Below are 56,427 nucleotides of genomic sequence, written 5' to 3'. Positions count from 1 at the left end.
GATATGGGCAAAATCAGGCTGCTCCCCGGGCCGGTGCGCAGGTTCGGGCACATAGAGCCCCTTGTAGTTCCTGATCATAATGTAACACCATCTATGGAATGGGTGGACAGGTGAGACAGGACCGCTTCCTCGACCAGAACTGAGCTGCGCATCTTTTCTACGATCAATTGCGCCATCGCGGGGTCGAGTTCGGGCACTTCCAGCACAATATCAATCCACCCGCCAAACAACTCGGCGATGATCCGGCTGAGCAGCAACGCCCGCAGCACGAGATGCTCCAACACTCGGGGCAGCACCTGCTCGTCAGCCACCGCCCTGATGTCGAAGCGCATGGCGCTCAAACCACCTCTGCCCTGGCGCTTGTGATGATTTGCTCCGCCATGGCGTCTGCCACAAGATGAGGGGGCTGGCCAGTTTGCGAGGAAAGAAGCAGCACTTCGCGTAGGCGATCGGGAATACGCGCTACACGCTCGCGAACTTCATCAGTAGTTTCGCGCAAGTATTCGGCGGCCACGTTTATGATACCGCCGGCGTTGACCAGATAATCCGGCGCGTAAGCAATACCCCGGCGCTGGAGTTCGAAGCCGTCCTCGAGGGTCGCGAGCTGGTTATTCGCGCCGCCGCAGATGAGCCGCGCCTTGATCTGCGGGATCGATCGTTCATTGATGACCGCACCCAGCGCGCAGGGGGCAAAAATATCGGCCTCCGCACCAACGATTTCGTCGGTATCCATGGCGACGGCACCCAACTCCTGTACCAGGTCATTGACGCGATCGCGGCTCACATCGGCGATGATAAGCTTCGCGCCTGCTTCGGCAAGCAGACGGCACATGCCCGTGCCGACATTGCCAACCCCCTGAACAGCAACCGTCAAACCCGCCACGTCAGATCCAAGCGACATGCGCGCGGCCTCACGCATCGAGAGGAACACACCCAGGGCGGTCCAAGGAGAAGGGTCGCCTCCCGCCATGCCCCGCGCGGTTACGAGACCCGCAACATAGGAAGTATGTTCGCGAACGGCCTTCATATCCCCAACGCTCGTGCCGACATCTTCTGCCGTAATATATTGGCCTCCCAGCGCTTCAACGGCTTCGCCAAGCACCCTGAAAAAGGCTTTCCGGTCAAAAGCACCCGACGGACGCCGCAAGACGGCTTTGCCACCGCCGAAAGGCAGGCCGGCCAGCGCATTTTTGTAGCTCATGCCACGCGCGAGGCGGATAGCATCGGCCGACATGTCTTGATCGCTGTCATAATGCCACAACCGGCAGCCCCCGGCAGCCGGCCCAAGCGCCGTTGAATGAATCGCGATGACACCGCGAACGCCGGACGCTTCGTCATCAATATAATGCAGCTGCTCCTGGAAATTGGCAGCTACGGCCGTGCCTGTCACCATATGCAATTCTCCTCTGCGATCACAAATATCATGATGAATGCCGAAAAAAATTGCCAATCGTGCGCTATTCTACGATTATGCAGAGATAATCATTCCATATCTGCGATCTTATGGAGAGAAAGATGCCAGATGATCTGGACGTACATGAACGGCGTATTCTCGCCATCCTGCAGAGCGATTCGTCGCGGTCAAATGCCGATATCGCCAACGAGATCGGGCTGTCTGAAGCCCCATGTTGGAGACGGATCCAAAGGCTGAAAAAAGAGGGCTTCATCAAGTCCCAAGTCAGCCTGCTCGACCGGGCCAAGCTTGGCTTCAACACGGAGATATTCGCCCTTGTCAAACTGACTGCAGTAGGCAGGTCCAATGTCGCCGAATTCGCCAAGGCAATAGGCGAATTCCCCGAAGTGCTAGAATGTTTCGTGATGATGGGCAGTTCGGATTTCATGCTGCGTATCGTCACGCGGGACATCAAAGCCTATGAGCGCTTCTTCTTCGACAAGCTCTCGCAGGTTTCTGGCGTTCAGGACATCAATTCACTTGTCACGCTTTCCGAAATCAAATCGACGACCCAACTCCCACTCGACACCTGAGAGCCATTCATTCCTCCCATGCACCCAGCAGGCGGGCAGCATTAGCTTTCACATCGTCCTCAAGCGCGACCGAGCGGCGCGCATTGAGGTCAAATCGCACTGTCGTGGCCTCAAGCGTACTGCAAAGAACATTATCGGAAACACGGTTCATATATGTTCGGTGCACGACGGAGCTGCGTCCAATTTTCACGACAGCGGATCGCAGGACAACGAGATCGCCGGGGCGCAATTCGTCAAGGTAGGCAACATCGTGACGGACATCGGCCCAGCCAATGCGCTGCCCGCCTTCTTCGCGCACAACCGGGCCGAGCATCGACAGTATATGGAACAGCGCATCGTCATAGAAGCGCATATAATTTTGCGTGGCGAGATGCCCCATGGCATCGCAAAGCCATGGATAGACAACCGCCCTGCCCGTTTCGCGTGCTATCGCGGGAGCTTCGTTCGCACTCATGGTAAGTTACTCAGTCCAGCCCGCCGGGGAAAGTCCGCAGCTCAGGGTCGATCTTGTCCCATGCGCGCGCTTCTCCGGTAAAAAGCGCCACGGAAGGACGGAATTGCGAGCGATCATCCAGACTGGATGCCGTTACCACGATCCCGTCGGGATGCAGGCTAAGTTTGGCGAACACCGCCGTACCGCATTCGGGGCAGAAATAGCGGGTCGAAGTACCCCCGCTATCCGCAATGTACGTCCAGTCGGATGCCTTGCCCTCAATGGTTGCGGCGACGCGCGGCAAAATCATGAAAGAACCATGACCAGTGCCTGAGAGCTTCTGGCAATTGTTGCAATGGCAGTGCAGGGCGATCACCGGCTGCGCGCCGATTGAATATCGCAACTGCCCACAGGTGCAGCCACCCGTTACGGGCAACGCCACGGGATCGTCGGCATATCTGCTCAGTGCCGATACATCCGTCACTGCCGCCCCCTCAGGCCGCGCGCCGTTCACGCAAGGCAGCCGTCGCTGCTTCATCGGCATTACCATCGCTGCCAATGGCCACGCGATAGACCTCCCCCGCGCGCGCAATGGAAACCAGCCCCTCACGGACGTCTTTGGCCACGGCTGCCGGATCGCGCTCAACCGGATTGCCATAGCCGCCACCGGCCGTCGAAATGGAGACCAGCTTCTCACCATCCTTCAGCGTGACCTGAGCGCAGGGATCAAGTTGCTCACGCGCCCCATCGGTGCGGATACGGTACTGGTCGCCCCGACCGCCAGCCATGCCGCCGCGCACGCCTTGTGCCGGATTAACCGAACCGTCGCTCACATAGCCAATATCCCATTGGCAATCGCGCGGGCCAAAGACCACCTCGATGGAAGACGCGCCTTTGTGACGGCCTGCGCCTTCGCTGTCGGTCTTGAGCATGCGGCTATAGACATAAAGCGGCTGGCGCAGCTCATCGATTTCGACGGAGTCGACATAGCAAAGCCCCGCATTGCCGACATGACCGATGGTTATCCATGCATCCGCTTTGGGCGCACCAGCGCCGCCGGACATGCCGAGGAACAGCTGATTGACGAAGGCTTGGCCCGTATCTGGATGTCTGCCCGAAATCACGCCGACGGCAGGCGGAATGACCGCACCGCATTCCGCAAGCCCGTGACCATCGCTGATCTCTGCAATGGCGGCCTGCGTCGCATTCGCCACGCGGTCCGCGACATTGGTTGTCGAAACGGACGTGCTGGTCGGATGGCGCGGAATGCCTACCACGCAATTTTCCCGCAGCTTCACCTCGATCCGCCGGAAGCTACCGGCGTTCTTGGGAACCGTATGATCTATTGCATTGAAGATCCCGACCATCGCGGCCGTGCGTGAGCAGGCTTCGGACAGGTTAAGGCCGCAGGGCAGGCAATCGGGATTGTCCGTCAGGTCAACCTCAACCTTCGCCTGATCCGGCATGACGCTGACCTTCGATTTCACTTCGATGCCCGTTTCAGGCGTGCCAGGGAAGGGGTCATGACAGCTCTTCCGTATGGCGCTGCCCGAAGGGAGAGACCGGATCGCGTCGATCATGCGGCGTTCGGAATAGTCGAACCAGTCGCTCTTGAAACGTTCCAGTAAGTCCCAGCCCTCCTCACCGGCAATGGCCCGAATTTCGCGCTCCCCGATCCGCGCGGCACCCGCCATCGCCAGAAAATCGCCCCACCACTGTTCCGGCACACGGATACGCATTTCGCACATGCGGCGGAAGTCGGCATTGGTTTCGTAATTGCTCTGCACCTTGACGGACGGGAAGATAAGCGCGCCTTCCTCATACACATCCTTGGCCGAACCATGATAGGTGGTCGGGATCGAATTGCCGATGTCCGCCTGATGCGCCTTCACGACGACGGTGAAGCGGTGCCCGCCCCGATCGTCCATCACCGGCACAAGCAGCGTCCAGTCGGCGGCGTGGCTGCACCCGTGATAGGGCGAGTTGTTGAGGAAAGCGTCCCCCGCCTTCAGATCGGGGTGAAATTCCTTCATGGTGCGCGCCATGATGTCGGGGCCGGAGAGTACATGGATTGGCAGGCCTTCGTTCGTGGCCAGCAACTCGCAATCCGCGGTGACGACGCAACAGGAAAAATCGCGCGCCACATTCAGAACGCCCGAACGCCCGGTACGCAGCAGTGTGTTCGCCATCTTGCGTGTCACGCCCTCGAAGCGATTGTTCAGAATGGCGAGTTTGACACCATCAAGGCTACTGCTGTCTTTTCCGGTCATCATTTGCCTCCAATTGCTATGGACAACCCGCCGCTGGCCCTGCGGGTTGCTACCGCGCCGGGGTCGATCACAACGGTTGTCAGTGCATTTTCGAGCAGCGCGGGTCCAGTAACGCCTTCGCCCGGTTCCATCGCGTCGAAACGGCAAACCGGTACATCGGTCCAGCCAGTGGCACTGAAATAGGCCTTGCGTGTGCGGTCATGCTTCTGGGCGCCAACCTCGCTCAGCTTGAGACCATCGGCGTCGCGCAGGGCGCAGGTGACGGTCGCGGTCCATCCGACAACTTCAATCGCCGAAGCCGGATCATCAAAGCCGAAAAGATCCTTATGCGCCGCGTGGAAGTCCGCGACGAAAGCGTCCACATCAGCGTCGCTTTCAAAAGACTCGCCGCGCACGGGCGCCTCAATCTCCCATACCTGGGTGTCGTAACGCGCCTCGGCTTTGTATCGGATTGCGGGCGGGCTGATGGCGCGGGACGAAGCCGCGAATTCTTCACAACGGCCACGCAGAGAAGCCAGGGTTTCATTGACCTTGTCACGATCGAAACGCGCCGTGCTGGCAAAGCAGGCCGCGTGATATTCCGCTTTCAGATCGGACATCAGGGCACCTGCGGCCGAAAGCGTTGCCCCCACGCTGGGGATAACAAGCGTCGAACAGCCCAATCTTTGAGCGATCCGTACGGAGTTAAGCCCGGCAGCGCCGCCGCCGCCGATCAATACCGCCTCGCGCGGGTCGATCCCCTGATTGACCGTGATGTCGACGATGGCCTGCACCATATTCTCGGTCGCAACGGCGAGAATGGCGTCGGCGGCCGCCGCAACGTCCATGCCCAAGGGTTCGGCCACATATTCCCTGATCGCAGCCTCCGCGCCTTCGCGGTCCAGACTCATGGTGCCGCCCAGAAAGAACTCCGGGTCCAGATGACCGAGGACCACGGACGCATCCGTCACGGTCGGCAGGGTTCCGCCCCGCCCATAGGCCACCGGCCCCGGCACCGCCCCGGCGCTTTGCGGGCCGACATGCAGCAAGCCGCCATTGTCCACCCATGCTATAGAGCCGCCACCAGCGCCCACACTCTTCACATCGACCCAGGGGAAGCCCAGCATCACGCCGCGATGCGGCTCACCGATCCATGTCTCGCGCGTCATCGGGATGAGGCCGCGGCGAATCAGGCTGACGTCGTAAGTCGTTCCGCCCGTATCAGCGACAATCGCGTTGTCATTGCCTTCGTCGGCCTGCGCGAACCAGCGGCCGGCAACCGGCGCCATCGACGGGCCTGAATTGACGATGTGGATTGGCGCACTGGCCGCGTCCCGCGCGTCGATCACGCCGGCATTGGACGTGATGACAAGCACGCGCCCCGCAAAACCGGCATCCGTCAGGCGCTCCTGAAGGCTGCTCATATAATGGCCCATGAGCGGTTTCAGCGACGCATCGACGGCTGCCGACGAAGCCCGGCGAAATTCGCGCAGAGATGGATTGAGGCGATGCGATAAGGTGTAAGGCACGCCGGGAAGATGCTTCTCCAGCAACTCGCCCACGCGCTCCTCATGCGCCGGATTGACGACCGACCAGAGAAGGCAGACGGCGACGGCCTCCACATCCTCCGCCTTCAACCTGCCTATCTGCCTAATAATCTCAGCCTCATCGAAGGGCGCGATTTCCTTGCCATCAAAACGGATGCGGCCCGGCACTTCAAAGGTCAGGGCGCGCGGAATATAAGGGTCGGGAAAAGGAACGGCGAAATTGAATGCTTCCGCGCGCCCGCCTTCGCGCAGTATCAGAATGTCGCGGTGCCCCTGCGTCGTAAGCAACGCCGTTCTGGCGGTACGCCCGGTGATGATCGCGTTGATCGCATGGGTCGTGCCATGAATGAACAGCGAGCCTTTCTCCAGCATCGCCGTGCGGTCAACGCCCATGGCATCGGCCGCCACCTGCAAGGCATCGAGCACGCCCTTGACCGGATCGGAAGGTGTGGTCGATGCCTTGAACATGCGGCAGACACCATCGTCATCTTCGACGATCAGGTCCGTAAAAGTGCCTCCGGTGTCGCAAGCAAAACGCATTTCAAACCTTTCCGATTAAAATCCTACCCGGTCGCCGCCTTTGAGCGACAGGCGTTCGCGCGCCTCGTCCGGCGTCGCGATTTCCAGGCCCAGCTCTTCCACGATGTGCCGGATCTTGGCGACCTGCTGCGCGTTGGATGTCGCCAGCTCGCCCTTTCCGATATACACGCTGTCTTCCAGGCCGACGCGCACGGAGCCGCCCATGATTGCCCCGACGGTCAGGAAGTGCATCTGCTGGCGACCGACGCCGAAGCAGGAAAATTCATAATCGTCACCGAACAGACGATCGGCGGTGTTCTTGAAATGGACGAGATTTTCGATGGTCGCGCCCATGCCGCCCATCACCCCGAAAATCCCCTGGATCAGGAAAGGCGGCTTGATGAGGCCCTTGTTTGCGAAATATTTGATGGCTTCGAGATGACTCAGGTCGAAACATTCAAACTCGAAGCGCGTGCCATAAGCCTGACCGACTTCGACCATGATGGTTTCGAGCATCTGGTATGTGTTGGCGTAAATTAGGTCCTTGGTCCCTGCAAGGTAGTCTTTCTCCCAGTCGAAGCGCCATTCCTTATACTTTTCCGCCAGCTCAAAGGCACAAAAGTTCATCGTGCCCATATTGAGGCTGCACACTTCCGGCCGGGCGCGATGCGCAGGGCGCAGGCGCTCTTCCAGAGTCATGCCAAGTCCACCGCCCGTCGTCACATTCAGCACCGCATTAGTGGACTGCTTGATGCGCGGCATGAACTGCATGAACAGGTCGGGATCCTGGACAGGACGTCCATTTTCCGGATTGCGTGCGTGGAGGTGAATGATAGCGGCGCCAGCCTCCGCCGCACCAATTGACGCCTCGGCAATCTCATCAGGCGTGATCGGCAGATGAGGAGACATGGTGGGCGTGTGCAAACCACCGGTGACGGCGCATGTGATGATGACCTTTTTACTCATGATTATGCATCATTCCTCATATTCAATATTGCCATCGACACCGATCATCTGCCCGGTGATCCGGACGCCGGATTCGGAGGCGAGAAAGACCGCCATCGCGGCGAGGTCGTCCGGCTCCACCATGGTCCGCAGCGACACGTAACGAAGCAGACTCTTCTCATAGTCTTCATGGGAAACGCCCAGTGCCTCGGCCTTGGCGGTTATAACGCGCTGAATGCGCTCGCCGCGAATGGCGCCGGGTAGAATGGCATTGACGCGAATACCGAAGGGACCAAGCTCCCGCGCCAGATTCATCGTCATGCTGAGCACCGCACCCTTGCTGACAACATAGGGCAGCCGCAGCGGCAGTCCGGTTTTGGCGCTGCCTGATGAAATGTTGAGGATAAGGCCGCGCCGCAGATTCTTCATGCCCCGTACAGCCCGGCGGGCGAACAGGAAGTGGCTGGTGAGATTGACTCGAAGCGACTGCTCCCAATCCGAAAGCGTCACATCTTCGAGCGCAGCCGTCGGGCCGGCAATGCCGACATTGTTTATGACGACATCAACAGGGCCAAGCCTGTCTTCCGCCATGGCAAAAAGGGCATCGATTTCAGCCTCCACGCTGACATCCATAACGCGCCCCAATATGTCCGGGCGCTCGCTGGTCAGCCGGGCAACCGCGCCCTTGTCCACATCGGCCACCGCGACCCTCGCGCCTGCATCAGCGAACTTTTCGGCTATGACACGCCCAGCGCCGGCCGCACCGCCACTGATGATGACATTCCTGCCTTTTACGATTTCGGAAGAGCTAATCACTCCTCACCCCATATATTGTGGAACTCGCCAAGAGCGGTGCCGGGGGCTGCGGGGCACATAACCCGCAGCCGGCCAGGCCGCTCAGATGCCGGCCGAAAGCCCCTCGTCCATCAGGACAGTTGAACCATGCATCGCCCGAGCCTTGTCGGACGCAAGGAAAAGCACCAGCCCAGCAATATCTGCCGGATCCGAGAAGGTTACCCTGCTCGGGGTCTTCTTTTCCATTTCCGCCAGATAGGATGCATATTCGGGATCCTGACGGATAGACGCGTTGATCGGCGTTGCCGTGTTGCCTGGCGCGACCGCATTGATGTTGATGCCCTTCGGCGCAAGCTCAAGCGCCAGCGAGCGCACCAACATCATCACACCTGCCTTGGTCGCACAATAGGCCGAATAGCCGCTCACGCCGACAAAAGCGGCAACAGATGAAATGCAGACAATCTTGCCGCCGCCATTGGCCGCCATTCCCGGCGCGACAGCATTGATGCAGTAGAATGTGGACTTAAGATTGGTGTCGATCATCTGATCGAACACATCAACGTCCGCTTCGCCAATTGCCGTGGGCAAAAAAATGCCCGCAGCAGTCACAAGAACGTCAATCTTCCCGCGCCGCCCTTCAATATTGCTTACAAGCTCGACGACTTGCGAAGGCTTGCGTACGTCAGCGACATGCGGGGTGCCCATTCCACCCTTTTCTACGATTTCGTCAATGACGGCCTGAGCTTTGGACATGTCGCTGCTGGCGACAACTTCGACATGAGCCCCTTCCGCCGCCAGCATGAGCGAGATCACCTTGCCGATCCCCGAACTGCCTCCGGTAACGAGCGCTGTTTTTCCCTGGAACATGATCTGTACCCTATTTTCCTTGAACGCCCATCTATCTCTGTGATCCCAGAAACGGATAATTGCAAGCTCAAAATGAACTGCCTGCTCAGATTTTCCAGACAGCCGCGTTTTCCTGCGCGAACTGGCGAAGGCTTTTGGGCATGCGCCCCGTGACCTTTTCAACGGCATCCGTGGTCCGGTCTTCGGCGCCATTGGCAATCGTTTGGTCCATCCCCGCCAATATCTGGGCATAGGCGGGCTCCAGGCCAAAGCCTTCCCACCTTTTGGCGAGCTGTTCGACGGTCAGTTTGATATGGTGAACGGCCTTGCCCCGCGCATCCCCGATGATGGCCCCAGCCTCACCATAGGTGAGCGCTTCAGGCCCGGTAAGAATATGATCCGTGTTATGTGCAGCCTCGTCAAGCAAGGCGCGGAGCCCCACTTCTGCAATATCATCTGCATCAATGAAGGGGATGCGCCCCTCGTCCGCAGCGGAATAGATGCCATCTTCCTCCCTGATGGTGGGAGCATGTTGGCCGACGGAGAAATTCTGCATGAACCAGGAGGGGCGAAGCACCGCCCATTCCGGCGCCTTCTGCTTCAGATAGGCATGCACGTTTCCCATGGCGGGACCGCCCTCTTCAATCGAGGAGGCACTCAATAGCACAAACCGTCGGACTCCCTGACCAAGCGCCTTGTCGATAAGGCGAACCATGGGCGTATGCACATCCGCTACGCCCACAGGCGCGACAAGATAGATCCTGTCCACCCCTTCAAGTACTTTTTCATCGGCCGAGCCGTCGCTCCAGTCGTAAGCGACGCCATCAGCCCCTTCTGGAGCGGCGCCCGACCGGGAAGCAACGCGAACACCCTTCCGTTCCTCGATGAGCCGCCTGACGAGACGGCCGCCGGTCTTGCCCGTGCCGCCCGTCACCAATATCGTGTTCCGAGCCATCGATCAGCCCTCCTTGCCAAATTCGAGAAGCTTTTCGACGCCACCCAGCGCCTCGATCGCGACCACCGGATTCCAATAGTCGCGATACATAGCAATGTTGTCGCCCTGGAATGTTATGACGCTGATATAGCGCTGGTTGTAGGGACGGCCCGTGGCGACCGCCGTCCCCTCCACTGAAAATTCCGCAATCATCACTTCGCCGCTGTGATGAAACTTTGGTCCATGTATCGCGGATAGGGAAAGATGGTCCGGATAATCCGCCAGATAATCGGCGATGGCCTGTTTGCCGTCAACCCGACCGGGATAGCCGGGCAGCGCGAATGGAAACTCCATCACCCCGTCCTCCGCAAACATGTCTATCCATGGTTGCACATCCTTCTGAGTCAGGGCGTGCAACGCACCTGACAAAAGCTCTTCGGCTTTCATATTATCCATGATTTAGTTCCCGATTATTTTGATGAGTCAGAAGCGATAGCTGACATAGGCTTGAACCTTACGCGGTTCGCCCGGCTGGCCCGCAGCGGAGAAAGCGTTGTACACCCCGAGGATGTATTTCTTCTTGGTGATATTGACCACGCGGATACCAGCCTCAAGCCCGGAGTCTTCATGCTCGATCGACAGGTTGGCGTTGAACAGCCAGCGCGCCTTTTGAGCCATGACATCATTGTTATCCGGCGAGTAGAACACCTTGGACTTGTAGGTCGCGTCGCCACGAAGATGCGCGTTGAGGCCGGAGCCAATTCCAATATTGAACTGGGCATAGGCGTTGCCCGCCCAACGCGGCGCATCGCTCAGCCGCAGGCCGTCCGGATCGGAACTGCCGCCAAAATTTCCAACGACCGCGAAACTTCCATCATAAGTGGCATCGAGGTAGGCAAGCGCGCCGCCCAGCTCAAGCCACGGCGACGGACGCAGATTCAGTTCCGCCTCAATACCTTTGATTTTTGCGCCGGGGGCGTTGTTGACGAGTTGCACGACATTGCCGTTACCCAGAAACACGAACTGGTTAACCTGCAGCCCCTTATAATCATAATAGAAGCCCGCCAGATTAAACGCTCCGCGAATGGACGGCAGGCGGAGTTTTAAGCCCGCCTCATAGGCCCACAGCTTTTCCGGACCATATTCGGCTGCGTCAGTCGAAGTCGGATCGATCAGCAGGTTGTAGCCGCCGCTCTTGAAACCGCGCGTAAGAGACGCGTAGATCAGCGTGTCGGGATTTGCCTGATATTCGATGCCGAATTTTGGCGTCCATGCCTGGCGGGTGTTCTTCCCGTTGAAAATATTGCCCGTGCCCACCGGCTGCTGGTCAAGATCGCCTGTCAGGCCGCCAGCCGCTCCCGGAGGATCGAAGAACTGGATACCATAGATGTTGGAAGCCGACTTTTTGTCGATAGTATATCGCAGACCGGCAGTCAGCTTGAACTGATCCGTCAGCGAATAGCTACCCTGGCCGAATGCGGCGAAGGATTTCGTAGTCGCATCAATCCCCTGCGTAAGCAACAGGCTTTCCGTCAGACTGGCATTGAAATAGCTGTTTGCACGTTCACGATATCCGAAAACGCCAAGGACATATTGCAGCCTCCCGGTACTCCCCGCGAGATTGAATTCCTGACTGACCTGATCCTGATCTTCAAAGAACTTGCGGGTATGAAAAATCGGAAAAATGGTGAAGTCGAGATCGGCCTCAAGGTTCATTTTCGATTTGCGGTAGGCCGTAATCGACGTGAGCGTCGTGTCGCCGCCCAGATCGACCGTCACCTTGGCGCTAGCTCCCCACTGCTCCAACAGGCTCCTGTCCGGCGAATCCTCCGCCGTTTCATAAAAGCCTGGCGTGAACCCGTCGGGAGCAACCACCGGCGACAAACGAACGGTGTAGCCGTTATAATATTCGTCGGCCTTGCTGTAGTCAGCACCCAGAACGATGGTCACTACGTCATTAGGCGTGAATTTCAACTTACCGCGCACACTGCCACGGTTCTCGTTCCAAAGATCATGGCTGCCAGGATTGAGATTTTTGATGTAGCCGTCGCGGGAGCTGTACCGACCCGAAATGCTGGCCGACAATTTATCTTCGATCAAGGCACCGGAAACGGTCGCCTCCGGACGAATGAGTGAATCCTCACCCAGGGTAAGCTTCACCTTGCCGGTCAACTCATTATCCGGATCGCGGGTGATGACGTTGATTGTGCCGCCAATGGCGTTGCGGCCATAGAGAGTCCCCTGCGGCCCGCGTAGCACTTCGACACGCTCGACATCGAGGAAGTCGACATTGGCGCCTGTCGTTCGGCCATAATAAACCCCATCGACCTGCAATGTCGTGCTGGGATCGCCGCCCGCAAATACATTGTTCGTACCAATGCCGCGAATGGAGGTGATCGACCACACGCCGTTGAACGTATAGGTGAATCCCGGTGTATAGGCCGCCAGATCGGCTAGAGCGGTCGCACCCCGCGCCTCGATCGCTTCTGCGGAAAATGCGGTCACCGCCAGCGGCACCTTCTGCAGGCTCTGCGCACCGGTCTTGGTCGCCGTGACGACGATATCCGTCACATCAGCAACATCCTCCGTCGCGTCCTGTGCCTGAACGTTTCCCGCGATCGCCAGCGCGGCCGATACGGCCAGAAGCGATACCATCCCCTTGTACGCCTTCATACTACCCTCCGATTCGTGACATATTTGGCCGCGATTCAACCTTATGGAACGACACCGTTCCGTCTCTTACAATATTTTCCAGTGGAACGCAACCGTATCGTCGTGTATTTACCGCGCCATGGGTGAGAGCGTCACATTAGAAAAGAAAGTCCGAGGCGCTGCCATGCTGCAGCCCGAAACGACAAAGGCCATTTGGCGATCTGCGATCATTGAACTGGCGCGAGTAGGCTATGCCCGCCTCTCAATGGAGATGATCGCAAAACGCGCCGGGGTCGGCAAGGCGGCGCTCTATCGCAGATGGTCCGGCAAGGAGGACATGATCATTGCCATGATACAGGAGATCGGGCTAGAGATCGTATCTGTCGATGATCAGGGCTCGCTGGAGAAGGACATACGACGGTATCTCAGTGATGCCGCACAGCTTCTCAGCCGCCCCCTCTCAACCCGCATTCTTCCGGATCTCTATGCCGAAATGAGCCGCGACACGCTGCTGTCAGCGGCCATCCGTTCCACCGTGCAACAGCGCAAGCGTGAAAGCGTGGCCCAGATCGTCGATAGGGCCGTCGAACGTGGCGAACTGCAACCAAAGATCAATCGTGAAACAGTGTTCGATTTACTGGCTGGCCCGATGTACTGGCGCATACTCGTGACCCGCCAACCGACCGGCGATGATTTCGTTGATGAACTGACCGTAGGGACAATGAATGCCTTAAAGGCCCTGTCACAACAAACACATCGGGCCATCGAGCCTTATGCCAAGCGGTCGCGCACAACCAGATAGGGCGCGGAACGGGCAACAATGCCATCGCCCGCCTCGAAGAACCGTATGCCCCCCTAAACGCCCTCTTATGTCGCGCCAAGCGCGAACGGATGTGCGCGACCATCCGTCCGCGTGCATATATATATGAGATCCCAGAATTCCATTGACAGAAGCAATCGCCATATATTACCATTTCTCAATTCAAACCTTTGGCAGAATATCTCTCTGACTTTTTAGCGGTATTACGAAAGAATGTCTTTTGAGATTCGGGACACCAAGCGGCGTGCGGACCATCCCGTTATGCCAGAAATATGGGGAGAAAGCTGAATGCGGGACGGAAAACTGAGAATTGGTCTCATCCTGGATGGCGTCGGTGGTTCCAACTGGAGCTGGCGGCGGCCCCATATCAATCCCCGCGCCAGCGTCGATATTCAGAATTATATCCGCGAAGCCAAGCGGGCAGAGGAAGCGAAGGCCGACTTCATCTTCATCGCCGACACCATCCACATCACGCCCGAATCCTCGCCCCATTTCCTTAACCGGCTGGAGCCGCTGACGCTGCTCGGCGCCGTCGCCGCGCATACATCCCGTATCGGCCTCGTTGCGACGATCACCACCTCCTATATGGAGCCGTTTCCGGTCGCCCGGCAGCTCGCATCGCTCGACCTTATCAGCGACGGCAGGGCCGGTTGGAACATCGTCACCTCTGGCCTCGAAGGCGCGGCGCGCAATCACAGCCATGAAAAGATGATGAACATAGAGGATCGCTATCGCAAGGCGACCGAACATGTAGAAGTGGTCAAGGGCCTCTGGGATTCGTGGGAAGACGATGCGTTCATCCGGGACAAGGTAAGCGGTGTTTTCTTCGACCGCTCCAAGCTTCATGCGCTCAATCACAAGGGCGAATTCTTCCTTGTCGATGGCCCCTTGAACATCGCCCGGTCGCGCCAGGGCCATCCCGTGCTGTTCCAGGCCGGGGCATCCGGTGGCGGGCGCGATCTGGCAGCGATGACCGGGGACGCGATCTTTGGTATTCCCAAGACGATTGAGGCCGCCAAGGAATATTATGATGATGTGCGGCAACGGGCGGCGGCCTATGGCCGGGATCCGGACAAGATCGTATTCATGGCCGCCATGGACGCGATCGTCGCCGAAACCGACGAGGAAGCGGAACGGAAATATCAGGAAGCATGCGAATTTGTGAGCTATGAAGAAGCTGTCAAATGGCTGGGCTTCTTCTTCAGTTCGTACGACTTCACTCAATATGATCCGGACGCGCCATTCCCGGACATTGGCGATGTCGGCAACCATTCCTACAGCAGCCTGAGCGACTATATCAAACGCATCGCCAGGGAAGAAAAGCTCACCCTGCGCCAGACCGCAAAGCGGTTCGCCATCCCCCGCACCGATTTCATCGGCAGCGCCGAGAAGGTCGCGGACGCGTGCGAGCGCTGGTTCCGGCAGGGTGCGGTCGCGGGCTTCATGGTGGGCAGTTCCGTGGGTAAGGTCGATGACTTCCTCGACATGGTGCTGCCGATCCTGCGGAAACGCGGACTATTCCGGGAAGACTATGAATATGAAACTTTCCGGGAGAATCTCGGCGTCAGCGCCGCCCTCAATCGCTACACGCTGGCGCGCGGGGCATAGCCCCTCCTCCGAATATCGCAGTCGACAGGAAGGTTTGAGATGAAGATTATCCGGCCCGATGACGTGGAGCCTACCGTCAATCCCAATGCGATGGAACATAAGGATGGAAGCCAGGTTCACCGCAGGATTCTCTCCTATCCCGATGGCGGCCCGTCCACCATCGATGTGGGATATAACCAGTCGAGCCGCGAGCTCGATATCGCCATCCCATACGCCTATAACAAGCATGAATATTGCTACAATATTCGCGGTTCCGTCCGTGCCGTCAACGATGGAGAAACGGTGGAAGCGGGCACGGGCATGTTCATGTGGCGGCCCGCCGGTGCGGCGACGTACCGCGTTTCGACAGCAGACAATTATAGCTCCATCTGCGCCTTCGGACCTGCCCGCACGGACGGGTGGAGCCATCGCCTTCCGCCCGAAGAGGTCGGAAAGTGGGACGGGGATCCGGCGGGAAAACCGCAACCGCAGTTCCGTTCCCTTGAGGATGTGGCGTCCAGCCCCTTTGCCGGCGCGCGCGCTTCCGGCACAATAATCCACCGGAAAATGTTCGATACACCACATATGGAGGTCAGCCACACGATCATGGAGGAAAGCGCCTCGCTCGAGATTGCAGCCCATGACCGCGAAGACGTGTATTGGCTTGAATCGGGCGCGGCATCCGTCACTTCGGGAGACATCAACCTCATGATGAACGCTGGCGAATTTCTTCATGTCAGGCCGGGCGAGAGCATCGAGGCATTGGCGGTTCGGGGCAGGAGCGTCCTGCTCCGCTGGTCTGCCCCGGCAGCAGCCTGACCTACAATAATTGCGTCGGCAGTTCCGTCGTATATTTAATCTGCTCCATCGCGAACGAGGAGCTGATGTCCGAAATGGACGGTATCTTTATGATGTTCTTGTAGATCCTGTCATAATCCTCAATGTCCTGCGCCACAACCTTGAGAAGATAGTCAACCTGGCCGCTTAAACGATAAAATTCAACCACCTCCGGCATTGATGAGCAATGCTCGGCGAAACGTTCCAGCCATTTCGAATCATGCTGGCCGCATCGGATGGCGACATACACAGTGACCCCCAGACCGATCTTATGCCGGTCGACGAGAGCCACACGGCGCAGAATGACTCCGGCATCCTGCATCCGGCGGACGCGAGTCCAGCAGGGCGTCGCGGAAAGGCCAACGCGCTCGGCAAGTTCGGATATTGAAATTGATGCGTCCTGCTGCAATTCCTTCAGTATCCGCCTGTCATGCGCGTCCAGAACAAAATTCTTCTCTTTAGCCATATATTGGAAACTCATTCTATAATATTAGGAAATAAAAGAAGTTTAGGTAATAAATTCGCGGAAACCTCAGCTATATGCTCCCCATTCAATGGGGAAGCCAAAAATGTTTCGGAAAATCTTTCTCGATCATCCAGCGTCGGTCTATGAGAGCTATTTCGATCATATGCGCAGCACGTTTGGTTTCAGTTGGACATTGGCATCCGCCGCGCTGGCCTGCTTCATTCATGGGTTACTTCCATTTCTTCATCAACAAACGGCAAGCAACAGGGTAAAGCGCCTGCACGATCGCATCGTCGTCCACCGCAAAAACCCGCGATGACCGCTCGCACCGACTTGGGCGCAGGCATTACCTTAACGCTGGCGCTCGCATCGCTCGCCACTGGCGGCCAGCGCCACGCCGGTGCTGCCGCCAGTCTTGATTGCACCTGTCCTCGGCATGGCGCTGCGATCACGCCTCAATTTACGGATCATCGCCACCGCCGGGTCGATTTCGCAACACGCTCTGCGCGGCGGTGTGGCGTTGCTGGGGCTAACGCTGCCGTTCGGTGGCTTGGTCGCCCTTGGGCCAGCGCCGCTGTTGTTGGGCATCGGCGCGATGCTTACCAGCCTGATCGCAGGATTCTGGATCGCACGGGCAGCAGGCCTGTCGTGTGAGGAAGCTCTGCTCAGTTCCGGCGCGGTCGGCATCTGCGGCGCATCGGCCGCCGCAGCGATCGGTTCGATCCTGCCGGCAGGCGCCGAACGGGAACGGCAGGTAAGCGTGATCATCGCCGGCGTGACGCCGTTCGGATCGGCGGCAATGCTGGTTCTTCCTCTCCTGATCCATCTCCTCGGCTTCGGCGATAGAATTGCGGGCCTGTTCCTGGGCGCCACCATCCATGACATGGCGCAGGTCGTGGCCGCTGGAGCCACTATATCCAGCGCCGCCACCAGGGTGGCCGTCCTTACAAAGATGATCCGCGTCGCTATGCTGCCGGTAGTGCTCATCGGTATGACGCTTTTCCTGCGCCTTACCTCCGCACGGCGAAGGGAGGCCGTAAAAGAAGGCGCAGCGACAGCCCTTCCCGGCTTCATCCTGCTCTTCCTGTTGTTTTCCGCGGCATCGTCCGTCATGGAAATTCCGCCACGATTGAGCAACGGGGCCATTCAGATCTCGTCCTTTCTTTTCCTAATGGCGATGGCTGGCGTGGGCGTGAGGTCCGACTTTCGTCAATGCTTCCGCAGCGCAGGCCGCTGTTACATGGCGATAGCCCTGCAAAGCGGACTGATTGCCCTATTCGCGCTGGTCGTGATCTACACCCATTTGGTGTAGGCGGGGTCCCACATCGTCCGGGCAGGGCTTGGCATATTTTCAGAACTAGCCCGCCGCCTCCCCCGCAGCAGGATCACAGCCGATATTTTTGCGATCCTAGAACAGTATTTATCTTAGAATCTGGTCGCCCCATCCACCCGATGGTCCATAAGCTATCGAAACTATGCATGAATTATAGAGGCGCGACGTTCGCCGCAAAACAGTGCCCCAATGTCCTGAAGATTCCATATCACCACAATCGGTATTTTTCCAAATTTTTCTCGTCGATAAGCGGCCTTTCGAGGAACATTTTTATCGATTGACACATTTGTTGGAACGTGTGAGGTTCTGCGATCTCATGAAATCAGACCTTGGACGTACCAGAAGAAAATCGGAGTCCAGCCAGAGATTTTGACGGGGCATCAGGTCATTTAAAAAGACGCTGTTGCAAGAGAACTTCGCAAATAACCTAATAAATACAGTGACATTTTAGTCCAGTAGTCGATGAGGTGGACGATTCCATAGCGAAGGGGGCATTTAGATGAAATTTGTTATAGAGCTTTCTGCGATCATGATTTCCACAACCCTGTCTGGCACCATGGCAATGGCCCAGGAAGCGCCGGCAAGCGATACTTTGGCTATCAAGGACATCGTGGTCACGGCCCAGCGCAAATCGGAAAACCTTCAGAAGGTTCCCATTTCAGTGCTCGCCGTTTCGGAAGAGCAGCTAGTGCAATCGGGCGTCGTATCGACTGCTGACCTGCCCCTGATCACGCCGGGCCTTGTCTATACGCGCGGTGTCGGCTTCGGCTATCCCTATCTGCGCGGTATCGGTTCCTCCGGCAACGGTCCCGGCCAGGAAAACTCGGTCGCGGTCTATGTAGACGGCGTCTACATCGCGACGAAGTTGTCGGGCGTAACCGACCTTACTAACATCGAGCGCGTTGAAGTGCTGAAAGGTCCACAGGGTACGCTGTTCGGCCGCAACGCAACGGGCGGCCTGATCCAGGTCATCACCAAGGATCCGCCCAAGCAGGCCAGCATGATGGTTCGCCTTGGCTATGACAATTACGACACCGTGACGGCCGCGGGCTATGTCGGCGTGCCGCTTTCGGACAATGTCGGCATGGACATCGCGATCAATTATCAGAACCAGGGCGAAGGCTGGGGCACCAATCTGACCACGGGTGAGGATGTCAATCTAGAGGACAAATTCTCTGCTCGATCGAAGATAGTGGCGCGACTCGGTGAGCTTACCAAGGTGACGCTGAGCGGCGATTATTCCTTCCGCGACAGCTCCATTGGCACCACCTATCGCTATCTTGACGGGGCGGTCGGAGTGGGAGGCTATGTGTTTCCCGCCAGCGGCGGAGACTATGACAATACCAGCGCCTATGACGTAGGTCTCAAGGGCAGGGCCAGCGGCTTGTCGCTGACGATTGACCATGACGCCGGTTTCGCCAATCTGATGAGCATCAGCGCTTGGCGGAAGAGCAAATATTTTTTGCTTGCGGACAATAACCTCGACGGCCAGCCAAGCGCAGCCGGCTCCGCCGACAACCGCGAGCAGCAGTTCAGTCAGGAATTTCAGATCTCCAGCCCATCGGGTCGCAGCCTTCAGTGGACCTTCGGTCTCTATGGCTTCTGGTATAAGGGCAATCAGAATCTGGCCCTGATCGGCAACAGCCGACCGCTCCAATTTCAGGTCAACGGCATACAGAAGGCGCAATCCTACGCCGTTTATGGACAGGCGACCCAGGAATTGTGGGAAGGCGGTCGCCTGACCGCCGGCCTGCGCCATACATGGGAACGCCGTACTCTGGAGGGCCGCTTCTCTTTCGCCCCGCCGATCACCAGGCAAATGGCCAGGTTCAACAAGCTGAGCTGGCGGCTGGCGCTGGATCAGGACATCGGGCCGGACGCGTTGGTTTATGCAAGCTATAATCGCGGCTTCAAGAGCGGCGCGTTCAACGCGGGATTTCTGCAATTGGTCCCCGTCAAGCCAGAGGTGCTCGATGCCTTTGAAGCGGGCATCAAATCCAGCCTGTTAGACCGGCGCCTTCGCCTGAACCTCGCCGCATATTATTACGACTTCAAGGACATTCAGCTGCAACAGTTCGTCAATGGTGTCGGCGGGCTACGCAATGCGGCCAAGGCCGAAATCTATGGTCTCGATGCCGATGCGGAACTGGTGGTAACAGATGGTCTTACCCTTTCGGGCAATCTTGCCTGGGCCAAAGGCACGTTCAAATCCTTTCCTGGCGCCAATATTGCGACGCCGAGAATCGATGTGAACGGCGTGCCGACCGGCGGAAACCAGATCGTGGTCGGCGACGTTTCGGGCAACGAAATTCCCAGGCTCCCTCGCATCACGGCGACAGCAGGTTTGAACTATATCGTACCGGTTCGCGGCGAAAAGCAATTGGAGTTCAATATCACCTACAGCTATAATGACGGCTATTACCCGGAACCGGACAATTATCTGCGCCAGAGTTCCTACTCGCTCATCAATGCGCGGGCCGACTTCCACTTCAACGAGAATCTTAAGCTTGGCGTGTGGGTTCGCAACCTGACAGACCAGCTCTACACGACCGCGCTCACGGCCCAGGCTGGAGGGGACAGTTACGCCCCCGCCGAGCCCAGGGTATATGGCATGACGCTGGAAACTAAATTCTGACAAACTCATTCCCGGAGGCAAACCCTCCGGGCAAATCATATCATCAGGTGTTTCCAGGAATGAAGCAGGTTCGTACGGGCATAAATTCTTCCATCGGCAAAACGGCCAGTTTCGTACTGGTCCTCTCCATTCTCAACACCATCAATTATATGGACCGGGCGCTGATGGCCATTTTGGCGCAACCGGTGAAAAAAGATCTCCAACTGACAGATGTCGAAATCGGATTGTTGAGCGGTTTTGCTTTCGCGCTTGTCTATTCGCTGCTCGCGCTCCCGCTTTCCCGGTTCATCGACAGGGGAAATCACAAGATCGTCATCGCCGTGTCCACCGGCGTCTGGTCGATCATGACCACGCTTGGCGGCTTTGCCCATAATTTCTGGACACTGGTCATCATGCGCGTCGGCGTGGCCATCGGTGAGGCCGGACTGCACCCGGCTAGCCATTCCCTAATAAGTCTGCGTCTTCCGCCATCAAGCCGTGGGCGCGCGCTTGCGGTTTTCGCCGTGGGCCTCCCCATCGGTGTCGCCTTGGGATCGATTTTCGGGGGATGGCTGACCGATAGTCATGGCTGGCGTGCCGCCTTTCTCGTCCTCGGGCCGGTCGGTCTGCTGATGCTTCCACTTATTTTGCTCTTCGTGCCCTCCACGAAATCTAACCTTGGCGTTCAGGGCGAAGGGCCGGCGCACAGCAACGCCGCAGACTTGCTGCCGGCTATCAGGACGTTATGGAAAGACCCGGTCTTCCGGTATCTTTTCATCGGTCAGGCGATCGTCTCAATGTTCGGCTTTGCGCTCACCACCTTTGTCGGCGCTTTCTTCATGCGCGTGCACGGCTGGACGGCATTGGAGGCGGGTTCCTTCATCGCGATCGCCAATGGCTTTGGCGGATCCGTCGGCTTGCTCGCGGGTGGCGCGATATTCGATCTCGGTATGAAGAAATGGCCCGCGCACGCCCTGTTTCCAGTGGCCGTGGCGCTGTTCATATCGGGCATATGCGCATCGCTAGGCTGGCTCTCCCCTTATGCACAAGTAAGCGCCGCATGCGGCGGCGTCGCAGCCTTCTTCTATCTTGTCGCGACCGTACCAACGGTCGCCATGGCGCAGACAATCGCTGCCCCCAATATGCGTGCCACCGCTTCCGCATTGATTACGCTGAGCGCCAGCCTGCTCGGCGCGACGGCGGGGCCGCTGCTGGCCGGGGCGATAAGCGATCTATTGACTCCCGGCTTTGGGCCACGAGCCATTGCCTGGGCCCTGTCGATCGTATCGGCAATGCAAATTGTAGGCGCCTTTTTCTATTGGCAGGCCAATCGCGAATATGCCGCGAGGCTGAAACAGCCGGAAATGCCTGGTCAGGTTACAGCGTAATATTCTTAACTCAAATCGGGGAAACCCCTCATGACCGAAGATCTGCGTTCGATACTTGCCCGCCCTTTCAGTATCAAGTTCAACGACGAACTGATGACGGGTGAGATCGTCGATGCCCTGGAACTGAAAGCTGCGACCCGGGCCCTGCGCCTGTTGCGCGAAGCGATCGGCTGGGAACGGATGTTCGAGATATTGCGGCCAATGATCGAGGAATCGGAAGAACGCTGGGCAGATCTTCTAAAACAGGCGGATGGCCGCTTTTCCGCACCGCCCAGTTATTTCGAGGTCAGTGGCCTCAGCGTTGACTATTTCCTGCCATGGGTGATGCGAAAGATCGAACTGGACGAATTCAACTGGTACATGCACCCTGAACATTTTGTCTGGTCGACGATCGACAAGGATTTCGGGCAATACAAGGCTGGGGACAAGTTAGTCGTAGAGCCATGGGGTTCCATCATGCACCATGGAGCGTTGAACGTCGTCCCGCCGGAAAGCATCGATACTCATGAAGCAATGGACGACAACTATCCGGTCAAATTTGCCGGGGTCAGTTATTTCCCCGATGGCTCCTTGAAAAAGACGGTCTTCTATCAATGGAAACCCACGGAGACGGGCTTCGTCATGAAGTGCGCAGGCGCCAGTCCCGCGGTTCTTCCCCATGATGTACGAGAGGGGCTAAAAGAACATCTTAAATTGGAGTGGTGCAAGGCCCTGCAACTTGCGCGGAGAGAGGCCGAGAACGAGCGATAGTACCGTTAGGCGAGAGGCAACCAGTATGACCACAAGAAGCGGCTGCAAAAACTGAAATCTCAAAATATTGAAGCACCGATCCTCAGGTCGTACAAAAAAGCTGCGTGTTGCACCGCAGGCATACTAATTTGTGGCACTTTTACTGCATCATCAGGAAGAGCATGCCTTGACTGGCGGGTCATGATATGCCTTCTGAGATCATGATAAAAACAGCAAAGATCAAGCGCCCCCCGGGCCGCGCACCCATACCGGCTCCCGATATTCAGGCCCTGTCATTTGATGGCAAGGAGCCTATCGAACGGCAGGTCTATATGACGCTCAGACGCGCACTGATTTCGGGAGCCATCCTTCCTGGATCCCGGATCAGCAGCCGGTCCATTGCCTCCTCCCTCGGCATTAGCACCATGCCGGTAAGGGAAGCATTGAAACGTCTGGAGTCTGACGGTGCGCTCAAAAGTTCCATGAAAAGCGCATTCATCGTTCCTTACCCGACCCCGAAAGAATTTGAAGAAATCCTGCAGATACGTCTGCAACTGGAAGTCATGCTGGCACGAGAAGCCGTCCCCCGGATTTCAGAGGCTCAAATAGATAAAGTCGAATGGCTGCAGGACCGAATGGCGCAATCCAAAAGCTGGCGGCAGGTTCTGAACTACAATCAGCAGATGCACTTTACGATCTATGACGCTGCGGACATGCCCTATGCACTCGCAATAGTAGAAAACATTTGGGTACGAAGCGGCCCAATCCTCCAGATAATGTATGACAGCCAGGGCAGCGTCTCCTCCTTCGAACACCATTATGAGATCATAGAAGGTTTGCGCAAAAGGGATCCGGACATGGTTGAGAAAGCTGTCGTGCTTGATCTTGCCGAAGCCGCTGAAGTCATTAGAGCCAAGTTGCCGGAAGAAGGCAAGGCGGGGTAGAGGGTCGGCGACGTCATAAAGGGGGCATCCTCGCGCGCCCTATCCCGCTGTCCCTGCCTACGTGTTGTATTTCGGGAGGTTGGCGGGAAGGAGCTGGTGTAGAACGAGGCATGGCCTGGTTGAGGAGTCGCCGTTCATGCTGATCAAGCTGCACCGCAATGCGGTTACCACACCCCGCCAACGGGCTTACATTCTCAAATGATAGTGGCCCCGCCGTCGATAGCCAGAGTCTGGCCAGTAATATGCCCGCCGGCATCGGACACCATCAGCAAAGCCGCGCCCTTCAGATCGTCTGGTCCGCCAAACTTCTTCATGGGGATAAGGTCGAGCAGCCTTTCCCCGGATGTCTCCATCAATCCTGCTGTCATCTTGGACGAGAAATGCCCTGGCGCGAGCGCATTTACCCGGACGCCCCGGTCAGCCCATTCGGCAGCCAGAGCACGCGTAAGATTGATCACGCCGCCCTTGCTGGCATTATAAGCAGCGGTTCCAGGTAAATCCGGATGATGAGCCGCCAACCCTTCAATCGAAGCGATATTCAGGATCGCCCCTTTCCGCCGCGGCAGCATGTCTTCTCTCGCCGCTCGCCGGGTGAGACGGAACAGCGCGGTGAGGTTGAGATTGATAACCTTGTCCCATGCATCCATCGGATGGTCTTCCGCCGGGGTTCCCCAGGTGGCGCCGGCATTGTTGACAAGTATATCGATCGGCCCAAGCCTGTCATGCGTGGCTGAACATATCAGATCGGCTGCGGCGGGATCGTTGCCCAGGTCAGCGGCAACCGTTTCCGCGCGGATACCTCTGTCCGCCAGCATCTGGGCGGCCCCGTCCAGATCCTTCTGCTTGCGTGACACCAACATGAGTTTTGCGCCGAATTCGCCCAGCGCCTCCGCGATCTGCAGCCCCAGGCCTCGCGATCCGCCGGTAATCACCACGACCCGGCCATGAAGATCGAACAACTCCGTCAGCCTAGTCATTCGCCCTGCTTCCCATAATAGTCGCGATAGCGCGCGCGCAGCGGCTTCTTGTCGATCTTTCCGGTCGCGCCGAGCGGAATATCGTCAACGAAAAGTATCGCATCGGGCACCGCCCAGCGCGCAAGCCTGTTCGACAGCAGCTCACGGATCTCTTCTTCGGTGACATCGGAGTTTACGCTTCGCTTTAGCAACAGCAGCGGCCGCTCATTCCATTTCGGATGCAGCACCCCTATGGCTGCGGCGAGTTCGACCCCCGGATGGTTCATCGCATTGATCTCGATGTCCACCGAACTGATCCATTCCCCTCCAGACTTGATGACATCCTTCGCCCGGTCGGTGATGCGCATATAGCCGTGCGCGTCGATCGTTCCGACGTCGCCCGTGTCGAAGAAGCCGTCAGCATCGAGCGCTGGTGCATCCGATCGGTAATAACGCCCAACAACCGAATGTCCGCGAATCTGGATGGCACCGACGCTCTTGCCGTCACGCGGCAGTTCCTTGCCCTGTTCATCGACGATGCGGAGATCCACGCCAATCATCGAACGCCCCTGGGCCAGGCGATAAGGGATCTGTTCATCATGAGACAGCGCCTGGACCTCCGGCGTTGGCCTGCCGGATGTCCCTACCGGAGAGAGTTCCGTCATACCCCAGACGTGCTGCACCTCAACGCAATATTGATCGAATGCGCGAATGATCGCTTCCGAACATGCGGCGCCGCCAACAAACACGCGTTTCAGCTTGCCCGGCCGCTTGCCCGTATCCTTGAGATAGGCGAGGAGCGAGAGCCACACAGTCGGCACTCCGGCCGTAACCGTCACGCCCTCCCGCTCAATGAGATCGTGCAGAGAGGCTCCGTCAAGCCGCGAACCCGGAAGGACCAGCTTGGCCCCGACGGCCGCAGCCGCGAAGATCAGGCCCCAGCCGTTCGCGTGGAACATAGGAACAACAGGCATGACGATATCGCCTGCCCCCAGGTTGAACGAGTCCGGCTGAAGGATCATCATCGTGTGGAGATAGTTGGATCGATGGGTATAGAGGACGCCCTTGGGCGCGCCGGTGGTGCCCGATGTATAGCACAGGCCCGACCCGCTATTCTCGTCGAACCGGCCCCATGGATAATCCTCGCCATGACCGTTCAGAAACCGTTCCCAGCCTCCTCCGCCATCGCCATCCAGTACCACAACCCGCTCGATCACCGGACATTGGGACCGCAACCTGTCAACAAGCGGAAGAAACTGGCGGTCGATGAATATCAGCCGGTCGGCGGCATGGTTGATGATGTAGCTCAGTTGCTCATCCGAGAACCGGGGGTTGAGGGTATGACAGATCGCACCCATGCCCATGATGCCGAACCAGGCGGCCACATGCCGCACGCCATTCATGGCAAGCGTGCCTATGCGATCACCCGGCATGATCCCGTGCGCGGCAAGAGCATGGCTGAGGCGGGACGCATCCCTGCGGACGCCTTCCCAACTCATGTGGGTGATAGCACCCTCATGATTCCGCGAGGCTATTGGAACATCCGCATGCCACCGGGCCGCATGGTCGATAAACCTGTCCACGGTCAGCGGCCATGATTGCATCACCCCGACCGGGGGATATGCCTCAACCTCCAGCATTGATCCTCTCCGTTATTTTTGTCAGGTTCTCGCAAGCGAGCGTTCCAGCATGTTGTATTCGTGCTCTGACTGCAACGCGCCGGTTTGCGGAACCTGCTCGCCCGTCCGATCCATGATCCGATCGATATTCTCAAGCACCCGCTCCGGCGCGGCATGGCCGGTTCCGGCGAAATAACCTTCGGTCAACGTGACATAGGCAGACTCGAACGAACCGGCCCCTGCGCACATGATCATACGGCTCGGCGCGTCTTCGCTCACCAGCGCGAGAACACCTGGAGAGACGACATCCGGCGTTAGCATCTCCATCACTTCCTGCGAGAAAATATCCTCGGTCATGCGGGTCGCCGCTGACGGGGCTACACAGTTGACACGGATATCATATTTCTGCCCTTCAAGATGCAGCGTGTTCATCAGACCTACAACCGCCATCTTGGCCGCTCCATAGGCCGATTGTCCAAAATTGCCGTAGAGGCCGGACGATGAGGTCGTCATGACAATGCGCCCGTAATTCTGGTTACGCATCTGCTCCCAGACGGCCTTGGTGCAATGCACCGAGCCCCAGAAATGGACATCGACGACCGCCCGGAAGTCTTCGAGCGTCATGTTGGCAAAGGTGCGGTCCCGCAGGATGCCGGCATTGTTGATCAGAATGTCGACCCGCCCCCAGGCTGCCATCGCTTCGGCCACCATCTCTTCGACTTGGGCGTAATCGGTCACGCTGGCGGCATTGGCGATCGCCTCGCCTCCCTTGGCGCGAATTTCTTCCACAACAGCGGCCGCAGCCGCAATCGAGTGGCCATCGCCCGTGCGCGCCCCGCCCAGGTCATTGACGACGACTTTTGCGCCTCGCTCCGCCAGCAACAGAGCATGGGCGCGGCCCAAGCCGCCCCCTGCCCCTGTGACGATGGCAACCCGGTTTTTGAAATCCATTGTCATTCCATTATCCTTCAGCATCTTTCCCAAATGACGGAGATGCCTTGCCCTCCGCCTATACACATGGTGGCAAGCCCAAGCCTGCCGCCGGTCCGTTGCAGTTCGTGCACAAGCTTGGTCGTGATGATGACGCCCGTCGCGCCCACAGGATGTCCCAATGAAATGCCGCTGCCATTGGGATTGACCCTGGCAGGATCGAAGCCAAGCTCCCTGCTGACGGCGATTGCCTGGGCAGCGAAGGCTTCGTTGGCCTCGATGACGTCAAGCTCATCGATCGACACCGCAGCCTTCGCGACCGCCGATTTGGTCGAGGGAACGGGCCCTATTCCCATATAAGCCGGATCGACGCCCGCATGACCATAGCTCACAAGGCGCGCAAGGGGCTTCAATCCGTGTGTTGTGACCGCAGCGGCACTGGCAAGGACAACTGCGGCGGCACCGTCATTGATGCCCGACGCATTGCCTGCCGTTACGGTGCCGTCCTCGGTCTTGAAGATGGGTTTCAGGCGTGCGAGATCTTCCAGCGTTGTCTCCCCCCGGATATGCTCGTCGGTGACGAACTGCTCGATTCCGCGCCGCCCCCTTACCTCAACAGGAACGATCTGTTCTCTGAAGTGGCCCGCCGTCAGGGCCAGGGCTGCGCGGCGCTGGCTCTCGTGAGCCAATGCGTCCTGATCTTCGCGGGAAATCTTGTGGCGGGCGGCGAGGTTTTCCGCAGTGACGCCCATCGGCATGCGGCCAAAGGGATCGCGCAGACTGCCCTCCAGAGTATCGACCAGCGTGGAATTACCCATTTTGCGGCCCCAGCGCATATCGGGGGCGTGGAAGGGAGCGCGGCTCATCACTTCCGCCCCGCCAGCCACGGCAATGTCGCAATCACCCAGCAGGATTGACTGAGCGGCGGAGACGATTGCCTGCAGTCCCGACCCGCACAGACGGTTGACGGTCAAAGCCGGTATTTGATGCGGCAGCCCGCCGTTTACGCCCGCAACGCGTGCCAGATAATTGTCTTCCGGTGCCGTCTGGATGACCTGGCCGAACACCACATGGCCGATGCTGTCCGGAGCAACGTCGGCCCTCCCGACAGCCTCCCTGACCACCAGTGCGCCAAGCTCGCACGGGGTCGCGCCGCGGAGCGATCCGCCGAACGTGCCGATGGCCGTCCTGACGGCGGAAACCATAAAAACTTCGTTCATATCTTTTCCTTCAATATTCATCTGCCGCAGCGGTCAGCGCAACCGCGCAGACGCCTCGCAACGGTGCGAGCCAGGCTTCGATCAGCGGGAGTTCAGTTATGAAGAAAAGCGCGCATGCGCGCCTCTTGCCCCGGAGATAGGCGCTGTCCTGTCCACCACCGGCCAGAAGCTGATCCAGCAGCAGCCAGGCGACGACAACATGGCCCATCGCATCGAGAAACGGACTGGCGTTGAACAACATCCGCCTCCGCTCAAGCCCCCGTGCATCTTCGATTATTGCCTCGATCCGCGACCACGCCTCGAGCAGAAGCGGGGCAAGGGAAGCGATCTCCCCATAAGCCGCAGCCCGCGCGGCCGTCTCTGCGATCCGGGACTTGAGTGCAGTCAGCGCGACGCCGTTCCCGCGCAATAGCTTGCGGTCGAGCAGGTCAATCGCCTGTATGCCGTTCGTGCCCTCGTGAATAGGATTTAAGCGATTGTCCCGCCAGAGAAGCTCGACGTCGAAATCCCGCGTATAGCCATAGCCGCCATGAATCTGGATCGCGAGATCATTGGCCCTCAACGTCCAGACGGAACTCCAACTCTTCACGATGGGGGTGAGCAGGCCAAGCAGGTGCTCTTCACCCTGGTCGGCGAGGCGCGCGGCATAGAGGGTGAGCGCCAGCGCGCCCTCTGTATAATATTTCTGCTGCGTCAGCATCCGCTGCACGTCTGGATGATCAATGATCGCTACATTGCCGGAATTCTGGCCGCCCTCAGCGCCTTTGCCTTGCACCCGGTCGCCCGCATAAGTGAGAGACTGGCGGAAGGCGCGGTAGCCAACCGCCGCCGCTCCCAGGCTGACACCAATGCGCGCCTCATTCATCATCTGGAACATCTGGCGCAACCCGTCGCCTTCCGCGCCGATACGCCAGCCAACCGCGCCGGCCGAGCCATGCGGTTCCACCGCGCCCTCTCCGAAATTCAAAGCGCAGTTGGGAATGCCGCGGTAGCCCAATTTGTGGTTGAGCCCGGCGACGATAACGTCATTTTCTGTTCCGTCCGGGAGAATACGAGGCACCACGAACAGGGAAATGCCCGCAGTCCCGGGCTTTACCACACCCTCCGGCCCGACAGCCTTTGCCAGTACCAGGTGAACAATATTCTCGCTGGCGTCCTGCTCGCCGCCGGAAATCCACATCTTGTGGCCGAACAGACGATAGCGGCAACCCAACGCATCCTCGCCTTCCGGTACGGCCTGGGTCGTGATGTCGGCCAGACTCGAACCCGCATTGGGTTCGGAAAGGCACATGGTGCCAAGCCAGCGCCCTTCAATTTCCGGCCGTGCGAAGAATTCCACCTGCTCCGGCATGCCGAACGCAGCCAGAACCCGAGCATTCGCCGCAGTCAGCATGATGTAGGCCGCAGTCGATAGATTGGCGGCACCAAACAAGAGATAGGAGGCCGAGCTCATCGTCTGCGACAACCCCATGCCGCCGATGGCGGGCGCAAAGCTGGCGCCGAACAACCCCAGCTCGGCATAGGATGCGATCGCTCGCTTTGACTCTTCCAGCACACGCACGCGGCCGTCGATCAGCTGTGGTTCCTGCGTGTCTCCCATCCGGTAATGCGGCGCGAACACGTCTCCCGCCAGACGCTCCGACAGATCGAGCACGGCGCTGCCGGTTTCCCGATCATCCTCACCCAGCCAATCGAAAACGAGGAAGTCTATCTCCCGCCTCAAGTCGGCAAGATAACTCATGCCCCGTCCCCCCGCGATCCATTGAGGGACGCCAAGCTCTCGCCCATTTCAGCAAGCCGCTCCAGCAGGGGCGCTGGCGCCCATGCCCAGCCATGACGGCCTGCTTCAAATTCGCGGATTCGGGCGAGGATGCTGGAAAGACCGAGCTGATCGACATGGAACATCGGGCCGCCACGCTCACGCGGGAAGCCATAGCCGTTCAGCCAGACCATATCGACATCGAGTGGACGCGCGGCGATTCCTTCCTCCACGATTTTCGCGCCTTCGTTCACCAGCGCCAAAATGCAGCGATCGACGATCTCCTCGTCGCCGATGGCACGCCGTTCAATGCCGGCTTCCCTGGAAAACTGCATGATGACCTCGTTCACATCCTGCGAGACCACGGCCTTGCCGCCACCGCGATAATCATAGAATCCCGCGCCGGTCTTCTGGCCAAGGCGGCCTTGCTCGGTGATGATGTCGGGTATGCGGGAATAGGGCCTGTCGGGGTGCTCGGTCATGCGGCGCTGACGGATCTTGTAGCCGATGTCCTGCCCCGCAAGGTCCATCACGCGGAGCGGTCCCATGGCCATGCCAAAGCGTTCCAGCGCGGCATCGACCTGTTCCGGGTAGGCGCCTTCCTCAAGGAGGAAATAGGCCTGGCGCAGCATCTCCTCAAACATGCGGTTTCCGATAAAGCCGTCGCATACGCCCGACACGACGGGAACCTTGCCCAGCTTTTTCGCGAAGCTCAGCGCGGTGGCGACGCAATCCGGGTGTGTCGCCCTGCCGCGTATCACCTCCAGAAGGCGCATGATGTGCGCAGGGCTAAAGAAATGAAGGCCGATAACGCGCTCAGGTTCGCGAACGGCGGTGGCGAGTTCGTCCAGATCAAGCGTCGAGGTGTTGCTGGCAATGATGCAGTCGGACTTGACCGTCGCCTCCAGTCTCGCAAGCACTTCCTTCTTGACCGCCATATCCTCGAACACCGCCTCGATAACGAGATCGGCTTCGGCGACCACTTCAAGACTTTCGCCGAACACCAGACGTGCCTTGCGGGAGGACGCTTCCTCCTGTTTCAGCCGCCCCTTCTCGACATCCCTGTCGATCAAGCCTTCGATGTGAGCTCGTGCGCGCTTACATGTCTTCGGGTCGTTGTCAGCAAGGGCCACTGAATATCCGGCATTGAGGGCTGCCAGGGCGATACCGGCGCCCATGGTGCCCGCGCCCACGATGCCGACCGTGCCGACCTCTCGGGGCGCTACGTCCTCCAGCCCCGGTATCCGCGCGACGGAACGCTCGGAGAAGAAGGCATAGCGCAGGGCTCGGGATTCGAGGGACAGCATCAATCGATCGAACAGATTGGCTTCGACCTTCAGGCCCTCCGCGATCGGCAGACGGACAGCCGTTTCCACACAAGTCGCGATGTCGCGGGCCGCACCGCTCCGCGACAATAGGCGCGCATGCGCATCGCAAATCCGCGCGATCTCTTCTCCGACAGCCCTCTCCCGCTTCGGACGAACCGGAACACCCGCGGAATGGAGGGCGTGGGCAGCCCGCTGAAGATCCTCCGCGCTGTCAACAACCCGGTCCACGAGGCCGATATCTCCTGCATCACGGCCGGAGATGAATTTCCCGCTCAACATCATGTCAAGGGCACGCCCGGCACCGATGAGGCGCGGCAACCGTTGCGTGCCGCCCCCGCCGGGGAGAAGGCCAAGCGTAATCTCCGGCAGGCCAAGCCGCGCATTGCTTACGCAGATACGCGCGTGGCAGGCCAGCGCCAGTTCCAGCCCGCCGCCCAGAGCTTCCCCCGTGATCAATGCGATGACAGGCTTGCTCGCGCCGTTCACCGTCTCATAGAGTCGGCGGGCCTCCGCCATGCGCTCAACCGGCAAGTCGAAGTCGGCGATGTCCGCACCGGCGCAAAAGCGCCCGGCGGCGCCCTCAATCGTGATAAACGCAACATCAGGGTCGGCGGAAGCCGCTATTACCGCATCAACCAATGCAGCGGCTGTCCCATTGGAGATGGAAAGCGCGTTTGCGGGCGGATTGGCGATGGCAAGACGGGCGACGCCCGCCTCAACAGACGCAAGGACGGTCATGGATAACTCCTGAGCGCGATTTACGGATGGATTATCCAGCCTTGGTGCTGCCGCCCAAAACGCCCGCCACCCAGTCGAAAACATATTGCGAATGCATGATCATATTGTCGACACCGCAATGCTCGGTGCTGCCTTCTGACACGGTGAAAATCTTGTATTCGACAGCCGGACTGTTCACCGCCTCGGCAACCGTCCGGTCGGCGTGCCAAAGCGGCACTTGCCGGTCGTTCTCGCCATGCACGACGAGCAGCGGCACCTTTATCTTGTCCACGACGCCGTTGAGATCGCGTTCGGCAAAGGCGCGCCAGGCCGCCTCCAGGTCCGTTTTGCCGGTCACCACCTTCATATGGTCGTCGAGATCCGACAGGCCCGCCGTTACCGACATCTCGCCACCGTCAAAGCGACCCATATAATCGTCGGCATTGTAGAAAGCGCCCACGCACGCAACGCATTTAAGGCGTTTCTCAAACGCCGCCGCACGCGGAGCGTCATATCCACCGTTGCTGATCCCCGCGACGCCGATCCGGTTGCCGTCGATCTCCGGACGTGCGGCCAGATAATCGAACCACAGGCCTGCGACTTTTTCCGAGTTCACCTGCTTGTGAATTTGGTGCAGGCGCATCGCCTCGCCGGTACCTTCCTGATCTATGAAAAGAACCGCGACGCCCCTTTTGGCAGCGTCCTCAGCGTAAAAGGCGTAGTGCATCTCTTTGATGCTGTCGAAGCCATTGAAGAAGATGACGGCCGGGTGCGGCCCTGCCCCTTCCGGCAGGCTGAGAATGCCAGCCAGTTCCTTGCCGTCACCGTAGGAAATGGTGACGCGCTCGGCGCGATCGCCCCGGAGATTCAGCGCCTCATAGAAACGCTTCTGCGCCTTATGATAGGCATAGAGCTTGCGCCGATCCTGCCATGGCATGTTCCGCTCGGCCATCAGAAAGTAATTGGCGGCACGGAAATAATAACTTCCCGCCGAATAAAGCCAACCCCGCTCCTTCATCTCGTCGCCAAGGCGCTCCAGTCGCTGCCCGACGGTCGACCAGCTTTGATACCATGCCTCTGCCGCCACCGTATGGGAAACCCCGGAAACCAAATTGGATAGCGGCCTACATATATCCGCTATTTCCGACATTTCAGCACCCATGGCGATGGAACATGCCACAGTAAGACTCCAAGGATAATTGGTCGGAAAATATTCAAACATATGCTGACCTCCGTCCCGCCTCTCCGGGGGAATATAATTGTTTAGAAGTTGAAGTTGAAGTTGAATGATGCCAACGCACGGCGCGGCGCACCCAGGCTGCAGCCGACGCAATTGCCCGACGCGTCAGGCGCGGCAAATATGGCATAGTTTAACTCGTCATAATATTTCGCCTTCGGAAGATTTTCCACCCGCAGGCCTAGATCCATTTCTGGCACGTCAATCAGCAGCTCATTACGCTTGCGCGCCGTAACGACGATGTCGCCCACCCGCACCGAATCTTCGGCCGCTGGCACCTGGGATCCTTCTTCGACTTGAGCCCGCGCCTGCACGGGCCATGAAGCACACAACGCCCCGAGCGAAGCGAACAACATACCGTTTGACACTCGCACAGGCCACTCTCCATTCATTTGTGCGATCTCACATTAGTGTCTTGACCACTTTTTGTCAACACATCGCGTCGCATCATATATGCCAAAGAATCTCCTATAAATTGCTGCATTACACTGCCTTGTCGAGATGGCCTTGCGCCGCTTCCAAAGCTCTCGCTTGCACTAAGGCGTTTTTTCTGAAATCACAGTTCTCGAAAAGGCGCATGTGAAGGAGCTATGAGGATGGCAACCGGAACGCGGGAAAGCAACACACGCGACACACGCCCGGTCGTTTCCGATGACTGGTCGTGGCGCAGCACTGCATATGCCTGGTGGGTCGTCTTCGTCCTTGCGCTCGCACTCACCCTATCGCTGATGGACCGGATGATCATGGCACTGATGATCACGCCAATTCAGCGCGATCTGGGGCTTGGCGACACCGAAGTCAGCTTGCTTCACGGCCTGGCTTTCACGATCCTTTACGTGTTCGCCGGTTTCCCGCTGGGGCGCCTGGCAGACCGAGGGAGCCGACGCACCCTGACGGGAGTGAGCGTCGCGGCCTGGAGCGCGATGACGGCACTGTGCGGAGCGGCCAACAACTTTGTTCAGCTGTTTCTAGCGAGAATGGGCGTGGGTGTCGGCGAAGCGGGCCTGTCGCCTGCCGCCATATCGATGGTAAGCGACTATTTCCCGAAAGAGGAGCGCGCGCGGCCGCTGGCCTTCCTGACGATCGGAACAACGGCGGGTGCCGGCATCGCCCTGATGGTCGGGGGCAGCATCGTAGAGATCATCGGAAGCTCAGGCGACGTTAACCTCCCGCTTCTGGGTCAGCTGCGCGCGTGGAAGGCCGTCTTCGTCATGCTGGGCCTTGCTGGCATTGCTTTTGGCGCAATCTTCCTGACCGTTCGGGAACCTCCCCGCCGGGAACGGCTTTCGCCCGACGGCCTGCCCACTCCGTTGGAGGTGGCGAGACTGGTGGGCCGGCGCGCGGCCTTTTTCGTGCCGCAATTCTTCGGACCCGCTCTGACACTGCTGGTGCTCATAGGGTTTCACAGCTGGATGCCAACCATGCTGCTGAGGAAGTTCGGCTGGGCCGTGGCTGACGCGGGATATGCCTATGGAGCATTGATCGCGATTGGAGGCATTACCGGAGTGCTGCTTGCCGGCTCCATCAGCGTGCGGCTCAACGGGCGAGGCGTAAAGAAGACGGAACTGAGCCTTGCATTATGGTCAGTGGTCGGCGCCCTGCCGTTTCTCGTGGCAGCACCGCTTATGCCGAATGGCATTGCCGCACTTCTGGTTGCGTTTCCCGGCATAGCGCTCCTGAGCATCCCTCCCGCGCTGGCGCCCGCGATATTGCAGAGCGTAACGCCCAACGAGATGCGGGGTCAGGTTTTTGCCATCCATCTCTTCGTCATGTCCCTCTTTGGCTATGCGGCGGGACCGCTCGTCGTCGCCATCATCACGGAATCGATTCTGGGCGATCCGCAGTCGCTGAATGTCTCGCTCTCGATCATCGCAGGCGTGGCGTTACCCCTGGCGGCGCTGAGCAGCCTGATGGCGCGCCACAAGGCAAGCATGTGAAAAGAAAACAAAAGGATCTGGGACAATGAGCAGCATTTTTCCTAAAAATCTCATCGAACTGTCGTTGCTATTCTCTTTCTCGCCCATGGTTTTTCACGGCTCTGCCTTGGCCAATGAGCCTGCCAGCACCAAGCCTGAAAAGCCGACAGTCAAATTCTACATGCCTGAGGATGTCGGACCCATGACGCGGGAGGACTCCAGCTCCCTCAAGAACGGCATGTCGGTTCATCGCCGTGTCATTAGCAAACCCAAGGACGGATCCGTCCTTATGGACGTAGGGTATAATAGTTTCAAAGCCGGCGCTGGGTCGGACAAACCCTATGCCTATTCCAAAGATGAGCTCTGTTATGTTGCTTCAGGCGAAATCTACGCACAGAGCGAAGGCAAGGAAGTGTTTGCCAGGGCGGGCGATTTCATGTGGCGTCCTGCCGGAGCCGCGACTCATCAAACAAAGGTCCTGAAAGACGCCGTCACGATCTGTGCGTTCGCACCGGCGCGCGATGATGAGTGGAGTCACCGTCTGCCTCAGTCGGAAATAGGCAAATGGGACGGAGACCCGGAAAAAAAGCCGCATGTCATCTTCCGCAACTACAAGGATGTACAACCCATGACCCGGCCGGGCAGCCCGGATTATAGTGACGGCCGTGTCGTTCATCGCCGCATTTTCACCAAGCAAAGGGATGGAGCGGTCTACATCGATGCCAGCCACAATTTCTATAAGGAGGGCAAGGAAACGGGCCCCTATTCATACACCCATGACGAAGTCTGCTGGCTGGAATCCGGCGAGATCGAAGTCACAAACGATGGCGTCACTCATATAGTCCGGACCAATGAATTCATGTGGCGTCCGGCGGGAGCCAAAACCAACCATGCAAAGATCCTGAAGGATTCTGTTTCGATATGTTTCTTTGCGCCAGCCCGTGACGACGAATGGAGTCATATCGTATCAGCCGCATCCGGTGGTGAATAATATCATGTGAGGTGCCGGATCGCCTCGGCAAACATATTGGCGATCCGGTCGATCTGATCGCACGTGACAATCGGCGCCACAATGTCGCCCGTCACACGGAAAAGCAGGCCCCGCTCGAAATAGTGGGCGAACAGATCAAATGCTCGCGCGCCTGCAGCTCCCGGGTGCGGTTCCAGTTCAATGCCGGCGACGAGCCCGATTGTACGGATATCGATGATATTAGGTAGCCCGGCGCGCCCATGCATGACGCCTTCCCAATAGGGGTCGAGTTCAGCGCCGCGCGTGAACAGCTCTTCCCTTTGATAAATATCAAGCGCCGCTAATCCAGCCGCACAGGCAACGGGGCGGCCTGAATAGGTATTCCATAAAAAATTCTATCTGCGATTCCGGCCCCTGGACGATCGCCGAATGGACATTCTCGCTTACAAACACCGCTCCCATGGGAACGGCTCCATTTGTAATACCCTTGGCTGTCGTGAGGATATCGGGCGGAACGCCGAAATAATGGCGGCGAAAGGCGCTTCCAGACGGCCGAAACCGGTGATGACCTCGTCAAAAACGAGAAGAATGCCGTGGCGATCGCAGATCGCCCGCAATCGCTCCAGATAACCTTTGGGCGGCAACAACACGCCCGCCGAGCCAGTAACCGGCTCGATAATGACCGCCGCAATGGTCTCGGCGCCATGGAGCGGAACCAGCCGCTCAAGGTCATCGGCCAATTCGGCGCAGTATAGGGGCAGGCCTTTGCTGAAGGAGTTTCGTACAAGATCATGCGTGTGGCGCAAATGAGCGCAGCCTGGTAATTCCAGAAACATACGGCGGTTGTTGACGATCTCGCCAACAGAGAGGCCACCAAAGCCTACACCATGATAGCCGCGCTCGCGGCCGATCAGACGGGTTCGGGCACCTTGACCAACCGCGCGCTGATAGGCCAACGCAAATCTTGAGAGCTGCGTCCCCGGACTCCGACCCGGAATTCGTGAAGAAAATATGGTTAAGCCGCGCTGCCTCGCCTCCAGGCGCACAAGCCGCAAGACGATTGGCGAATTCGAAGGCGATCGGATGCCCATCTGAAAGATGGCTTAATCCAATGTCCGCAGTTGCTGTTCGACTGCTTTGGCAATCTCCCCGGCATTCACGTACCAAAGACCGGCCATTCCGTCGAGTACAGGCCGACCGTCTGAACGTGTATAATACAAGCTCTCCGCGGCAGCGAGAAGATGCGGAGCGGCCTTGAACTGCCGATTGGCCGTGAACGGCATCCAATAGGTATGAAGAGTGGGCTCTTGAACCAGCGGCCGGTGAGGCATGGGAAGTTCCCGCAACAGTCGCATTCAAAACGACGGCTGCCTGAATGCAGACTCATTCCGTGCACTGAAAGAATTGCTCTGGCCGCCCGACGAGCGGCCAGATTGTAGATTCACTTGTTTCAGAAATTGGCGCGCACGGTAACGCCCCAGGTCGTTGGCGGTCCGAAATGGCTTTGATAGGAAGGCTCACCGTTCAGAAAATCATTGACGGGAAGCACGAACAGGCCAAATCTGGATGTCCCCAGCCGGACACGTTCGTTCGTCAGATTTTTGCCCCAGAGCTGAATTTCCCATTGTTTGTTGGGGAAAGTGTAGCTTATCGATGCATTGACAATACCGTCATATTTCGTGCCCTGAAGAGGGTCGTTTTCCGGTGTTGTGTAAGCCAAGCTTTTGTAGGTATAGTCACCTGAAAACTTTATCTCAGAGCCACCAGCTGTTTCCAGCGTGTAGCTCGCTCCAAAAGACAAGGAATGTTTAGGAGTAAAAATGGTGGTATTGCCGCCGAAATCCTCACCTTCCAGAACCAGTTCCTTATATTTGCCTTTCTGGTAGGCGTAGTTCAACCAGAGATCGAGACCACGCGCGGGAAGCGCGACCATTTCAATCTCGACGCCCTTGTTGGTTGATGAACCGGAGTTTCCGACGATCGTTTGTCCGGTGCCGTTGAAGAAACGGACCTGCAGATCGGTATAATCGACATAATAGCCCGCAATGTTGACCTGCAAGCGATTGTCGAAGAATCGGGTTTTGAGCCCCAGTTCATAGTTCCAGGCATATTCCGGATCGAACGGCACCTCTGCGCTCGCAGGCAACTCAAACCCGGAGGCAAAGCCGCCGCTTTTGAACCCGCGAGAAACGGTTGCATAGCCGAATATGCCATCCGCAAGATCCGCATCGATCGTGAATTTGGGCGTCACTGCGGACCAATGTTTGCTCACCGCGACGTCATACACTTCTCCACACTGAAGGCCCGGCAGAATACAGACGGTGTTTCCGTATTTCTTCTCCCAGGTGTAGCGGGCGCCGGCCGTCAAACGTATGGCATCGGCGACATGGTAAGTGCCTTGCAGAAATGCGGCATAGGATTTGGTCTTGATCCGCTGGCCCAATATTTCGGGAAATGGAATTCCTGCAACTGTATCCAGAAAAGATCCCGGCGGTCCCTCCAGATGGAGGCTCTCAATCCGTGCGTAATCATTGAAGAAATAATATATGCCGGCAATATAATCCAGATCGCCGATTTTGTTCGAAAGACGCAGTTCTTGCGAGAATTGCTTGATGTCTGCGTCAATATCAGTGAAGTGAACTGCGGGAAATGGCGTTCCGTCGGCATCGGTGGCCGTGTTGTGCTGGCTCTCGCGATAGGCGGTTACGGATACGATCTCGCCTTGATCCAGCTTGTAGCTTATCCGTGCATTTGCGCCCCACATCGTCCTGTCATACCCACCGTCCAGGTCTTGGCTCACCCTGCCCGGCTCAGTTATGGTTCCGACGACCGGAAGTGCGGGACCGAGATAGATGCGCGAAATTCCGTATGATTTATCCCGGGAATAGTCACCACCAACCAGGACTTCGATACGATCACCCGGTGTCCACCGCAACTTGGCGCGGCCGCTGACCTGATCATCCTGATCCAGGCGCTTACCAGTGAAGGTGTTAAACGTATAGCCGTCCGAACTGCGCGAGCTGAAGGAAATCAAGCCGGACAGTTCATCTTCGACCAGTGGACCGCTCAAGCTGCCGCGAACATCGAAACGATTGAATCGGCCTAGTGTGACTTCGGTCTTGGCGACAACCTCATCGCCGGGGTTCCGTGTGATGATGTTCAACGCACCCCCGACGACATTCTTGCCGAATATGGTGCCCTGGGGCCCACGCAGGATTTCTATCCGCTCAAGATCGAAAAGGTCGAAATCGAACGTCGATGGGTTTCCCATATACACGTCGTCAATGAAAACACCGACAGCCTGATCCGCGCCAGCGGAATCTTCAACGGACCCTGCGCCACGGATTGCTATCGTCGTTTGCGTCTTGATGGGCTGACTCATGCTGAAACCAGGGATGCGCGCGCCAACCTGACCAAAGTCCACAATGCGGTCATTTTCAAGAGCACCGGCACCTAGCACACTAACGGCCAGAGCCGTTTTCTGCAGCGATTGCTCTCGCTTCTGAGCGGTAACGATGATGTCTCCGAGACCAAATTGGGCGCTGTCGTTGTTCGATTCCTGCGCCATAGCTTCTCCACTCAGCAGAGATGCCGCCATTAACGCCACGACTGCGGACTTGGCCGAAAAAACGCGTTTTGCATGTCCGCCGAGCAATCGGAAGACCGCTCCTTCCCTTCTGGAATTTAGGATTTCCCCTTCGAAGCTCCCTGAAAAGATTGGCATTGTTTCTCTCCCTCTTGGCGAGTTTACAGGTGTCAGAGGTGTGCGGGCATTGGTTGAAAGACACGTCTTTCCCTTCCCATCTAACAGCGGGGAGCATTCAAGCACCCCACCCCTCTTATTCTCTGAGATCACTGATCTATAAACGGATGTATCGCCGATTAGGGATTTGTGCAAGAGCTGCTTTGACACGGAAATTTGGCAGATCATCCGAAATAAATGGCGATCAATGAGAACTTTTACCCAGGAAGTCAGTGTTGGAGGCGGCCAGACCCCATATAAATCGGCCAGGGAAAAATGACGGCTTGACAGGATTATGTGCGATCACACATTGAGCGATACTCATGTTTGCCTGAACACTACGCAACCGAATGATGAAAGTAGGGACCGATGGGAGGGAGAGATAGACCATGATGGAATATTTCCCGGGCGTGTATTGGCCCAATCTACTCTTTAACAACGCGATGGCCTCCGGCGCGACTGCCGGCGACATGGATGACGCATGCCGATCCGCTCAAGCCGTGATGCGGTCAGGAAAGAGCGAAAATGACAAGGAATTCAAGGAAGCCCTGATTTCAGGATTTACGACTGTCGCGGACAAGTTGGACAGGCTGATCGCTGACGATCTACGAATGAAGCGCGCTATCAGCGCTGGAGACAAATCGTTCAGGCTTACCGCCATCCTCAACTGCCTCGAACTGTTGATGGACGATTTCTACGACCCGAGAAAACTGACTGTCTTTGACAGGCAGAGGGCGGCCTTCAAGCGTGCGCTCCAGCTTTCTGGTGGTGAACACCGGCGATCCAGGTTCATTCAGGTGCCCTTCGAGGGGATGAAGCTGGACGCCCTTTTCACGCCGGCCGATCGCGAGGGGCCCGCCCCTGTGGTGATCCATCTCAATGGTACACACAGCACAATCGAATGGCAGTATCTTATCGGCATTGTACAAAACCTCGCGACGAGAGGAATTGCGTCCCTGAGCATAGATCATCCAGGATCAGGCACAGCGCGTTATCATCATGGATTAAAATACCGCCCAGACTCCGAATATTACACCGGTGCCATCATCGATCATATCAGCACTCTTCCAGAGGTCGATCCAACCCGCATCGGCGTTTGCGGAAGCAGCTTTGGTGGCTATTTCGCCCCGCGCGCGGCAGCGCGGGAAAGCCGTATCGGCGCGTGCGTCGTCTGGGGGGCGACCTATAAATTCCCGACCCATCGCTATTTCCCCAACGGCAAGCCAAAAAATGGGACCCCTTTACCCTCCGCCTATGATGAAGAGCGGGCGCGGCAGCAGCGCTGGTCGCATGGCGCAAAGGACAATATTGACCTCTATGACAAGATGGAGAGCTACAATATTTCGGGCGACATTGGAAAGATCAAGGTGCCCTTGTTAATCGTGCACGGCAAAAATGACCCGCAATCGCCAGTAGCCATGGCAAAGCGAATGTTCGTCGAAGCGAGTGGCAGTCCGCGCGCCGAACTCATGATTATTGGGCCAGAAATTGGAGGAGACATGCACTGCAATGTCGATAATCCGCGAACCACCACAAACGCTATCAGCGACTGGCTGAGCGAAGTGTTCGAAGTCAGGCGGGCCTGATGGCCTTCATATTTGACATTTGCGGGAGGTAGCGATGGTCGATGTTTCGCGGCGGCATTTCACCAAGGTTGGACTTGCTCTTTCAGCAGGCTTGGCTGCAACCATGACGGGCATATCGTCCCTGGCGACGGCCCAATCTTCTGACCAGAACGCTGTTCATCCGACGATAGACCGCTGCGCGCGACGCTTGCTCGACATCTGGTTCAGCAAACCGGCAGACTCTGCGTCTGTGATCGATGGAATATTCACTGAGCTGGACAAGGTCGTACCGGTCGGGAGCGTCTGGATGTTTCATACTGATCAGGCAATGCTCATAGGTGTGCGTCCCGAGACGCCGACTGCGGGAGTTCAGACCGGACTCGAGCCTCGTCCGCTATCCAATGGCCAGCGACTTGCCCTCCTGCTGGGCTATCCAAAGCTCGACCAATCGGCCAACTCGTCGTTACAGAAATTCAGCATTGCTGATAACATCCATATGCGGGTGATGGCTGGAGAGGGAGCTTCCAACTGGAGGGTGGTCATGGCACTGCCAGACCGAATGCCCGACATGCCGCCTGCTACTCTTGGATATTGGAATATTCCTGACGGATGGACCTTCAAGAGCATGCCGTAAACATGACACGCTTGCAGGTCAGGAAAATCGCCCGGTGCGCGGCGGAGAACAAATTCAAGCTTGATATCGAAGAGACGACACAATGACCAAGCGCACCTCCGATACGGCAATCTCACCACTTTTCCTCGAACGCTGGTCGCCGCGGGCTTTTGACGGTTCTGCCATGCCGCGCGAGGATATGCGCACGATCCTCGATGCAGCCCACTGGGCACCGTCTTGCTTTAATTATCAGCCGTGGCGGTTCGTCTACGCCCATCGCGACGATGAAGCTTGGGACAGGTTCATCAATCTGCTTATCCCTTTCAATCAATCATGGGCAAAAAACGCTTCGGTGCTGGTGTTCATCTTTTCAGAGACAATCATGGGCAGCCCTGAAAAGCCCTCTCACAGCCACAGTTTCGATGCTGGGGCCGCATGGGCGCAAATGGGTCTGCAAGCACTAATGCTGGGATATCATAGCCACGGCATGGTCGGCATTGAGTTTGACCGCATTCCTTTGGAACTCAACATGCCCGAAGGTTTCCGCATCGAAGCCGCGGTCGCCATCGGCCGGATCGCGGACGCGACCGACCTCCCTGAAAAGCTGCGCGAACGCGAAAAGCCGAGCGGTCGGAAACCGATTGAAGAAATCGCCTTTTTACATTGCTTTCCGCACAATTAATTGGGCGTCAGGTTGAGCAGGCTGGAACGCTTGAAGATTTCAAGCACCAGCGGGTCATATTCTGCGGCTCGCACCGTTACATAGAATTCAATGGGCCGGGGATCCTCGGCTCTTGCGATCCTCACCAGCGAACCGTCGGTCATCTGCTGGATGACCATCGGCTTCGGAAAAAAAATGCCATACCTCCTGCCGCTGTGACAATAGCGATCATCGAACGGACATTGTTGCACAGATTAAGCGACCTATAGGGCATGTCGGCAGCGGCAATCGCATTCCGCATCGCCTGATAGAGTGGCGAATGACTCGCAAGCGACCAGACCTCGATCGTATTCGCTTGCTACCAAGGCTATACCGGTGCCAAGGCAGCCGATGCCGCCGCCGGCCATGGCATCCAACTCGAGGTCGTCAAATTGCCCGAAGCAAAGCGCGGCTTCGTTCTCCTGCCGCGTCGATGGGTGGTCGAACGATCGTCCGCATGGCCCGCAAAATTTCGCAGGCTGGTCAAGGACTACGAACGATACGCCCACACCCTCGCAGGATTACACGTCGTCGCTTTCGCTTGCCTCATGATAAAGCAAGTCGCAGCTCTCGCCGCGGGTTCATAACAGTCTCTAGTCCCCGAAGGCCGTTCACACCATCAACTTTCCTTGGCGTTTGCGGGCTGAGCGGAGGCGCCTATTCCACGGACACTCCGCTCACGCGCCTGCTGATGCTGGACAGGTCGATCGCCGTTTCGTTCTTCAGCCGCTCCATCGAGAAGGTAGAACTGACATCGGCCAGTTCCGGCACGGTGGCGATCAGCCGACGATAGACCCGATCATAATGGGCGATGTCGGCGATCACGATCTTCAGCAGATAATCGACGTCGCCGGTCATGCGGTGGCATTCGACGATCTCCGGGATCATCAGGATACCCTTAGCGAAACTGTCCAGCCAATCTTTGCTGTGCCGGTTAGTACGGATTGAGACGAAGCAGGTCATTCCAAGCCCCAGACGTGCCGTATCAATGATGGCGGCGCGACGCTGGATGATGCCCAGATCCTCCAGACGCTTGATCCGGCGCCAGCAGGGATTGGCTGATAGCCCCACTTCCTCGCCAATCTGCTGCATCGATAAGGACGCGTCGCGCTGAAGCACGTTCAGGATGCGAACGTCTATAGAATCAATTTTGATATCTGTGTTCATATATGGGATATAATAATCCATATATCCATAAATGTCATACGAATTGGGATAATTTTCGGCAATATTAAAACTAATATGCTCTTCACATTCTAGGGAGGCATATATGTCGGTCAACCCATTCACCGATCATCCAGGCGCCATCGGCGAAACCTATTTCGAACATATGCGGGCGGCGGCCGGTTTCGGTATCCGCATGGTGGCGGGTGGGATCGCTTGCCTGTGTCACGGCTTGTTTCCCTTCCTGTTCACCACCACCGGCAGTGACCAGATCCAGCTGCTTCATCGGCGCATGGTCACCCATCGGGTTGGAGAGCATGACAATGTCCAGCTGACGCACCGTCAGGCGAGATGAGTCTGTTGACGGTCCGATCGTCGCTGCCGGGCCTGATCCTGTGCGCAATGATCTCCCTCGGCGCGTTGCTGCTTGAACATGTCGAGTTGATGGTCACCGGCCATCGCTGGCTTGAAGGACTTGTCCTCGCGATCCTGCTGGGCACCGCATTGCGCACGATTTGGACACCGCCACAACGCTTCGACACGGGCATCCAATGTGCGGCCAAGACGATACTGGAACTGGCCGTGGCACTGATGGGCGCGACGATCAGCTTGGGTACGATCCTCGCCGCTGGCCTGCCCCTGATGGCGGGCATCGTCGCGACCGTGTTCGGCGCGATCGCTGCCAGTTTCCTGCTTGGCCGCGTGTTCGGCCTGCCGTCGCGCATTGCCATGCTGGTCGCGTGCGGCAATGCCATTTGCGGCAACTCTGCGATCGCCGCTGTCGCACCGACCATCGACGCGGACAGCAAGGACGTGGCCACCGCCATCGCCTTTACCGCTGTATTGGGTGTGGTGGTGGTCCTGGTATTGCCCGCGATCTCAGGAGAGCTGCAACTCAGTCCGCTGGCCGGTGGGGCGCTGGCTGGGTTAACCGTCTACGCCGTACCGCAGGTGCTGGCGGCCGCCGGATCGATGGGACCCGCGGCGTTGCAGATCGGCACCGTCGTGAAGCTTGTCCGCGTATTGATGCTGGGACCGGTCGTGACCTGTCTATCGTTGTTCGCCGCCCGTCGCGCCAACCGACAAGGCGTGCCCGACAGCCGCCGCGCCGGCATCACCCATTTTCTGCCACCCTTCATCATTGCCTTCCTGTTGTTGGCGTTACTGCGTTCGCTGGGCGCTTTACCCGATATGCTGGTGGCGCCGGCCGGCAGCGCCAGCGGTATGCTGACAGTGCTGGCCATGGCAGGACTGGGACTGGGGGTGGATTTGCGCAGCGTCTGGGCGGCGGGTCCGCGCGTTATCTGCGTCGTCGTCCTTTCGCTCATCGCACTGGGCGTGATGGCTCTGTCGGTGCTGCGCTTCGTCGGCCTAGCCTGATCGATTTCACCGATCGTCGATTTTTTTGGAGAATTGATGTGCCCCCCGTCGAGTGGCCCAAGGACTGTGATAGTCTGGACCACGAATGACCCTGTCCCAGTTCTGCCACCGGCCAGAACGAGAGATCCGGCGCTTCATCGGCCGGGGTTAACCCCGGCCGATGAAGCAAATTCGGCAGGCGTCATGAACCCCAGGGATGTGTGAGGTCGGGTCTCGTTGAAGTCCCTTCGCCACGCCTCGATCTTGCTCCTGGCGTCGTCCAAAGACAAGAACCAGTGTGTGTTCAGGCATTCATCCCGCAACCGACCATTGAAGCTTTCGACAAAGGCGTTGTCGGTGGGCTTTCCAGGCCTGCTGAAGTCCAGCGTGACACGGTTGATGTAGGCCCAGTGATCGAGCGCCCGGGAGATAAATTCCGGGCCATTGTCCACCCTGATCTTGGCGGGCGGCCCGCCGCGCTCGAATAGCAGGCGATCCATGACGTCGACCACCTGCTCACCCTTGATCCCCTGATCGACGTGGATCGCCAGGCACTCGCGGGTGTAGGCATCGACGACGGTCAAGGCACGGAACCGCTTGCCGTCGAAAAGGGCATCAGACACGAAGTCCATCGCCCAGATCTCGTTCCTGCTCGAGGGTAGCGGCCGTTCCACCCGCCGCGCCGCCATGACGTGCCGGCGGGGGCGTTTTGCCCGCAAATTCAGGCCTTCCAGGCGATAAGGCGATGCACGCGCTTTACGTTTACCGGCCATGTGCCGCATGACCTGATATTCTTCAGTAATGCCGTTGCCGCCGTGCATATCGCGAGCGGCGCGCGCGATATCGAGGGCTTTGCCGACATTGTTGCGTTTAACGATGGAAACCATTTCCGGCGCGAAGCGGCCCTCGTCCATCAGCCGACCCACGCGCAGCGAGGCCTGCAGCCCCAGCGCAATGTCCGTCACCATATCGGCGAGCTTCTTCTGGTAAAGCTGGTTGGCGGCAAGCGGACGGCCAAATTGCTTGCGGTCGAGCCCATAGGCGCGCGCTGCTTCGAAGCAATATTCCGCAGCTCCCAGCGCACCCCATGAAATGCCGTAACGCGCACGATTGAGACAGCCGAACGGCCCTTTCAGCCCCTCCACATTGGGCAGGAGGGCATCCTCGCCAACTTCAATATCGTCCAGATTGACCATGCCGGAGATCGAGGCGCGCAGGCTCAGCTTGCCCCCGATCTTGGGCGCGGACAGACCCTTGACTCCCTTTTCGACCGCGAACCCGCGAATGGCCCCGTCATGGGCATCCGACTTGGCCCAGATGACGAACACATCCGCGATCGGAGAATTCGAAATCCAGGTCTTGTTTCCGTTCAAACGGTACCCGCCATCTGTCTTCATCGCCCGAGTGCGCATCCCGCCCGGATCGGAACCGGCATCCGGTTCGGTAAGGCCGAAGCAGCCGATCCATTCACCCGATGCCAATTTCGGCAGATAGCGCCGTTTCTGCTCTTCCGATCCGTAAGCGTGGATCGGATACATCACGAAACTCGACTACACTGACATCATGGAACGATAGCCGGAATCGACCCGTTCGACTTCGCGCGCGACAAGGCCATAAAGGAATCCCCGGTATCGATGGAATGTCGCGTTACCGAAGTGATCCGGCCCAAGGATCTTGATGGCAACATAACCGCGACGAGGCTGGTGATGGGTCAGGTCGTCGGCGTGCACATCCGGAGGGATCTGTTGCGCGACGGGATCTATGATACGGCTGCCGCCCGACCCATTCTGCGCGGCGGCGGGCTCGGCGACTATTTCGAGATATTGCGCGAAGGCCATTTCTTCATGCCCCGTCCCCCGGCTGACTGACACGACTCTCCGCCGGTCGAACCGTTCAGGAGGCCGGCTCGTCCTCCAGCTCCGCCAGCTTGCGCAATTCCTGCCGCGCCAGAACAGCGCCGGCATCGACCTTCACCGGCACCGCCTGGTGATGCTGGCGGCCGCACCAGAGGAAGAAGCAGCGCAGGTCGGCGACGATCAACGATGATAGGAAGGCCAAACAGTCCCCCGCCACCGCCCACGACATTGCCAGGGGCATCAATGCGCAGATAGGGCAGGGTCGCGGTGAATTGGAACCGGCCGGTCGCGATACGCAAACTCGTGGGAATGGACGTGGTTTCGACCTTTTTCGCTGTGCCAAAAGGTCCCGTCCTGATATTCGATCCCCGTCGAAAGCTCGGCGCCCGCGCCCATCGGTGACCGGGTCACGCTCGATTGCTCTCCGATTTGGTCCGCCGCCCCTGCAGGCGAGACGATCGCCACAGTTGCGATTGCGGCCGATAGGACATGACGCACGACTTGTTCCCCACGCTTGATGCTTCCGTTGGGAAACGGTCGGCGCGGGCGGTTTAATCCATACCGCCTTCTCAAATTCAGCTTCTCAGCTGGCAGCGAACGAAAAATCGCAGCAAGCGAAGCGGAAACACTCCGATCGGAGCTTGAAAGCAGGCGGCCCGCCGCGCCCGTGGTTGCAGTTATAGCGAAGCGGCATTCTCGGCGACTTCCAACGCAGCGCGTTCATGATGCCGGCGATGTCCTTGCCGGCCGCGAACAGGTTGTTGGGGATTCCGATGCGGTGAACGGACAAAGAAGACCGCATCCGGTGCCCCATATCCATTCCGGCTGACGGACTGACTTTGCTGCAGGCGCATCATTTTCTGACGCCTTTCAGCATCCGCGCCGCCGCGTTGGCGGAGGGCGCCAGTTTGCGGCCATAACGGAGCGCGGTCGCGGTGGAGGTCCAGCGTAACGCCTGCGCAATCGGTCCCGCATCCTCACCGCTGGCGAACAGGTCCTGGGTCAGGCCCACCCGCAGCGAATGGGTGCTGAGCGCGTCGACCGCCTCGGCCAGATCGGTGCCCATCAGATCGACCAAGCCCTGATCGGCCGCAGCCAGCGCGGTACGCTTGATGATCAGCCGCACGGCGGCAGGGGTCAGCGCGTCCTCCCCGATCGTGTAGGTCGCGGTCGCCGCGCGCGCCGGCTGCGCCGCCATGCGGTCGCGGTCGACCTGGGCATGATAGGCGAGATCACTGATGGCAAGCTCGCGGCGCGCCGCACGAGCCTTGGTCCGCACCACCGCCACCCGGCGGAACAGCACGCCGCCCCTGATCGCGGCCACATTGACCCACAAGGCCACGCGCCGCATCGTATCGGGCGAAAGCCACACAAAAGCCCCCCGCCCTTCCTGGTCGGTCTTCGAGCGCGCCAGCTCGAGCAGGCCGGAGCCGTCCTCTTGAGGCTCGATCCGGTCGAGGTCCACCGCCGCCAGCTCGGAGACGCGCAGACCCGCGTCATAGCCCAGCGACAACAGCGCCGAATCGCGCAGCCCCACGACATCACCGCCGCAGGCTTCGAGCAGGACCGACAACGTGAATCCCTTGACCGCGTCGCGTCCGATGCCCTCGCCAAAACGCAACGGGCCGGCCTGACGCTGCCGCACCCCCACCCGCCGCCGGTGCCCGCGCAGCGCATCACGCACCACCGATCCACGAAGCAGGCTGGTAAGCCCGAGCAGTTGGTGCGCCACCGCGAGCGAGGACAGGCGCCGCGACACGGTCGCAGGCTTGAGCCGACGCGCCTCGCAATATTCGAGATAGGCCACGAGCCGCGCTTCGCTGGCGGGCAGGCCGATCCCGCCCTGTTTCTCCGAGAAGCGCGCATAGCAGTCGCAATCGACCGCGAGCGCCTTGATGCTGGCGGGGGCCCGTGCCTCGAGGCTCTTGCGGAAGGCGAGCGCGTCCAGCGCGGCGCCCTCCCCCGCGAGTTCCTGGAGCAAGGCGACGAGCTGGGCCTCGCGATCCTGCGCGGAACCAGATTGGCGCCGGGGCAGTTTGGCCTCGCCCGGCGCCAGCACCGTCACGATCTCCCCGGACACCGCGGCCGTGCCCGCGGACAGACGCTGAGCGCGCGGAGTGGGAGACAAGGCGGATTTGGCGCGCATGTCAGTTCGACAAAACCGGCGGACCGGAAAATCTAGAGATATCAATCGTCATCCTGCTACAATACCTCCGGACTCTCGCCCGCCCACCCCATTTCTGATACAAAACCGGCGGACCCGGCAACACGAGTCCCTGGCACGATCGGGGGTAGGCCATGGCCGAAACGGGCACAGCTCTTACGAGAGCGGATTCTACAGCCTGGAGTACAGCTTGCAACCGCGAGCCTGCTATTCGTGCGCTCACCAACCTGCCCAAGATCACGCGCGCAGCGATGTCAAAGGCGAGCGCTGACCTGGGCCTCAGCAGAACGCGCATCTTCGAACTTGTCGCGCGCTACCGCGAAGCGCCAGTGACCAGCTCCTTGCTTGACCGGCCTGAAGGGTTTCCCAAGGGGCGGTCTCGCCTGGCGCCGGAGGCAGACCAGCTCGTTGCCACCAGTATCGAACAATTCTTCTTGCGCCGTCCGAAACCTACGCTCGCGCAATTGGTGCGCGATATCCGGCATGCTTGTCATGAGCACGGTCTACGTGCACCCACGCGCAGGACCATCGAAGCTCGCGTTGCCGCGATCAAGCGGGAGCGCCTCACCAGAGCGCGGGATGGGGCAAAGGCCGCTGCTGACCGCTATCGGCCCGTGACCCGATCCTACATTGCGGACTACCCGTTGCAGGTGGTCCAGATGGACCACACGCTCGCCGACATCATCATCGTCGACGAGCATTTCCGCAAGCCGCTCGGCCGGCCGACCTTGACCCTGCAGATCGATATCGCAACGCGGGTCATCCCGGGCTTCTACATCTCGCTCGAAAGCCCGTCGGCGACGTCCGTCGGCATGGCGATCCGTCATGCGGTCCTGCCGAAGATGGCCTGGCTAGAGGATCGGGGTATCCAACTCGATTATCCCGTATCCGGTATCCCCGATACGCTCCATCTCGATAATGCCCGGGAGTTCCATTCGCGGGCGCTTGAGCGCGGCTGCCAGCAACATGGCATTGCGCTCAAATACCGACCCAGGCGCACGCCGCACTATGGCGGCCACATCGAGCGGCTGATCGGGACCGCGGTCGGCGCTGTGCATCTCCTGCCGGGAACGACCTTCGCCAATGTTGTGGCCAAAGGAGACTACGACGCGGAAGGGCGGGCGTGCATGACGCTGCGCGACTTTGAGCGTTGGTTCACGCTCGAGGTTGGCGTTTATCACGGCTCGATCCACAGCGCGCTTGGCGTGCCACCGCTCATGGCCTGGGCCGAGGGACTCGACAGGCGCTCCGAGCCGCTCCGCCATCCGGCTGATCCTTCTGACTTCCTCCTGGATTTTCTTCCCTTCGAGATGCGGAAGATCCGGCGCGAGGGCATCGAACTGTTCCATGCCTTCTACTGGCACGGCGGATTGACCCTCCCCGGAGTGGGCGGCGATCATAAGCTCCCGATCAAATACAATCCGCTCAATCTCTCGGCGGTCTATGTCGAGCTACCCAATGGCGGTCATCTGACCGTGCCGCTGCGCGATCGACGGCGGCCGCCAATCACGAAATTCGAGCACGATCTGGCGGTGAAAGCCCTGCGCGAGCGCGGGCGCCAGGCGGTGGATGAGCAGTCGCTCTTCGACATGGTCTGCGAGCAGCGCCGCCTCGTTCTTGACGCGATCCACAAAACCAAGGCCGCCCGGAAATCCGCGCAGCGCGTTGTCTATGCCCTCGAAGTAGGTGTCCCGCCTTCCCAACAATTTCTGCCTTCGGCGCTGCCCCCATTGCCCGAGCCGGACGATACGGAGCCCATTGTCCCGTTCCAGATCGAGGAACGACTATGACTGACCTCTACGATCATTTGTTTCCTGCATATCGCGAGCAGGCGGGGTTATCCGATGAACAGCGTATCGACTGGCTGCGGCGGGATCGATGGGTTTCGCTTCCGCAAGCCGAAGCGGCGCTCGGCAGGCTTGAGGATCTGCTGACCTATCCGCAGCGTGGCCGCATGCCTTGCTTTCTCCTGTTCGGATCGACCGGGATGGGCAAGAGCGAAATCCTCAGCCGCTTCGCCGAACTGCACGCCACCAGTTACGACAAACGCGCCGGCCTCACGGCCATGCCGATCGTGATGGTGCAGATGCCGCCGCAGCCGACCGAGGAGGAATTCTACACCGAGCTTATGCGGGCGATGAACTATGCCGAATTCGACCATATCAGCCTGCGATCGCTACGCTCGCTCGCGCGACGGACCCTTGGCGAGTTCGGAACCAAGGTGCTTGTTCTCGACGAAATCGACAAGATGCTGGCGGGCTCGCCGCGCCAGCAGCGGATATTCCTCAACACGATCCGCTTTCTGACCAACGATCTGCGCATCCCGATCGTATGCGCGGGCACGGAGGATGCGCGCATCGCGATCCTCACCGATTCCAATCTTGCTGACCGCTTTGCAGCTTTCGAGCTTGCAGCATGGCGCAACGATCACGCCCTACGCCAGCTAATGGCGAGTTTCGCGGGTTTGCTCCCCTTGCGCCGTCCGTCCCGGCTCGATGACCACGAAGCCCGGCAACGCGTCATCGCGCTGACCGAGGGCGTGACAGGTCGGATATTCCGACTGATGGAAGCTGTCGCCATTGGGGCGATCCGAAACGGCCGCGAGATGATCGACGCCGACAGCTTCGACGACGACGAGCTATTGCTGCCGCTCCTGTCGATGCAAGTGATTGCCAGCTCCAAACGGGCGATGCGCCGGCGCGCGGCATGACCGCGCCCAATGGTCCGCTCGCTGACGAACTGCTCACGTCCTGGTATGCGCGCCAGCGTCGATCGCGGCGTGGACGAACGCTTTCGGCGCCCAAAGCCGTTCGAGATAGTAAGGGCGACTGGCGACACCCGGATATTCGTCCGACAAGGGCTTGGCTGAGAGCCACTGCGGATAGCCTGGACGTGTCGGCAAGTCACTTGTTCGAGCATAGCATTGGAAGGCAATACCCCGCCCTACCGCTCGATTTTCTCACCTGGCTGTATCAACCTCATCCGGCTGATTATGCCGAATACATTGCCACGCCGAGGCTGGACATCTCCTGGTGCAGCCGGTGCCTCGCAGAAGGTTTTGCCAATGGCGAGCCAGCCTATATCCGGCGCCAATGGGTGCTGGCCGCTTCAGGGTTCTGCCACCGGCACCACTGGCCACTGGAGGATCGTTGTAATGCCTGCGGTTCACTGGATTGGCGCTTTGCGGCGCCTGCCCGTGGTCCGCTACGAATGATCTGCAACGCATGCTGGCGACCGCTGGAGAGAGCCTCAGTGTCGACGCTCGACGCGGAAAAGGCGGCTCGGGTCTGCTGGGATCACGTCATTGCGTTCGAACAGCAGCTCATGGGCGCCATGGCAGGCAAAACGCCCGATCAGTTCCGCTTCAACTTCACATCGGCCAGCCAACTCCTCGAGCAGGTGCGAGACATTTGCAGCCTCCTAACCCGAGCCCCGCTGGGCCACGATTGTTGGGGATGCAGGACAAGGGCCATCGGGCTCAATGATATCGCTTGCGACGCGATGACGCCCGGCAGGCGGGGCGATCGATTTCTTTCCTACGACGCGCCGAGTCCGCTCGCAACCGCGTCGCCCCTCCTGCGCCGATGCCTTCTTGCTGCTGCATACGCAATCGTTGACCCTGATCCTGGGACGAGCGCTGCGCTGTTCGGTCCCGACGCACCGCTGGCAATCGACATCTTCGTCTCCGGGATGAATCGCGAGCTGCTTGACAGTTATCCCGCCGGAACACGACACTGGTCCCCCACGTTCATTCGGCAATTTGGGGCTGCAAAGCAGCGAAAAATGTCGCGATCGACCATCGTCAGGTATCAAATGAGCTTCGCCCTCAACGCAGCCTTTGCGTAAGCGGAGAGGTCATACCGCACGGCCCCCGTCAGCCCCCCGCTCAAGCGTCAATCAAATGCAACTTCTCGGCTTGCGTAATCACTCGCCTAGCGCACTCAGGCGGCAAGCGCGGCTCGCCTATGGCCGCCCCCAACCCGAGGCGCCTGTGGCGGTGCCAGTCCGGTGGTTTGATATCAGAGTCCGGAGGTTTGGTATCACCCTGACGCGCTACGTCGCAGGAAGCGCTGGAGTCCGGTGGTATTGGGAAACTGACACATGGCCGGGAGTATAGCAGCAAAAATGTCGATGTCACTATCGATAAGACCCCAATCTCGTGCAGATGTGCGGATGTTCCTTTCGGATCAACAGAATTTCTCAAGCCCCAGCAGCGGCTGGCAGCGAAGGGTTGAAGCGTTCACCTGATCGAAGCATCGAATGCATGATGACGGCGAGCTTGCGCGCAACGGCGACGGTGGCTCGCTTGAAGCCGACCTTCTCTATGAGGTTCAGTCCCCAAGAGCGTAACGCGTTCTCTGCCTTTGACCGTGTGAGAATGGCCACGGCGGCTTCATACAGTAGTCCACGCAGATGGGCGTCTCCGCGCCTGGAAATATGCCCGTCAAAATCTACTTCGCCTGATTGGTAGCGCTTGGTCGTGAGGCCGAGCCAAGCGCCTACCGATCGAGACTTCCTGAAATTGCCCGGATCCTCGACCGCTGCCACAAAGGAGGAAGCTGTGACGCTACCGACACCAGGAACTGCCATCAGCAGTTGGCATTGTTCATTGCGGCGCACGGAGACAACAAGTTGCTTGGTCAATTGTGCGATACGCGAACGCAGCATCTTCCAGGCATCGAGAAGCGGCAGAATAATCTGTTCAAGCCCTTCAACGCTGGGAGCCAAGTTGCGCACATGGTTTTCGAACACGTGGCCGCCGCCCTTGGGCACAATCAACCCGAACGTCTTCATGACGCCACGGAGCTGGTTCGACATCTGCGTCGTCATCTTGAGCATCTTCTTGCGCACCGCGTGCAGCGTGCGCATCAGCATACTATCGTATCCCTTGACTCGAACTTCGCGATAAAATCCTACCTCGCAGATATGTGCCAGGCCGTCCGCGTCGTTCTGGTCGGTCTTGTTGGGCGCCATATCGAGGGCGGCCTTCGCGTGGCGAGCATCGATGCAGATCGCCGGCAAGCCTTCAGCAATGAGCGCATGGAAGAACCACACCGAAAGCGGCCCTGTTTCAAATACGAGGCGCTGTACGTTCGGCGCACGCTTGCGGATAAGCGAAGCGATGATCATGGGATCAGATGCGCATTTGCCGCGCCAGATCCGCTTTCCGCCTTCGCGAACGGAGAGATAAGTCTCTTTCATCGAGACGTCCAAGCCGATAAACTGGTGCATGGTTGTCCTCCAATCGGTGTCAGGGCTCGGTCTCAAACGTGAGCCCCTATTTCCATCCTATCGGGGGACAACCAACGTACAAATGCCTCGCACTATGAGCTGGTCACCGACCCGGCGATTACTCTATGTACCAGATCGGCTATCTGAGCGCGGATCGCTGTGGATGGGTGGGCGGCAAGATCCGGCAAGATCAGGATGTGCGCGCGATCTTTCAACAGGCGACCAGGGATGGCGCGGTGATCCGCGTTCATCTCGATGGGCAGGACCCCACCCTGCCTCCGCCGCCACCAGAGCCGGTGGCACCCGAGCAGGGCGCGCCGCACTACGAGGGTGATCCGGATTCTGGATTTTGGCCCGACTTTATCCCGCCAGACGAATAGAGCGCGATCGCGTTCGACTGATCAGTGCTAATTGCCGCGATAAGGCTCGCAGGCGATTCCATCGCCATCGCGGTCAAGATGCGCGCCAAAGCCCGGTTGTCCGGCATAGATCGGGGCCGCGCCGGCGTTTCTCGCCGCTCGGCAGTTGGGATAAGACCAGCTTGTGTCGGATGGCTGTGCCGAGATCAGGCCTCTCGGCATTGCTGCTGCCAAATCCGCCCGCTTATGCCAAGCCACTGTGCCCAGAACGGACACGGTGACGATCGCGATAGCGCCGAACATATAATAGAGGGCCACGCCCACTTTCGACGCCGGCCGATGGGCGATCGGTCGCCTCCTCGGCTTGAACGGCACGACTGTTGACCGTCTTCGATACGGCATGCCCCCAACTCCCTCCGCGCCGAGTAGAGAACAAGGCATGGCCGTCGTCAATCCGGCACGCGGTGCCCTGCTCGCCGCACCCACCATCGCCCGCATAGTGAACGATGCCGTGCGATACTGCTATGTTCGCGCCTCCGGGACTCGCTGGAGACAGAACCATGGAACTTGGAACCGAACTCGCCATTCGCGCCGTCATTCGCGGCCTTTTCCACAGCGATGCAATCGACGCTCGTCAGGTGCGAGGGGTTATGAGCGCTTTGGCGGACGCAGCCGGCGCCGCGCTTGACCGACGAGAGGCTGACATTTCCAAAGCGCTGACCAAGCTCCGCAAGGGCATTCACGCCGATACGGCGGTTTCGCCGGCACCGAACGACGGCTAACGCCTCGTCCAATAGGCAGGCGCCATGAGTGCCTTTCCGCGCTCGCCACATCGCTTGCAGCGGAGGCGGTCAGCCGCTTCGGTCACAGAGCTGTCAACGCGGAACCGAACAAGTATCTGATTTGACGGAATATTGACGGTGCGGACACAGGCGCACTCGATCCGCATGTCGATCCGCGACTCCGCCCAATCCTGAAGGGTCGCAAATTTGATCGACTGCATCCATCCAGCGCTTCTACCGCCCGGATCGCGACACTCAACGTCGACTTGATGTCGGCAACAAGAATGAAATGCGCGTTGAAACAAGCTCCTGATATTGAACGCAAACCAGGAACGCTATATGCTCGCGACGGAGGTACAGCATGTACAAGGTCGATATGGATATGTACGCGCTAACGCAAGACAATCCCGACGGACCAGTCGTCCTTGTCGTCGATGATACGAGCCTCGACTATGCATTGCGGCACCAAGAAGCCGCGCCAGCAACGCTGGGCAACGTGATTGGCTTTGGAATGGCATTCGCGCTTTTGAGCGGATTTATCGTCTACATGGCGACCGCGATCTAGGGTCAGGACCCATTGATGTGATCGACGCGATGTGATTCAGGCTTCCTGAG

Annotated in this window: 54 protein-coding genes and 4 pseudogenes (1 of these 58 only partly in view); 25 read left to right on the top strand and 33 right to left on the bottom strand. The window is 58.7% G+C overall.

Annotated elements, in window-relative coordinates; genetic code table 11:
• The 3 genes in view from RUH75_RS06235 to RUH75_RS06225 are tightly spaced (at most 5 nt apart) and all read right to left on the bottom strand, a layout consistent with a single transcriptional unit that may run on beyond the window.
• Positions 1-78, bottom strand: the 5' end (the start) of a protein-coding gene (locus RUH75_RS06235; protein ID WP_313803254.1) for a thiamine pyrophosphate-dependent enzyme. 1,152 nt of this gene lie to the left of the window's left edge; only the first 78 of its 1,230 coding nucleotides appear in the window; it begins with the start codon at positions 76-78; its stop codon lies off the left edge, out of view.
• Positions 75-332 carry a hypothetical protein gene (locus RUH75_RS06230; RefSeq protein WP_313803252.1) on the bottom strand — a complete coding sequence of 86 codons (258 nt, stop codon included), beginning with the start codon at positions 330-332 and terminating at the stop codon, positions 75-77. Before RUH75_RS06230 ends, RUH75_RS06235 begins: the two co-directional genes overlap by 4 nt.
• A gap of 5 nt (positions 333-337) precedes the next feature.
• Positions 338-1,393 (bottom strand): Leu/Phe/Val dehydrogenase, encoded by a 1,056-nt coding sequence (locus RUH75_RS06225; RefSeq protein ID WP_409592329.1) that lies wholly within the window; start codon positions 1,391-1,393, stop codon positions 338-340.
• A 122-nt stretch (positions 1,394-1,515) separates the two neighbouring features.
• Here RUH75_RS06225 and RUH75_RS06220 point away from each other — a divergent pair, with 122 nt between their 5' ends.
• The gene (locus tag RUH75_RS06220; protein ID WP_313803248.1) at positions 1,516-1,986 is read left to right on the top strand and encodes an Lrp/AsnC family transcriptional regulator; all 471 of its coding nucleotides are present in this window, start codon (positions 1,516-1,518) and stop codon (positions 1,984-1,986) included.
• A 7-nt stretch (positions 1,987-1,993) separates the two neighbouring features.
• Here the strand turns inward: RUH75_RS06220 and RUH75_RS06215 are convergent, their stop codons facing one another.
• The 10 genes from RUH75_RS06215 to RUH75_RS06170 all read right to left on the bottom strand — a co-directional run bounded on the left by RUH75_RS06215 (position 1,994) and on the right by RUH75_RS06170 (position 12,927).
• Positions 1,994-2,440 carry an acyl-CoA thioesterase gene (locus tag RUH75_RS06215; protein WP_409592327.1) on the bottom strand — a complete coding sequence of 149 codons (447 nt, stop codon included), beginning with the start codon at positions 2,438-2,440 and terminating at the stop codon, positions 1,994-1,996.
• A gap of 10 nt (positions 2,441-2,450) precedes the next feature.
• Positions 2,451-2,903 carry a GFA family protein gene (locus RUH75_RS06210; protein ID WP_313803244.1) on the bottom strand — a complete coding sequence of 151 codons (453 nt, stop codon included), beginning with the start codon at positions 2,901-2,903 and terminating at the stop codon, positions 2,451-2,453.
• Between the two features lie 10 nt (positions 2,904-2,913).
• Positions 2,914-4,689 (bottom strand): hydantoinase B/oxoprolinase family protein, encoded by a 1,776-nt coding sequence (locus RUH75_RS06205; RefSeq protein WP_313803242.1) that lies wholly within the window; start codon positions 4,687-4,689, stop codon positions 2,914-2,916.
• The gene (locus RUH75_RS06200) at positions 4,689-6,755 is read right to left on the bottom strand and encodes a hydantoinase/oxoprolinase family protein (protein WP_313803240.1); all 2,067 of its coding nucleotides are present in this window, start codon (positions 6,753-6,755) and stop codon (positions 4,689-4,691) included. The genes RUH75_RS06205 and RUH75_RS06200 overlap by 1 nt, the downstream gene beginning before the upstream one ends.
• A 15-nt stretch (positions 6,756-6,770) precedes the next feature.
• On the bottom strand, positions 6,771-7,700 hold the full coding sequence (locus RUH75_RS06195) for a 3-keto-5-aminohexanoate cleavage protein (protein WP_313803238.1): 930 nt from the start codon (positions 7,698-7,700) through the stop codon (positions 6,771-6,773).
• 9 nt (positions 7,701-7,709) lie between these two features.
• A complete protein-coding gene (locus RUH75_RS06190) occupies positions 7,710-8,495 on the bottom strand; it encodes an SDR family oxidoreductase (RefSeq protein ID WP_313803236.1) in 786 nt (261 codons plus the stop codon).
• Positions 8,496-8,576: 81 nt separating this feature from the next.
• A complete protein-coding gene (locus tag RUH75_RS06185; RefSeq protein ID WP_313803234.1) occupies positions 8,577-9,533 on the bottom strand; it encodes an SDR family NAD(P)-dependent oxidoreductase in 957 nt (318 codons plus the stop codon).
• Complete coding sequence (locus RUH75_RS06180) at positions 9,427-10,275, bottom strand: ergot alkaloid biosynthesis protein (RefSeq protein WP_313803232.1); 849 nt, start codon at positions 10,273-10,275, stop codon at positions 9,427-9,429. Before RUH75_RS06180 ends, RUH75_RS06185 begins: the two co-directional genes overlap by 107 nt.
• 3 nt (positions 10,276-10,278) lie before the next feature.
• A complete protein-coding gene (locus RUH75_RS06175) occupies positions 10,279-10,710 on the bottom strand; it encodes a nuclear transport factor 2 family protein (RefSeq protein ID WP_313803230.1) in 432 nt (143 codons plus the stop codon).
• Positions 10,711-10,737: 27 nt separating this feature from the next.
• A complete protein-coding gene (locus RUH75_RS06170; protein WP_313803228.1) occupies positions 10,738-12,927 on the bottom strand; it encodes a TonB-dependent receptor in 2,190 nt (729 codons plus the stop codon).
• Between the two features lie 118 nt (positions 12,928-13,045).
• Between RUH75_RS06170 and RUH75_RS06165 the strand changes: the two genes are divergently transcribed.
• The 3 genes from RUH75_RS06165 to RUH75_RS06155 all read left to right on the top strand — a co-directional run bounded on the left by RUH75_RS06165 (position 13,046) and on the right by RUH75_RS06155 (position 16,132).
• A complete protein-coding gene (locus tag RUH75_RS06165; RefSeq protein WP_313803226.1) occupies positions 13,046-13,708 on the top strand; it encodes a TetR/AcrR family transcriptional regulator in 663 nt (220 codons plus the stop codon).
• A 306-nt stretch (positions 13,709-14,014) separates the two neighbouring features.
• Positions 14,015-15,334, top strand: a complete 1,320-nt coding sequence (locus tag RUH75_RS06160) for an LLM class flavin-dependent oxidoreductase (RefSeq protein ID WP_313803223.1) — start codon at positions 14,015-14,017, stop codon at positions 15,332-15,334.
• A gap of 39 nt (positions 15,335-15,373) precedes the next feature.
• Positions 15,374-16,132 (top strand): hypothetical protein, encoded by a 759-nt coding sequence (locus RUH75_RS06155; protein WP_313803221.1) that lies wholly within the window; start codon positions 15,374-15,376, stop codon positions 16,130-16,132.
• A 1-nt stretch (position 16,133) separates the two neighbouring features.
• Here RUH75_RS06155 and RUH75_RS06150 read toward each other — a convergent pair whose 3' ends face one another.
• Positions 16,134-16,616 (bottom strand): Lrp/AsnC family transcriptional regulator, encoded by a 483-nt coding sequence (locus RUH75_RS06150; protein ID WP_313803219.1) that lies wholly within the window; start codon positions 16,614-16,616, stop codon positions 16,134-16,136.
• A 103-nt stretch (positions 16,617-16,719) separates the two neighbouring features.
• On the opposite strand from RUH75_RS06150, the gene RUH75_RS06145 reads away from it, so the two are divergent.
• The 6 genes from RUH75_RS06145 to RUH75_RS06120 all read left to right on the top strand — a co-directional run bounded on the left by RUH75_RS06145 (position 16,720) and on the right by RUH75_RS06120 (position 23,624).
• A complete protein-coding gene (locus RUH75_RS06145; RefSeq protein ID WP_313803217.1) occupies positions 16,720-16,935 on the top strand; it encodes a DUF6356 family protein in 216 nt (71 codons plus the stop codon).
• An 81-nt stretch (positions 16,936-17,016) separates the two neighbouring features.
• Complete coding sequence (locus RUH75_RS06140) at positions 17,017-17,928, top strand: YeiH family protein (protein WP_313803215.1); 912 nt, start codon at positions 17,017-17,019, stop codon at positions 17,926-17,928.
• Positions 17,929-18,478: 550 nt separating this feature from the next.
• Positions 18,479-20,584: a TonB-dependent receptor gene (locus tag RUH75_RS06135; RefSeq protein WP_313803213.1), complete on the top strand. Its 2,106-nt coding sequence runs from the start codon at positions 18,479-18,481 to the stop codon at positions 20,582-20,584.
• A 59-nt stretch (positions 20,585-20,643) separates the two neighbouring features.
• Positions 20,644-21,951, top strand: a complete 1,308-nt coding sequence (locus tag RUH75_RS06130; RefSeq protein WP_313803211.1) for an MFS transporter — start codon at positions 20,644-20,646, stop codon at positions 21,949-21,951.
• A gap of 30 nt (positions 21,952-21,981) precedes the next feature.
• Positions 21,982-22,701: a hypothetical protein gene (locus RUH75_RS06125; RefSeq protein ID WP_313803210.1), complete on the top strand. Its 720-nt coding sequence runs from the start codon at positions 21,982-21,984 to the stop codon at positions 22,699-22,701.
• Between the two features lie 185 nt (positions 22,702-22,886).
• A complete protein-coding gene (locus RUH75_RS06120) occupies positions 22,887-23,624 on the top strand; it encodes a GntR family transcriptional regulator (RefSeq protein ID WP_313803208.1) in 738 nt (245 codons plus the stop codon).
• Positions 23,625-23,818: 194 nt separating this feature from the next.
• On the opposite strand, the gene RUH75_RS06115 is transcribed toward RUH75_RS06120, so the two are convergent.
• From RUH75_RS06115 to RUH75_RS06080, 8 genes are all read right to left on the bottom strand, one after another.
• Complete coding sequence (locus RUH75_RS06115; protein ID WP_313803206.1) at positions 23,819-24,583, bottom strand: SDR family oxidoreductase; 765 nt, start codon at positions 24,581-24,583, stop codon at positions 23,819-23,821.
• 14 nt (positions 24,584-24,597) lie between these two features.
• Positions 24,598-26,184 carry a long-chain fatty acid--CoA ligase gene (locus RUH75_RS06110; protein WP_313803204.1) on the bottom strand — a complete coding sequence of 529 codons (1,587 nt, stop codon included), beginning with the start codon at positions 26,182-26,184 and terminating at the stop codon, positions 24,598-24,600.
• Between the two features lie 57 nt (positions 26,185-26,241).
• Complete coding sequence (locus RUH75_RS06105) at positions 26,242-27,156, bottom strand: SDR family NAD(P)-dependent oxidoreductase (RefSeq protein ID WP_313803202.1); 915 nt, start codon at positions 27,154-27,156, stop codon at positions 26,242-26,244.
• Positions 27,157-27,167: 11 nt separating this feature from the next.
• Positions 27,168-28,349 (bottom strand): acetyl-CoA C-acyltransferase family protein, encoded by a 1,182-nt coding sequence (locus RUH75_RS06100; RefSeq protein WP_313803200.1) that lies wholly within the window; start codon positions 28,347-28,349, stop codon positions 27,168-27,170.
• 10 nt (positions 28,350-28,359) lie between these two features.
• A complete protein-coding gene (locus RUH75_RS06095; RefSeq protein ID WP_313803198.1) occupies positions 28,360-30,090 on the bottom strand; it encodes an acyl-CoA dehydrogenase in 1,731 nt (576 codons plus the stop codon).
• Positions 30,087-32,174, bottom strand: coding sequence for a 3-hydroxyacyl-CoA dehydrogenase NAD-binding domain-containing protein (locus tag RUH75_RS06090; protein ID WP_313803196.1), 2,088 nt, complete (start codon positions 32,172-32,174; stop codon positions 30,087-30,089). The genes RUH75_RS06095 and RUH75_RS06090 overlap by 4 nt, the downstream gene beginning before the upstream one ends.
• Before the next feature lie 31 nt (positions 32,175-32,205).
• The gene (locus tag RUH75_RS06085) at positions 32,206-33,240 is read right to left on the bottom strand and encodes an alpha/beta hydrolase (RefSeq protein WP_313803194.1); all 1,035 of its coding nucleotides are present in this window, start codon (positions 33,238-33,240) and stop codon (positions 32,206-32,208) included.
• 176 nt (positions 33,241-33,416) lie between these two features.
• Positions 33,417-33,746 (bottom strand): hypothetical protein, encoded by a 330-nt coding sequence (locus tag RUH75_RS06080; protein WP_313803192.1) that lies wholly within the window; start codon positions 33,744-33,746, stop codon positions 33,417-33,419.
• 240 nt (positions 33,747-33,986) lie between these two features.
• Here RUH75_RS06080 and RUH75_RS06075 point away from each other — a divergent pair, with 240 nt between their 5' ends.
• The gene (locus tag RUH75_RS06075) at positions 33,987-35,327 is read left to right on the top strand and encodes an MFS transporter (protein ID WP_313803190.1); all 1,341 of its coding nucleotides are present in this window, start codon (positions 33,987-33,989) and stop codon (positions 35,325-35,327) included.
• A gap of 25 nt (positions 35,328-35,352) precedes the next feature.
• A complete protein-coding gene (locus RUH75_RS06070; RefSeq protein ID WP_313803188.1) occupies positions 35,353-36,297 on the top strand; it encodes a hypothetical protein in 945 nt (314 codons plus the stop codon).
• A 2-nt stretch (positions 36,298-36,299) separates the two neighbouring features.
• Here the strand turns inward: RUH75_RS06070 and RUH75_RS06065 are convergent.
• Positions 36,300-37,232: pseudogene (locus RUH75_RS06065) on the bottom strand (aminotransferase class III-fold pyridoxal phosphate-dependent enzyme).
• Between the two features lie 494 nt (positions 37,233-37,726).
• Positions 37,727-40,000, bottom strand: a complete 2,274-nt coding sequence (locus RUH75_RS06060; protein ID WP_313803186.1) for a TonB-dependent receptor — start codon at positions 39,998-40,000, stop codon at positions 37,727-37,729.
• Between the two features lie 407 nt (positions 40,001-40,407).
• Between RUH75_RS06060 and RUH75_RS06055 the strand changes: the two genes are divergently transcribed.
• From RUH75_RS06055 to RUH75_RS06045, 3 genes are all read left to right on the top strand, one after another.
• Positions 40,408-41,604: an alpha/beta fold hydrolase gene (locus RUH75_RS06055; RefSeq protein WP_313803184.1), complete on the top strand. Its 1,197-nt coding sequence runs from the start codon at positions 40,408-40,410 to the stop codon at positions 41,602-41,604.
• Between the two features lie 34 nt (positions 41,605-41,638).
• On the top strand, positions 41,639-42,217 hold the full coding sequence (locus RUH75_RS06050; protein WP_313803182.1) for a hypothetical protein: 579 nt from the start codon (positions 41,639-41,641) through the stop codon (positions 42,215-42,217).
• A gap of 82 nt (positions 42,218-42,299) precedes the next feature.
• Positions 42,300-42,878, top strand: coding sequence for a nitroreductase family protein (locus RUH75_RS06045; protein ID WP_313803180.1), 579 nt, complete (start codon positions 42,300-42,302; stop codon positions 42,876-42,878).
• Here RUH75_RS06045 and RUH75_RS06040 read toward each other — a convergent pair.
• Positions 42,875-43,021, bottom strand: coding sequence for a hypothetical protein (locus tag RUH75_RS06040; RefSeq protein WP_313803178.1), 147 nt, complete (start codon positions 43,019-43,021; stop codon positions 42,875-42,877). The two genes, RUH75_RS06045 and RUH75_RS06040, sit on opposite strands and share 4 nt — an antisense overlap.
• Before the next feature lie 198 nt (positions 43,022-43,219).
• On the opposite strand from RUH75_RS06040, the pseudogene RUH75_RS06035 reads away from it, so the two are divergent.
• Positions 43,220-43,483: pseudogene (locus tag RUH75_RS06035) on the top strand (transposase); the annotation flags it as partial.
• Between the two features lie 70 nt (positions 43,484-43,553).
• On the opposite strand, the gene RUH75_RS06030 reads toward RUH75_RS06035, so the two are convergent.
• Entirely contained in the window at positions 43,554-44,063 is a 510-nt protein-coding gene (locus tag RUH75_RS06030; protein WP_313803280.1) for an Lrp/AsnC family transcriptional regulator, read from the bottom strand.
• A gap of 103 nt (positions 44,064-44,166) precedes the next feature.
• Here RUH75_RS06030 and RUH75_RS06025 point away from each other — a divergent pair, with 103 nt between their 5' ends.
• Complete coding sequence (locus RUH75_RS06025) at positions 44,167-44,415, top strand: DUF6356 family protein (protein WP_313803176.1); 249 nt, start codon at positions 44,167-44,169, stop codon at positions 44,413-44,415.
• Positions 44,412-45,440 carry a putative sulfate exporter family transporter gene (locus RUH75_RS06020; protein WP_313803174.1) on the top strand — a complete coding sequence of 343 codons (1,029 nt, stop codon included), beginning with the start codon at positions 44,412-44,414 and terminating at the stop codon, positions 45,438-45,440. Before RUH75_RS06025 ends, RUH75_RS06020 begins: the two co-directional genes overlap by 4 nt.
• 134 nt (positions 45,441-45,574) lie before the next feature.
• Here RUH75_RS06020 and RUH75_RS06015 read toward each other — a convergent pair.
• Positions 45,575-46,191, bottom strand: a pseudogene (locus RUH75_RS06015) (IS3 family transposase); the annotation flags it as partial.
• A pseudogene (locus RUH75_RS06010) lies at positions 46,190-47,035 on the bottom strand (acyl-CoA dehydrogenase family protein); the annotation flags it as partial. The pseudogenes RUH75_RS06010 and RUH75_RS06015, both read right to left, overlap by 2 nt.
• An 18-nt stretch (positions 47,036-47,053) precedes the next feature.
• On the opposite strand from RUH75_RS06010, the gene RUH75_RS06005 reads away from it, so the two are divergent.
• On the top strand, positions 47,054-47,287 hold the full coding sequence (locus tag RUH75_RS06005) for a hypothetical protein (protein ID WP_313803284.1): 234 nt from the start codon (positions 47,054-47,056) through the stop codon (positions 47,285-47,287).
• A gap of 25 nt (positions 47,288-47,312) precedes the next feature.
• On the opposite strand, the gene RUH75_RS06000 is transcribed toward RUH75_RS06005, so the two are convergent.
• From RUH75_RS06000 to RUH75_RS05990, 3 genes are all read right to left on the bottom strand, one after another.
• Positions 47,313-47,516, bottom strand: coding sequence for a hypothetical protein (locus RUH75_RS06000; RefSeq protein ID WP_313803172.1), 204 nt, complete (start codon positions 47,514-47,516; stop codon positions 47,313-47,315).
• Positions 47,517-47,858: 342 nt separating this feature from the next.
• Entirely contained in the window at positions 47,859-48,089 is a 231-nt protein-coding gene (locus RUH75_RS05995) for a hypothetical protein (protein ID WP_313803170.1), read from the bottom strand.
• A 39-nt stretch (positions 48,090-48,128) separates the two neighbouring features.
• Entirely contained in the window at positions 48,129-49,466 is a 1,338-nt protein-coding gene (locus RUH75_RS05990) for an integrase (RefSeq protein ID WP_313803168.1), read from the bottom strand.
• A gap of 107 nt (positions 49,467-49,573) precedes the next feature.
• Here RUH75_RS05990 and RUH75_RS05985 point away from each other — a divergent pair, with 107 nt between their 5' ends.
• The 3 genes from RUH75_RS05985 to RUH75_RS05975 are packed head-to-tail and all read left to right on the top strand — an operon-like array spanning position 49,574 to position 53,285.
• Positions 49,574-51,229: a Mu transposase C-terminal domain-containing protein gene (locus RUH75_RS05985; protein ID WP_313803166.1), complete on the top strand. Its 1,656-nt coding sequence runs from the start codon at positions 49,574-49,576 to the stop codon at positions 51,227-51,229.
• The gene (locus RUH75_RS05980; RefSeq protein WP_313803164.1) at positions 51,226-52,149 is read left to right on the top strand and encodes a TniB family NTP-binding protein; all 924 of its coding nucleotides are present in this window, start codon (positions 51,226-51,228) and stop codon (positions 52,147-52,149) included. Before RUH75_RS05985 ends, RUH75_RS05980 begins: the two co-directional genes overlap by 4 nt.
• Entirely contained in the window at positions 52,146-53,285 is a 1,140-nt protein-coding gene (locus tag RUH75_RS05975; RefSeq protein WP_313803162.1) for a TniQ family protein, read from the top strand. Before RUH75_RS05980 ends, RUH75_RS05975 begins: the two co-directional genes overlap by 4 nt.
• A 354-nt stretch (positions 53,286-53,639) precedes the next feature.
• Here the strand turns inward: RUH75_RS05975 and RUH75_RS05970 are convergent, their stop codons facing one another.
• On the bottom strand, positions 53,640-54,671 hold the full coding sequence (locus RUH75_RS05970) for an IS110 family transposase (protein ID WP_313803161.1): 1,032 nt from the start codon (positions 54,669-54,671) through the stop codon (positions 53,640-53,642).
• A gap of 125 nt (positions 54,672-54,796) precedes the next feature.
• On the opposite strand from RUH75_RS05970, the gene RUH75_RS05965 reads away from it, so the two are divergent.
• A complete protein-coding gene (locus RUH75_RS05965; protein ID WP_313803159.1) occupies positions 54,797-55,051 on the top strand; it encodes a hypothetical protein in 255 nt (84 codons plus the stop codon).
• Between the two features lie 27 nt (positions 55,052-55,078).
• Here RUH75_RS05965 and RUH75_RS05960 read toward each other — a convergent pair whose 3' ends face one another.
• Entirely contained in the window at positions 55,079-55,432 is a 354-nt protein-coding gene (locus tag RUH75_RS05960) for an excalibur calcium-binding domain-containing protein (protein ID WP_313803157.1), read from the bottom strand.
• 158 nt (positions 55,433-55,590) lie between these two features.
• Here RUH75_RS05960 and RUH75_RS05955 point away from each other — a divergent pair, with 158 nt between their 5' ends.
• Both RUH75_RS05955 and RUH75_RS05950 read left to right on the top strand, forming a co-directional pair.
• Positions 55,591-55,812, top strand: a complete 222-nt coding sequence (locus RUH75_RS05955; protein ID WP_313803155.1) for a hypothetical protein — start codon at positions 55,591-55,593, stop codon at positions 55,810-55,812.
• 361 nt (positions 55,813-56,173) lie between these two features.
• On the top strand, positions 56,174-56,377 hold the full coding sequence (locus RUH75_RS05950) for a hypothetical protein (RefSeq protein ID WP_313803153.1): 204 nt from the start codon (positions 56,174-56,176) through the stop codon (positions 56,375-56,377).
• Positions 56,378-56,427: the final 50 nt, after the last annotated feature.

Origin of the sequence: Sphingobium sp., assembly GCF_032153725.1 — a bacterium.
In the GTDB taxonomy this organism is placed as follows: Bacteria; Pseudomonadota; Alphaproteobacteria; order Sphingomonadales; family Sphingomonadaceae; genus Sphingobium.
The sequence above is the reverse complement of the archived record's forward strand: the minus strand, read 5'-3'. Positions and strand labels throughout refer to the sequence as shown.

What these genes read in the sequence shown, in the direction of transcription:
- RUH75_RS06040 (WP_313803178.1), bottom strand. Translation starts at nt 43,021, where the DNA reads ATGACCGACGGTTCGCTGGTGAGGATCGCAAGAGCCGAGGATCCCCGG.
- RUH75_RS06075 (WP_313803190.1), top strand. Translation starts at nt 33,987, where the DNA reads ATGGCAACCGGAACGCGGGAAAGCAACACACGCGACACACGCCCGGTC.
- RUH75_RS05950 (WP_313803153.1), top strand. Translation starts at nt 56,174, where the DNA reads ATGTACAAGGTCGATATGGATATGTACGCGCTAACGCAAGACAATCCC.
- RUH75_RS06060 (WP_313803186.1), bottom strand. Translation starts at nt 40,000, where the DNA reads ATGCCAATCTTTTCAGGGAGCTTCGAAGGGGAAATCCTAAATTCCAGA.
- RUH75_RS06005 (WP_313803284.1), top strand. Translation starts at nt 47,054, where the DNA reads ATGGAATGTCGCGTTACCGAAGTGATCCGGCCCAAGGATCTTGATGGC.
- RUH75_RS06130 (WP_313803211.1), top strand. Translation starts at nt 20,644, where the DNA reads ATGAAGCAGGTTCGTACGGGCATAAATTCTTCCATCGGCAAAACGGCC.
- RUH75_RS06030 (WP_313803280.1), bottom strand. Translation starts at nt 44,063, where the DNA reads ATGAACACAGATATCAAAATTGATTCTATAGACGTTCGCATCCTGAAC.
- RUH75_RS06200 (WP_313803240.1), bottom strand. Translation starts at nt 6,755, where the DNA reads ATGCGTTTTGCTTGCGACACCGGAGGCACTTTTACGGACCTGATCGTC.
- RUH75_RS06090 (WP_313803196.1), bottom strand. Translation starts at nt 32,174, where the DNA reads ATGACCGTCCTTGCGTCTGTTGAGGCGGGCGTCGCCCGTCTTGCCATC.
- RUH75_RS05995 (WP_313803170.1), bottom strand. Translation starts at nt 48,089, where the DNA reads ATGGGGCACCGGATGCGGTCTTCTTTGTCCGTTCACCGCATCGGAATC.
- RUH75_RS06070 (WP_313803188.1), top strand. Translation starts at nt 35,353, where the DNA reads ATGAGCAGCATTTTTCCTAAAAATCTCATCGAACTGTCGTTGCTATTC.
- RUH75_RS06165 (WP_313803226.1), top strand. Translation starts at nt 13,046, where the DNA reads ATGGGTGAGAGCGTCACATTAGAAAAGAAAGTCCGAGGCGCTGCCATG.
- RUH75_RS06020 (WP_313803174.1), top strand. Translation starts at nt 44,412, where the DNA reads ATGAGTCTGTTGACGGTCCGATCGTCGCTGCCGGGCCTGATCCTGTGC.
- RUH75_RS06170 (WP_313803228.1), bottom strand. Translation starts at nt 12,927, where the DNA reads ATGAAGGCGTACAAGGGGATGGTATCGCTTCTGGCCGTATCGGCCGCG.
- RUH75_RS06195 (WP_313803238.1), bottom strand. Translation starts at nt 7,700, where the DNA reads ATGAGTAAAAAGGTCATCATCACATGCGCCGTCACCGGTGGTTTGCAC.
- RUH75_RS06125 (WP_313803210.1), top strand. Translation starts at nt 21,982, where the DNA reads ATGACCGAAGATCTGCGTTCGATACTTGCCCGCCCTTTCAGTATCAAG.
- RUH75_RS06205 (WP_313803242.1), bottom strand. Translation starts at nt 4,689, where the DNA reads ATGACCGGAAAAGACAGCAGTAGCCTTGATGGTGTCAAACTCGCCATT.
- RUH75_RS05955 (WP_313803155.1), top strand. Translation starts at nt 55,591, where the DNA reads ATGGAACTTGGAACCGAACTCGCCATTCGCGCCGTCATTCGCGGCCTT.
- RUH75_RS06110 (WP_313803204.1), bottom strand. Translation starts at nt 26,184, where the DNA reads ATGCAATCATGGCCGCTGACCGTGGACAGGTTTATCGACCATGCGGCC.
- RUH75_RS06000 (WP_313803172.1), bottom strand. Translation starts at nt 47,516, where the DNA reads ATGCCCCTGGCAATGTCGTGGGCGGTGGCGGGGGACTGTTTGGCCTTC.
- RUH75_RS06225 (WP_409592329.1), bottom strand. Translation starts at nt 1,393, where the DNA reads ATGGTGACAGGCACGGCCGTAGCTGCCAATTTCCAGGAGCAGCTGCAT.
- RUH75_RS06120 (WP_313803208.1), top strand. Translation starts at nt 22,887, where the DNA reads ATGCCTTCTGAGATCATGATAAAAACAGCAAAGATCAAGCGCCCCCCG.
- RUH75_RS06100 (WP_313803200.1), bottom strand. Translation starts at nt 28,349, where the DNA reads ATGAACGAAGTTTTTATGGTTTCCGCCGTCAGGACGGCCATCGGCACG.
- RUH75_RS06095 (WP_313803198.1), bottom strand. Translation starts at nt 30,090, where the DNA reads ATGAGTTATCTTGCCGACTTGAGGCGGGAGATAGACTTCCTCGTTTTC.
- RUH75_RS06175 (WP_313803230.1), bottom strand. Translation starts at nt 10,710, where the DNA reads ATGGATAATATGAAAGCCGAAGAGCTTTTGTCAGGTGCGTTGCACGCC.
- RUH75_RS05975 (WP_313803162.1), top strand. Translation starts at nt 52,146, where the DNA reads ATGACCGCGCCCAATGGTCCGCTCGCTGACGAACTGCTCACGTCCTGG.
- RUH75_RS05960 (WP_313803157.1), bottom strand. Translation starts at nt 55,432, where the DNA reads ATGCCGTATCGAAGACGGTCAACAGTCGTGCCGTTCAAGCCGAGGAGG.
- RUH75_RS06105 (WP_313803202.1), bottom strand. Translation starts at nt 27,156, where the DNA reads ATGACAATGGATTTCAAAAACCGGGTTGCCATCGTCACAGGGGCAGGG.
- RUH75_RS06025 (WP_313803176.1), top strand. Translation starts at nt 44,167, where the DNA reads ATGTCGGTCAACCCATTCACCGATCATCCAGGCGCCATCGGCGAAACC.
- RUH75_RS06045 (WP_313803180.1), top strand. Translation starts at nt 42,300, where the DNA reads ATGACCAAGCGCACCTCCGATACGGCAATCTCACCACTTTTCCTCGAA.
- RUH75_RS05985 (WP_313803166.1), top strand. Translation starts at nt 49,574, where the DNA reads ATGGCCGAAACGGGCACAGCTCTTACGAGAGCGGATTCTACAGCCTGG.
- RUH75_RS05970 (WP_313803161.1), bottom strand. Translation starts at nt 54,671, where the DNA reads ATGCACCAGTTTATCGGCTTGGACGTCTCGATGAAAGAGACTTATCTC.
- RUH75_RS06220 (WP_313803248.1), top strand. Translation starts at nt 1,516, where the DNA reads ATGCCAGATGATCTGGACGTACATGAACGGCGTATTCTCGCCATCCTG.
- RUH75_RS06160 (WP_313803223.1), top strand. Translation starts at nt 14,015, where the DNA reads ATGCGGGACGGAAAACTGAGAATTGGTCTCATCCTGGATGGCGTCGGT.
- RUH75_RS05980 (WP_313803164.1), top strand. Translation starts at nt 51,226, where the DNA reads ATGACTGACCTCTACGATCATTTGTTTCCTGCATATCGCGAGCAGGCG.
- RUH75_RS06150 (WP_313803219.1), bottom strand. Translation starts at nt 16,616, where the DNA reads ATGGCTAAAGAGAAGAATTTTGTTCTGGACGCGCATGACAGGCGGATA.
- RUH75_RS06180 (WP_313803232.1), bottom strand. Translation starts at nt 10,275, where the DNA reads ATGGCTCGGAACACGATATTGGTGACGGGCGGCACGGGCAAGACCGGC.
- RUH75_RS06155 (WP_313803221.1), top strand. Translation starts at nt 15,374, where the DNA reads ATGAAGATTATCCGGCCCGATGACGTGGAGCCTACCGTCAATCCCAAT.
- RUH75_RS06080 (WP_313803192.1), bottom strand. Translation starts at nt 33,746, where the DNA reads ATGTTGTTCGCTTCGCTCGGGGCGTTGTGTGCTTCATGGCCCGTGCAG.
- RUH75_RS05965 (WP_313803159.1), top strand. Translation starts at nt 54,797, where the DNA reads ATGTACCAGATCGGCTATCTGAGCGCGGATCGCTGTGGATGGGTGGGC.
- RUH75_RS06050 (WP_313803182.1), top strand. Translation starts at nt 41,639, where the DNA reads ATGGTCGATGTTTCGCGGCGGCATTTCACCAAGGTTGGACTTGCTCTT.
- RUH75_RS06230 (WP_313803252.1), bottom strand. Translation starts at nt 332, where the DNA reads ATGCGCTTCGACATCAGGGCGGTGGCTGACGAGCAGGTGCTGCCCCGA.
- RUH75_RS06145 (WP_313803217.1), top strand. Translation starts at nt 16,720, where the DNA reads ATGTTTCGGAAAATCTTTCTCGATCATCCAGCGTCGGTCTATGAGAGC.
- RUH75_RS06185 (WP_313803234.1), bottom strand. Translation starts at nt 9,533, where the DNA reads ATGGCGCCGAAGACCGGACCACGGATGCCGTTGAAAAGGTCACGGGGC.
- RUH75_RS06055 (WP_313803184.1), top strand. Translation starts at nt 40,408, where the DNA reads ATGATGGAATATTTCCCGGGCGTGTATTGGCCCAATCTACTCTTTAAC.
- RUH75_RS06135 (WP_313803213.1), top strand. Translation starts at nt 18,479, where the DNA reads ATGATTTCCACAACCCTGTCTGGCACCATGGCAATGGCCCAGGAAGCG.
- RUH75_RS06215 (WP_409592327.1), bottom strand. Translation starts at nt 2,440, where the DNA reads ATGAGTGCGAACGAAGCTCCCGCGATAGCACGCGAAACGGGCAGGGCG.